Source organism: Lacinutrix himadriensis (assembly GCF_001418105.1).
Classification (GTDB): domain Bacteria; phylum Bacteroidota; class Bacteroidia; order Flavobacteriales; family Flavobacteriaceae; genus Oceanihabitans; species Oceanihabitans himadriense.
In genome coordinates this window covers 403,699-457,511 of record NZ_LIQI01000019.1, presented here as the reverse complement: position 1 = coordinate 457,511, position 53,813 = coordinate 403,699, and the positions used below count along the sequence as shown (strand labels likewise).

Annotated in this window: 48 protein-coding genes and 2 rRNA genes (1 of these 50 running past the window's edge); 26 read left to right on the top strand and 24 right to left on the bottom strand. The window is 33.3% G+C overall.

From position 1 onward, the window contains the following. Nucleotides 1-154: 154 nt before the first annotated feature. From AMD28_RS07715 to AMD28_RS07705, 3 genes are all read left to right on the top strand, one after another. Nucleotides 155-2,976, top strand: a 23S ribosomal RNA gene (locus tag AMD28_RS07715). A 109-nt stretch (nucleotides 2,977-3,085) separates the two neighbouring features. Next, nucleotides 3,086-3,192: ribosomal RNA gene (gene rrf, locus AMD28_RS07710) — 5S ribosomal RNA — on the top strand. Between the two features lie 217 nt (nucleotides 3,193-3,409). Further along, complete coding sequence (locus AMD28_RS07705; protein WP_055443572.1) at nucleotides 3,410-3,910, top strand: DinB family protein; 501 nt, start codon at nucleotides 3,410-3,412, stop codon at nucleotides 3,908-3,910. On the opposite strand, the gene AMD28_RS07700 is transcribed toward AMD28_RS07705, so the two are convergent. The 12 genes from AMD28_RS07700 to AMD28_RS07645 form a co-directional block, all read right to left on the bottom strand. Further along, nucleotides 3,911-4,144 (bottom strand): DUF6095 family protein, encoded by a 234-nt coding sequence (locus tag AMD28_RS07700; protein WP_055443571.1) that lies wholly within the window; start codon nucleotides 4,142-4,144, stop codon nucleotides 3,911-3,913. Then, complete coding sequence (gene murQ / locus AMD28_RS07695; protein ID WP_055443570.1) at nucleotides 4,134-4,952, bottom strand: N-acetylmuramic acid 6-phosphate etherase; 819 nt, start codon at nucleotides 4,950-4,952, stop codon at nucleotides 4,134-4,136. Before murQ ends, AMD28_RS07700 begins: the two co-directional genes overlap by 11 nt. 130 nt (nucleotides 4,953-5,082) lie before the next feature. Further along, nucleotides 5,083-5,898 carry a DUF4249 domain-containing protein gene (locus tag AMD28_RS07690; RefSeq protein ID WP_055443569.1) on the bottom strand — a complete coding sequence of 272 codons (816 nt, stop codon included), beginning with the start codon at nucleotides 5,896-5,898 and terminating at the stop codon, nucleotides 5,083-5,085. A gap of 4 nt (nucleotides 5,899-5,902) precedes the next feature. Further along, nucleotides 5,903-8,278 carry a TonB-dependent receptor gene (locus AMD28_RS07685; protein WP_055443568.1) on the bottom strand — a complete coding sequence of 792 codons (2,376 nt, stop codon included), beginning with the start codon at nucleotides 8,276-8,278 and terminating at the stop codon, nucleotides 5,903-5,905. A gap of 83 nt (nucleotides 8,279-8,361) precedes the next feature. Beyond that, nucleotides 8,362-10,590: an NADP-dependent isocitrate dehydrogenase gene (locus AMD28_RS07680; protein WP_055443567.1), complete on the bottom strand. Its 2,229-nt coding sequence runs from the start codon at nucleotides 10,588-10,590 to the stop codon at nucleotides 8,362-8,364. 149 nt (nucleotides 10,591-10,739) lie between these two features. Continuing rightward, nucleotides 10,740-11,312 (bottom strand): pentapeptide repeat-containing protein, encoded by a 573-nt coding sequence (locus AMD28_RS07675; protein ID WP_055443566.1) that lies wholly within the window; start codon nucleotides 11,310-11,312, stop codon nucleotides 10,740-10,742. An 864-nt stretch (nucleotides 11,313-12,176) separates the two neighbouring features. Beyond that, nucleotides 12,177-12,530 (bottom strand): 50S ribosomal protein L19, encoded by a 354-nt coding sequence (gene rplS, locus AMD28_RS07670; RefSeq protein WP_055443565.1) that lies wholly within the window; start codon nucleotides 12,528-12,530, stop codon nucleotides 12,177-12,179. Nucleotides 12,531-12,779: 249 nt separating this feature from the next. After that, a complete protein-coding gene (locus AMD28_RS07665) occupies nucleotides 12,780-13,259 on the bottom strand; it encodes a GyrI-like domain-containing protein (protein ID WP_055443564.1) in 480 nt (159 codons plus the stop codon). A 23-nt stretch (nucleotides 13,260-13,282) separates the two neighbouring features. Beyond that, nucleotides 13,283-13,960, bottom strand: a complete 678-nt coding sequence (gene trmD / locus AMD28_RS07660) for a tRNA (guanosine(37)-N1)-methyltransferase TrmD (RefSeq protein ID WP_055443563.1) — start codon at nucleotides 13,958-13,960, stop codon at nucleotides 13,283-13,285. Nucleotides 13,961-14,162: 202 nt separating this feature from the next. Then, nucleotides 14,163-14,792 (bottom strand): hypothetical protein, encoded by a 630-nt coding sequence (locus AMD28_RS07655; RefSeq protein WP_055443562.1) that lies wholly within the window; start codon nucleotides 14,790-14,792, stop codon nucleotides 14,163-14,165. A 178-nt stretch (nucleotides 14,793-14,970) separates the two neighbouring features. Beyond that, nucleotides 14,971-16,419, bottom strand: a complete 1,449-nt coding sequence (locus AMD28_RS07650; RefSeq protein WP_055443561.1) for a glyceraldehyde-3-phosphate dehydrogenase — start codon at nucleotides 16,417-16,419, stop codon at nucleotides 14,971-14,973. Nucleotides 16,420-16,557: 138 nt separating this feature from the next. Further along, on the bottom strand, nucleotides 16,558-17,970 hold the full coding sequence (locus AMD28_RS07645) for a trypsin-like peptidase domain-containing protein (RefSeq protein ID WP_055443560.1): 1,413 nt from the start codon (nucleotides 17,968-17,970) through the stop codon (nucleotides 16,558-16,560). Between the two features lie 139 nt (nucleotides 17,971-18,109). Here AMD28_RS07645 and dapF point away from each other — a divergent pair, with 139 nt between their 5' ends. The 5 genes from dapF to AMD28_RS07620 all read left to right on the top strand — a co-directional run bounded on the left by dapF (nucleotide 18,110) and on the right by AMD28_RS07620 (nucleotide 22,179). Next, nucleotides 18,110-18,886, top strand: a complete 777-nt coding sequence (gene dapF / locus AMD28_RS07640; RefSeq protein WP_055443559.1) for a diaminopimelate epimerase — start codon at nucleotides 18,110-18,112, stop codon at nucleotides 18,884-18,886. Continuing rightward, nucleotides 18,883-19,407: a GNAT family N-acetyltransferase gene (locus AMD28_RS07635; protein ID WP_055443558.1), complete on the top strand. Its 525-nt coding sequence runs from the start codon at nucleotides 18,883-18,885 to the stop codon at nucleotides 19,405-19,407. Before dapF ends, AMD28_RS07635 begins: the two co-directional genes overlap by 4 nt. After that, nucleotides 19,408-20,451 carry an endolytic transglycosylase MltG gene (gene mltG / locus AMD28_RS07630; protein WP_055443557.1) on the top strand — a complete coding sequence of 348 codons (1,044 nt, stop codon included), beginning with the start codon at nucleotides 19,408-19,410 and terminating at the stop codon, nucleotides 20,449-20,451. Between the two features lie 2 nt (nucleotides 20,452-20,453). Beyond that, a complete protein-coding gene (locus AMD28_RS07625; RefSeq protein ID WP_055443556.1) occupies nucleotides 20,454-21,362 on the top strand; it encodes a DUF2279 domain-containing protein in 909 nt (302 codons plus the stop codon). 163 nt (nucleotides 21,363-21,525) lie between these two features. Continuing rightward, nucleotides 21,526-22,179: a lysozyme family protein gene (locus AMD28_RS07620; protein ID WP_055443555.1), complete on the top strand. Its 654-nt coding sequence runs from the start codon at nucleotides 21,526-21,528 to the stop codon at nucleotides 22,177-22,179. A gap of 3 nt (nucleotides 22,180-22,182) precedes the next feature. On the opposite strand, the gene AMD28_RS07615 is transcribed toward AMD28_RS07620, so the two are convergent. From AMD28_RS07615 to dnaA, 4 genes are all read right to left on the bottom strand, one after another. Beyond that, the gene (locus AMD28_RS07615; RefSeq protein WP_055443554.1) at nucleotides 22,183-22,899 is read right to left on the bottom strand and encodes an SAM-dependent methyltransferase; all 717 of its coding nucleotides are present in this window, start codon (nucleotides 22,897-22,899) and stop codon (nucleotides 22,183-22,185) included. Then, nucleotides 22,899-24,302 (bottom strand): PQQ-dependent sugar dehydrogenase, encoded by a 1,404-nt coding sequence (locus AMD28_RS07610; RefSeq protein ID WP_055443553.1) that lies wholly within the window; start codon nucleotides 24,300-24,302, stop codon nucleotides 22,899-22,901. The genes AMD28_RS07615 and AMD28_RS07610 overlap by 1 nt, the downstream gene beginning before the upstream one ends. Nucleotides 24,303-24,374: 72 nt before the next feature. Beyond that, the gene (locus AMD28_RS07605) at nucleotides 24,375-24,833 is read right to left on the bottom strand and encodes a low molecular weight protein-tyrosine-phosphatase (RefSeq protein WP_055443552.1); all 459 of its coding nucleotides are present in this window, start codon (nucleotides 24,831-24,833) and stop codon (nucleotides 24,375-24,377) included. Nucleotides 24,834-24,866: 33 nt separating this feature from the next. After that, nucleotides 24,867-26,294: a chromosomal replication initiator protein DnaA gene (gene dnaA, locus AMD28_RS07600; RefSeq protein WP_055443551.1), complete on the bottom strand. Its 1,428-nt coding sequence runs from the start codon at nucleotides 26,292-26,294 to the stop codon at nucleotides 24,867-24,869. 182 nt (nucleotides 26,295-26,476) lie between these two features. Between dnaA and AMD28_RS07595 the strand changes: the two genes are divergently transcribed. Beyond that, nucleotides 26,477-26,869, top strand: coding sequence for an acyl-CoA thioesterase (locus AMD28_RS07595; RefSeq protein ID WP_055443550.1), 393 nt, complete (start codon nucleotides 26,477-26,479; stop codon nucleotides 26,867-26,869). 10 nt (nucleotides 26,870-26,879) lie between these two features. On the opposite strand, the gene AMD28_RS07590 is transcribed toward AMD28_RS07595, so the two are convergent. The 5 genes from AMD28_RS07590 to AMD28_RS07570 are packed head-to-tail and all read right to left on the bottom strand — an operon-like array spanning nucleotide 26,880 to nucleotide 30,443. After that, nucleotides 26,880-27,494, bottom strand: a complete 615-nt coding sequence (locus AMD28_RS07590; RefSeq protein WP_055443549.1) for an IMPACT family protein — start codon at nucleotides 27,492-27,494, stop codon at nucleotides 26,880-26,882. Further along, nucleotides 27,495-28,358: a DMT family transporter gene (locus tag AMD28_RS07585; RefSeq protein ID WP_055443548.1), complete on the bottom strand. Its 864-nt coding sequence runs from the start codon at nucleotides 28,356-28,358 to the stop codon at nucleotides 27,495-27,497. Beyond that, nucleotides 28,355-28,966 carry an HAD family hydrolase gene (locus AMD28_RS07580; protein ID WP_055443547.1) on the bottom strand — a complete coding sequence of 204 codons (612 nt, stop codon included), beginning with the start codon at nucleotides 28,964-28,966 and terminating at the stop codon, nucleotides 28,355-28,357. The genes AMD28_RS07585 and AMD28_RS07580 overlap by 4 nt, the downstream gene beginning before the upstream one ends. 29 nt (nucleotides 28,967-28,995) lie before the next feature. After that, complete coding sequence (gene ribD / locus AMD28_RS07575; RefSeq protein ID WP_055443546.1) at nucleotides 28,996-29,979, bottom strand: bifunctional diaminohydroxyphosphoribosylaminopyrimidine deaminase/5-amino-6-(5-phosphoribosylamino)uracil reductase RibD; 984 nt, start codon at nucleotides 29,977-29,979, stop codon at nucleotides 28,996-28,998. An 8-nt stretch (nucleotides 29,980-29,987) separates the two neighbouring features. Continuing rightward, complete coding sequence (locus tag AMD28_RS07570) at nucleotides 29,988-30,443, bottom strand: LEA type 2 family protein (protein WP_055443545.1); 456 nt, start codon at nucleotides 30,441-30,443, stop codon at nucleotides 29,988-29,990. A 52-nt stretch (nucleotides 30,444-30,495) separates the two neighbouring features. On the opposite strand from AMD28_RS07570, the gene AMD28_RS07565 reads away from it, so the two are divergent. The 6 genes from AMD28_RS07565 to AMD28_RS07540 all read left to right on the top strand — a co-directional run bounded on the left by AMD28_RS07565 (nucleotide 30,496) and on the right by AMD28_RS07540 (nucleotide 37,071). Then, nucleotides 30,496-30,987, top strand: coding sequence for a GNAT family N-acetyltransferase (locus AMD28_RS07565; RefSeq protein WP_055443544.1), 492 nt, complete (start codon nucleotides 30,496-30,498; stop codon nucleotides 30,985-30,987). Further along, nucleotides 30,988-31,875 carry a peptide chain release factor N(5)-glutamine methyltransferase gene (gene prmC / locus AMD28_RS07560; protein ID WP_241492458.1) on the top strand — a complete coding sequence of 296 codons (888 nt, stop codon included), beginning with the start codon at nucleotides 30,988-30,990 and terminating at the stop codon, nucleotides 31,873-31,875. It abuts the gene before it with no gap. Continuing rightward, entirely contained in the window at nucleotides 31,876-33,072 is a 1,197-nt protein-coding gene (locus tag AMD28_RS07555; protein WP_055443543.1) for a hypothetical protein, read from the top strand. A gap of 27 nt (nucleotides 33,073-33,099) precedes the next feature. After that, on the top strand, nucleotides 33,100-35,094 hold the full coding sequence (gene ligA / locus AMD28_RS07550; RefSeq protein ID WP_055443542.1) for an NAD-dependent DNA ligase LigA: 1,995 nt from the start codon (nucleotides 33,100-33,102) through the stop codon (nucleotides 35,092-35,094). 115 nt (nucleotides 35,095-35,209) lie between these two features. After that, nucleotides 35,210-35,899, top strand: coding sequence for a hypothetical protein (locus tag AMD28_RS07545; RefSeq protein WP_055443541.1), 690 nt, complete (start codon nucleotides 35,210-35,212; stop codon nucleotides 35,897-35,899). Nucleotides 35,900-36,342: 443 nt separating this feature from the next. Next, nucleotides 36,343-37,071, top strand: a complete 729-nt coding sequence (locus tag AMD28_RS07540) for a hypothetical protein (protein WP_152975563.1) — start codon at nucleotides 36,343-36,345, stop codon at nucleotides 37,069-37,071. Here AMD28_RS07540 and AMD28_RS07535 read toward each other — a convergent pair. Further along, nucleotides 37,058-37,975, bottom strand: a complete 918-nt coding sequence (locus AMD28_RS07535; protein ID WP_055443539.1) for a bifunctional metallophosphatase/5'-nucleotidase — start codon at nucleotides 37,973-37,975, stop codon at nucleotides 37,058-37,060. The two genes, AMD28_RS07540 and AMD28_RS07535, sit on opposite strands and share 14 nt — an antisense overlap. A 5-nt stretch (nucleotides 37,976-37,980) precedes the next feature. Then, complete coding sequence (locus AMD28_RS07530; protein WP_055443538.1) at nucleotides 37,981-38,742, bottom strand: 5'-nucleotidase C-terminal domain-containing protein; 762 nt, start codon at nucleotides 38,740-38,742, stop codon at nucleotides 37,981-37,983. 71 nt (nucleotides 38,743-38,813) lie between these two features. Here AMD28_RS07530 and AMD28_RS07525 point away from each other — a divergent pair, with 71 nt between their 5' ends. The 11 genes from AMD28_RS07525 to AMD28_RS07475 all read left to right on the top strand — a co-directional run bounded on the left by AMD28_RS07525 (nucleotide 38,814) and on the right by AMD28_RS07475 (nucleotide 53,066). Continuing rightward, nucleotides 38,814-39,341, top strand: coding sequence for a DUF6913 domain-containing protein (locus AMD28_RS07525; protein ID WP_055443537.1), 528 nt, complete (start codon nucleotides 38,814-38,816; stop codon nucleotides 39,339-39,341). After that, nucleotides 39,334-40,215: a 4-hydroxy-tetrahydrodipicolinate synthase gene (gene dapA / locus AMD28_RS07520; RefSeq protein ID WP_055443536.1), complete on the top strand. Its 882-nt coding sequence runs from the start codon at nucleotides 39,334-39,336 to the stop codon at nucleotides 40,213-40,215. Before AMD28_RS07525 ends, dapA begins: the two co-directional genes overlap by 8 nt. Nucleotides 40,216-40,421: 206 nt before the next feature. After that, nucleotides 40,422-41,234 carry an outer membrane protein assembly factor BamD gene (locus AMD28_RS07515; RefSeq protein ID WP_055443535.1) on the top strand — a complete coding sequence of 271 codons (813 nt, stop codon included), beginning with the start codon at nucleotides 40,422-40,424 and terminating at the stop codon, nucleotides 41,232-41,234. Nucleotides 41,235-41,240: 6 nt separating this feature from the next. After that, complete coding sequence (locus tag AMD28_RS07510) at nucleotides 41,241-41,567, top strand: DNA-directed RNA polymerase subunit omega (RefSeq protein ID WP_055443534.1); 327 nt, start codon at nucleotides 41,241-41,243, stop codon at nucleotides 41,565-41,567. A 9-nt stretch (nucleotides 41,568-41,576) separates the two neighbouring features. Next, entirely contained in the window at nucleotides 41,577-42,788 is a 1,212-nt protein-coding gene (gene coaBC / locus AMD28_RS07505) for a bifunctional phosphopantothenoylcysteine decarboxylase/phosphopantothenate--cysteine ligase CoaBC (protein WP_055443533.1), read from the top strand. Further along, on the top strand, nucleotides 42,781-43,668 hold the full coding sequence (porD, locus tag AMD28_RS07500; RefSeq protein WP_055443532.1) for a type IX secretion system protein PorD: 888 nt from the start codon (nucleotides 42,781-42,783) through the stop codon (nucleotides 43,666-43,668). The genes coaBC and porD overlap by 8 nt, the downstream gene beginning before the upstream one ends. A gap of 64 nt (nucleotides 43,669-43,732) precedes the next feature. Next, nucleotides 43,733-45,385, top strand: a complete 1,653-nt coding sequence (recN, locus tag AMD28_RS07495) for a DNA repair protein RecN (RefSeq protein WP_055443531.1) — start codon at nucleotides 43,733-43,735, stop codon at nucleotides 45,383-45,385. A gap of 116 nt (nucleotides 45,386-45,501) precedes the next feature. Beyond that, nucleotides 45,502-46,323 (top strand): enoyl-ACP reductase FabI, encoded by an 822-nt coding sequence (locus AMD28_RS07490; protein ID WP_055443530.1) that lies wholly within the window; start codon nucleotides 45,502-45,504, stop codon nucleotides 46,321-46,323. A 199-nt stretch (nucleotides 46,324-46,522) separates the two neighbouring features. Then, nucleotides 46,523-49,249, top strand: coding sequence for a T9SS-dependent choice-of-anchor J family protein (locus AMD28_RS07485; protein ID WP_055443529.1), 2,727 nt, complete (start codon nucleotides 46,523-46,525; stop codon nucleotides 49,247-49,249). A 172-nt stretch (nucleotides 49,250-49,421) separates the two neighbouring features. Next, nucleotides 49,422-51,566, top strand: coding sequence for a T9SS-dependent choice-of-anchor J family protein (locus AMD28_RS07480; RefSeq protein WP_055443528.1), 2,145 nt, complete (start codon nucleotides 49,422-49,424; stop codon nucleotides 51,564-51,566). 183 nt (nucleotides 51,567-51,749) lie between these two features. Continuing rightward, nucleotides 51,750-53,066, top strand: a complete 1,317-nt coding sequence (locus tag AMD28_RS07475) for a T9SS type A sorting domain-containing protein (RefSeq protein WP_055443527.1) — start codon at nucleotides 51,750-51,752, stop codon at nucleotides 53,064-53,066. 86 nt (nucleotides 53,067-53,152) lie between these two features. Here AMD28_RS07475 and AMD28_RS07470 read toward each other — a convergent pair whose 3' ends face one another. After that, on the bottom strand, nucleotides 53,153-53,813 hold the 3' portion of the coding sequence (locus tag AMD28_RS07470) for a sulfotransferase family 2 domain-containing protein (RefSeq protein WP_055443526.1). The gene runs 446 nt beyond the window's last position; 661 of the gene's 1,107 nt are visible here — the last part of the coding sequence; its start codon lies beyond the right edge, outside the window; the stop codon is at nucleotides 53,153-53,155.

The following is a 53,813-nucleotide window of genomic DNA, read 5'->3' as shown; positions in this document are numbered from 1 at the left end:
GCTAACAGCTAACACATGAAATTAAAATTAGATTTTATCTAATATTAAAAATAATTGTAAGATTAATTAGAATCACCACGAGCGATATCTAATTAATCAAACGTTTAGTTGTCGTAAGACAATTAAATAGTAACTCATTAAAAAGCAAATAGTACAATAAGCTAAATAAGAGCGTATGGGGAATGCCTTGGCTCTCAGAGGCGATGAAGGACGTGATAAGCTGCGAAAAGCTACGGGGATTGGCACATACAAATTGATCCGTAGATATCCGAATGGGGCAACCCACTATATTGAAGATATAGTATCCGAAAGGAAGCAAACCCGGAGAACTGAAACATCTAAGTACCCGGAGGAGAAGAAAACAAAAGTGATTCCGATAGTAGCGGCGAGCGAAATTGGATTAGCCCAAACCAGTAATGTTACGGCATTGCTGGGGTTGTAGGACCACGACATTAGAAGCATGATGAATTAGAATTGTTTGGAAAGACAAGCCAAAGACGGTGATAGCCCGGTATAAGTAAAGAATGTGGATATAGTGGTATCCTGAGTAGTGCGGGACACGAGTAATCCTGTGTGAATCAGTCGGGACCATCCGATAAGGCTAAATACTCCTGAGAGACCGATAGTGAACTAGTACCGTGAGGGAAAGGTGAAAAGAACCCTGAATAAGGGAGTGAAATAGATCCTGAAACCATACGCTTACAAGCGGTCGGAGCCCTTTGGGGTGACGGCGTGCCTTTTGCATAATGAGCCTACGAGTTACCGTTGCTAGCAAGGTTAAGTGATTAAGTCACGGATCCGTAGCGAAAGCGAGTCTGAATAGGGCGCTTTAGTTAGTAGTGGTAGACGCGAAACCGTGTGATCTACCCATGGGCAGGGTGAAGCTGTAGTAACATACAGTGGAGGCCCGAACCGATATACGTTGAAAAGTGTTCGGATGACCTGTGGGTAGGGGTGAAAGGCCAATCAAACTCGGAAATAGCTCGTACTCCCCGAAATGCATTTAGGTGCAGCGTTGATTTATAGTTTTATAGAGGTAGAGCTACTGATTGGATGCGGGGGCTTCACCGCCTACCAATTCCTGACAAACTCCGAATGCTATAAAATGATAATCAGCAGTGAGGGCATGGGTGCTAAGGTCCATGTCCGAGAGGGAAAGAACCCAGACCATCAGCTAAGGTCCCAAAATATATGTTAAGTTGAAAAAACGAGGTTGAACTGCTTTGACAGCTAGGATGTTGGCTTGGAAGCAGCCATTCATTTAAAGAGTGCGTAACAGCTCACTAGTCGAGCGGTTCGGCATGGATAATAATCGGGCATAAACATATTACCGAAGCTATGGACTTATTAATAAGTGGTAGGGGAGCATTGTAGTGGCGTTGAAGGTGTGCTGTGAGGCATGCTGGAGTAGCTACAAAAGAAAATGTAGGCATAAGTAACGATAATGCGGGCGAGAAACCCGCACTCCGAAAGACTAAGGTTTCCTCAGCTATGCTAATCAGCTGAGGGTTAGTCGGGACCTAACGCGAACCCGAAAGGGGTAGTGGATGGACAACAGGTTAATATTCCTGTACCTGCTCATATTAAAAGTGACGGAGGCGTAAATTTGGTGCGAACTGACGGAATAGTTCGTTGAAGAGAGTGGTAACACCTCGATAGTACACTAAGACTACGGTCGCGGTGATAATCCAGAAAAGCGACTTCCAAGAAAAGCGAATGAAGCAGCCCGTACCCTAAACCGACACAGGTAGTTGGGATGAGAATTCTAAGGAGCTCGAGAGATTCATGGCTAAGGAACTAGGCAAAATAGACCTGTAACTTCGGGAGAAAGGTCGCCACCCTTCGGGGTGGCCGCAGTGAAAAGGTCCAGGCGACTGTTTATCAAAAACACAGGGCTATGCTAAATTGAAAGATGACGTATATGGCCTGACACCTGCCCGGTGCTGGAAGGTTAAGTGGAGGGTTTAGCTTCGGCGAAGATCTAAAATGAAGCCCCAGTAAACGGCGGCCGTAACTATAACGGTCCTAAGGTAGCGAAATTCCTTGTCGGGTAAGTTCCGACCTGCACGAATGGTGCAACGATCTGGACACTGTCTCAGCCATGAGCTCGGTGAAATTGTAGTATCGGTGAAGATGCCGATTACCCGCAGTGGGACGAAAAGACCCCGTGCACCTTTACTATAGCTTAGTATTGGTTTTGGATAAGTAATGTGTAGGATAGGTGGGAGACTTTGAAGCGGCGTCGCTAGGCGTTGTGGAGTCATTGTTGAAATACCACCCTTTGCTTATCTAGAGTCTAACCTTCTAACGAAGGGACAGTGCTTGGTGGGTAGTTTGACTGGGGTGGTCGCCTCCAAAAGAGTAACGGAGGCTTCTAAAGGTTCCCTCAGTACGGTTGGTAATCGTGCGTAGAGTGCAATGGCATAAGGGAGCTTGACTGAGAGACCTACAAGTCGATCAGGTACGAAAGTAGAGCATAGTGATCCGGTGGTTCCGCATGGAAGGGCCATCGCTCAAAGGATAAAAGGTACGCCGGGGATAACAGGCTGATCTCCCCCAAGAGCTCATATCGACGGGGGGGTTTGGCACCTCGATGTCGGCTCGTCACATCCTGGGGCTGGAGAAGGTCCCAAGGGTTGGGCTGTTCGCCCATTAAAGTGGCACGCGAGCTGGGTTCAGAACGTCGTGAGACAGTTCGGTCTCTATCTACTGTGGGCGTTAGAAATTTGAGTGGATCTGTTCCTAGTACGAGAGGACCGGAATGGACAAACCTCTGGTGTATCTGTTGTTCCGCCAGGAGCATTGCAGAGTAGCTACGTTTGGAAGGGATAAGCGCTGAAAGCATATAAGCGCGAAACCCACCACAAGATGAGATTTCTTTAAAGGGTCGTAGGAGATGACTACGTTGATAGGTCATAGGTGTAAAGGCAGTAATGTCATAGCCGAGTGATACTAATAACCCATAGGCTTATTGTACGCCTGTTTTTTTAGAGTACATACAATACAATTCATGTAATTTTTTCAATATGTTAAGATATTTGCAGGTGATCTGCAGTTAAGAATCATAGATTCCTAACTTTAAACTTAAGGTGATTATAGCGATGGGGCTCACCTCTTACCATTCCGAACAGAGAAGTTAAGCCCATTTGCGCCGATGGTACTACATTGTGGAAGAGTAGGTCGTCGCCTTTTTTAGAGAATCCTCAGCATTTATTTGTTGAGGATTTTTTTATGCAATAAACTGAAATGAAAATATAGAAGTTATCCCTTAAAGGGAACTGGAAGGGTAGCTGCGAGATATCTATATCTATTAAGGTTTTTTTTATACAATAATGTGTAAGGATTCATTGGTAATAGGACTAATGAAAAATAATTTTTATATTAAATTAATTTAGTTATTTTAGTCTACATGAACATAGTCCTTCAATCTTCTTTATTTACTCTTAATAAATCACGAATTTTACTATCTAACCTTTCTGATGAAAAGTTAAGCGATGTTTCCATACCTCCTTACTTTTCAAGTGTAGGTTCACATATACGTCATATTTTAGATTTTTATGATTGTATCTTCAATGTGGTAGACAATGAAGTAGATTTAACAGCAAGAAAAAGAAACTTGGATGTAGAAAATTGTTGTAATACAGCAATCTGTTACTTAGACACTATAATTAATAAATTAGAAGATTTAAACGACAAAGATGTGAAACAACAGATTGTGGTTATAGATGATTTAGGTTTAGGGAAAACCAAAATAGACTACACATTTGCGGCTTTATTAGCTCAAGCTAATAGCCATACCATTCATCATTATGCAATTATAAGTTATATTTTGGATAGGTTAGGTGTTACTATTGAAGATGCCACATTTGGTTATAACCCTACAACACCAAAACAAGTTATTGTAGAGTAATTATTGTTTTTTAAACATACTATCCATAATCGTATTGATACCTTTAAATCCGAAAAAGATGGCACAAGCGCAACTAGTTATTCCTGCAATAAGCAACGGATAATACAAAGGTTTGTCTTCATTACTAAAAGCAATATATATTAATACTGGACCTAAAAACATTAGTACTATAGTAATTAGCATTGTTTTTAATCCTTTTGCCAATACATCTTTGTTGGTATGATTAGTTTCCATTTTTATAGTTTTGAATTGCTGCTCTTACGCTTTTGTGTTCATTTAATAATTGTTCTGCTACTTTTTGGGTAACCTCTATTTCTTGCATAATCATTCTAATTCCGCGATCTACAAGTTTGTTATTACTTAGTTGCATATCTACCATTTTGTTACCTTTAATATGACCTAGTTGAATCATAGTAGTAGTAGTTAGCATATTTAATACTAATTTTTGAGCGGTTCCTGCTTTCATTCTGGAACTTCCAGTTACAAACTCTGGACCAACAACTACTTCAATAGGGAATTGTGCTGTAAGTGATAGTGGACTATTTTGATTGCAAGTAATACACCCTGTTATTATATTGTTTTTATTGCATGTCTCTAATGCTGCAATAACATAAGGAGTGGTACCCGAAGCAGCAATGCCGACAACAACATCTTTGTTAGTTACATTATATGCTTGTAAATCTTTCCAACCTAGTTCTGTGGAATCTTCGGCAAACTCTACTGCTTTTCTAATGGCAATATCTCCACCAGCAATGATACCAATTACTACATCATGAGATACACCAAAAGTAGGAGGACATTCGCTAGCATCTAAAATACCTAAACGACCACTTGTTCCAGCTCCTAAATAAAATAATCGTCCACCAGATTGTAATTTTGCTACAATTTGTTCTACCAGTTTTTCAATTTGTGGTAATGCTTTGTCTACCGCTTGAGGAACTGTTTTATCTTCGTTATTTATATTTTTAAGTAATTGGGAAATAGTCATCTTTTCTAGATGATTATGGTTGGAGTCTTGCTCTGTTGTTTTAATAAATGTCATTTTGTAAAAATACGGATTTTTTGTTTTGCGTTAGTGATGGAAACAGCATCCTTTTGCCTAAGCAAAAGATATAGTGTACAGCACGACCATACAAAACCCTAAAGGTTTGTATGGTAACGCCCAAATAATATTACTCGACAGTATAATTAAATTCGGATACTTCGGATAATCTAAAATAGCCAAAAGGGAAATTTTCTGGATTGGTTTGATTGATGCAATTACCGCGAACTGTTGCAGGTTGTGTTTCAAAAGGACCACCACCATCTTCACTACTTTGTTGTAAAAGAATAAACATGAATTCATAGAAACGTTTGGAAACACCATAATTTCTGATGATAACACTTTCTCCTTCATCCAAATCTTCTTCTATATAATACCCGAAAATTTCATTACCATTTACAAATTCATCTTTAAAGGTATCTAATGAGGCAGGCATGTTTATGCTAGGAATAAACTCGAAAAAATAATAGTTTTCTTCGTCTACAGGATCTGTGAAATATGCTTTAATTTCTGTTTCTTCTCCTGAGAATCCGCCTTCTAAATCTTGTTCTACGTATTCAATTTGGGCAACAGATTGCAATGTTTCGGTTGCTGTAAAAACTTCTCCGTTATAATTGATGCTTAATGTGTAAACACCATTAATTTCTGGAACAAAGGTGTTATTATGATAGATTCCAGTTTCGTCTTCTTCTAAAAATTCAAAAGTATTATTATTTTCATCTACAATAATCACTTGTGCATTATTTGCTGGAGGTGTTTCGCTATTATAAAATGGAGCAGTTAAACTTAATTTTATAGATTGTTCATTTCCGGCAGTATCTTTAAACCAATTAATGGAAGCATCGATAACTAATCTAGGTTCTGAAGTTGGTAAGTCTATATCTACAACATCTTCACAAGAAAAATTTAAAACGGCTATTACTAGTATGATTAATATTTTCTTCATCTTCTTAAAATTTAAAATTATAGGTTACAGAAGGGACTATGCCAAAAATGGAAAGTCGTACAGCTTCATTTGCTCCTGTATCTTCATTTTCTCTAAAACTGACAGATGCTGCATTGCGTCTATTATACATATTATAAATACCAAAAACCCAATAGCTTTGCCATCCTTTTTGTTTGTCTGGTTTTGGTGTGTAATTTGCTGAAATATCTAAACGATGATAGGATGGTAGCCTAAACTCATTTCGGTTTGCATAGCTTGGTATAGTTACGCCATTGTATTCATATTGCCCATTTGGGTAGGTTACTGGTTGTCCGGACTGTAACAAAAAGTTCGCGTTGAAAGTCCATTTTTTATTTAAATCATAGCTTGCAGTTACGGATACATCGTGGGTTTTATCATATGCTGTGTTGTACCAATTGCCATTATTTATTCCTGTTTCTGCAGGAGTTCTTCCTGGTGTTTGTTGTTCCGATTTGGATAATGTATAGGCGAACCATCCTTTAAAACGTCCTTCATTTTTTCGGAATAAAACTTCTAAACCATAAGCTCTTGCTTTTCCGTTTAGAATAATCTGTTCGATAGCATCATTAGCAATTAAATCTGCTCCATCTATATAATCTATTCTATTTTTTACTTTTTTGTAAAAGGATTCTACTTCTAAAGAAAAGATTCTGCCTTTAAAATTCTTGAAATAACCAACAGCCACTTGATCTAATAGTTGTGGTTTTGCATATTTTCCACTTGGGGTCCAAACATCTAAAGGTGTTGGCGAACTAGTATTAGAAAGTAAATGTAAATACTGACTTAATCTGTTATAACTAGCTTTAATAGAAGCATTATTATTTAGCTGATATGCAAGTGCTAGCCTAGGTTCTAAATTACCAAAAGATTCTAATACGTCACTTCTGCTAGAAGACTCTGTACCAATAGGATCTGCTTTTTCGTAAATTTGAAGGGCTTCATTAAAAAGAATTGGGTTATCGTTTTCATACATATTTAATTCTTTTTGTCCCAAACGTAAAAACGTACTATAACGCAAACCATAAGAAGCGGTAAGTTTATCGGTTAATTTATGTTCGGCATCAATATATATCGCATTTTCAAAAGCATATTTATCGATTAACTTTCTTGGGTTTATTCCAGAGGATGCGCCTGTAGGTTCAATATCGCCAGGATTAAATTTATGATAGATACTATTTAAACCATATTGCAATTTTATTTTATCGTTTACGTAATGTTTTAAATCGTATTTAAAATTGAAATTTCTAATTCCTGAATTCCATTTGAATCCAACGAAGTTTAAATCTAAGCCGTAATAATAATCGGAATAAATTAAAGAGGTATTGGAGAACAATTTATTAGAAAATAAATGATTCCATCTAAAGTTTAAAACCGTATTACCATAGGTGTTTTTGAAACTATCATTCATACTAAATACATCTCTACCAAAATAACCAGATAGATATACACTGTTATTTTTATTGATTTTGTAGCTTATTTTGGTATTTAAATCGTAAAAATATGCTTTGCTATCTACATCAAAGATTGGAAGAAATAAATGTGCATATGAAGATCTTCCACCTAAGAGGAAAGAAGCTTTTTCTTTTTGTATAGGTCCTTCTATTAAAAGCCTACTAGAAACAATACCAATACCACCATTTGCGTGAAACGATTTATTATTTCCTTCTTTTTGATATATATCTAAAACGGAAGAAACGCGTCCGCCATATCGTGCCGGAATTCCACCTTTATATAATTTTAGATCTTTTATAGCATCTGGATTAAAAACGGAAAAGAATCCAAATAGATGGGAAGAGTTATAGATAGTAGCTTCGTCTAATAAAATTAAATTCTGATCTGCCGCACCACCACGAACATTGAAACCGGAAGCACCTTCTCCTGCAGTGGTAACTCCGGGAAGCATGGTTATTGCTTTGATAACATCTGGTTCGCCAAGTATAGCGGGAATTTGTTTTATGGTACTGGAAGAGAGTGCGTTTACACTCATTTGCGGTTTTTTGATATTTAATCTTTCCACATTTTCTTTAATAACCACTTCGTCTAGATTTTGAGTTGCCTCTACTAAACTATAATTTTTAGTTATATTTTGGGAAAGATTAATAGTTTCCACAATTTCAGCAAAACCAATGTAGCTAATAATTACTTTGTAATTTCCTTCAGGTAGCGTGATGGAGTAGAAGCCATATTCATTGGTTGTTGTTCCTGTTTGTAGTTCTGGGACAATAATATTTACACTAATTAGCGTTTCATTACTTGTAGCTTCTTGAATGGTTCCACTTAATGTGAATTTATCTTGAGCAGATAAAAAGGATATAGTAAAGTAACATAAAAAAAATAGGAGAGCGTTTTTCTTAAACATATACTAACAAAATTTATAAATCATTTGAAATAAAGGTATAAAAAAAGCCCCTAGAAAGGAGCTTTTTTCACATTAACTTAATATTATTTAATACTATTTACAATAGCATTAAAGGTCTTACTTGGTTTCATTGCTTTGCTAGTTAGATCTTCATTTGGCTCATAATATCCGCCCATTTTCACAGATTTACCTTGCACTGCATTTAACTCGTTAACAATTACTTTTTCATTATCAATAAAAGACTTCGCAATAGAAGTAAAGGTTTCTTTTAAATCTGCATCTTTTGTTTGGTTCGCTAAGGCTTCTGCCCAATACATTGCTAAATAAAAATGACTTCCTCTATTATCCAATTCGTTTACTTTACGAGAAGGACCTTTTTTATTTTCTAATAATTTTTCAGTAGCTTCATCTAGAGTTTCACTTAAAACTTTAGCTCTTTCATTATTACTTGTTTCGCCTAAATGTTCTAAAGAAACAGCAAGTGCTAAAAATTCACCTAAAGAATCCCAACGTAAATGATTTTCTGCTACAAATTGTTGTACATGTTTTGGAGCAGAACCTCCAGCACCAGTTTCAAATAAACCACCACCACTCATTAAAGGAACAATAGATAACATTTTTGCTGAAGTACCTAATTCTAGAATAGGGAATAAATCGGTTAAATAATCACGTAATACGTTTCCAGAAACAGAAATAGTGTCTTTACCATCCTTAACTCTTTCTAGTGTAAAGTTTGTTGCTTCAAAAGGAGCAAGAATTCTAATATCTAAACCTGTAGTATCGTGATCTAAAAGATATGCATTCACTTTTTTAATTAATTCTGCATCATGCGCTCTTTTTTTATCTAACCAAAAAACAGCAGGAGTTTGAGAAGCTCTAGCTCTAGTAACCGCTAATTTTACCCAGTCTTGAACTGGTGCATCTTTTACTTGGCACATTCTCCAAATATCTCCAGCTTCCACTTTATGTTTTAAAAGAACATTACCTGCAGCATCTATAACTTCTACTTTTCCTTTAGATTGTATTTCGAATGTTTTATCATGAGAACCATATTCTTCAGCTTTTTGAGCCATAAGTCCAACATTAGGAACCGTTCCCATTGTTGTAGGGTCAAAAGCACCATGTTTTTTACAGAACTTTATTGTTGCGTCATAAATTCCGGCATAACTACTATCTGGAATTACCGCTTTGGTATCTTGAAGTTTACCATCTGCATTCCACATTTGTCCAGAAGTACGTATCATTGCTGGCATAGATGCATCAATAATAACATCACTAGGCACATGTAAATTGGTAATACCTCTATCGCTATTTACCATTGCTAAATCTGCACTATGGTCTAAGGCATATCTTATATCTTCTCTTATTTCGTCACGTTTGTTTTCTGGTAATTCACTTAGTTTTTCAAGTAAGTTTCCAAAACCATTATTTACATCCACACCAATTTTTTCGAATGTCTTACCATGTTTTTCATATAAATCATGAAAGAAAACACGTACCGCATGACCAAAAATAATTGGATCACTAACTTTCATCATGGTTGCTTTCATGTGTAATGAAAACAATACGCTTTTATCTAAGGCATCTTCTACTTGTTCTTCTAAAAATTCGATTAATGCTTTTTTACTCATTATTGTAGCATCAATAATTTCTCCTTTAAGTAAATCTAAACTTTCTTTTAAGTTCGTTTGATTTCCTTTAGCGTCTGTATGTACAATTTTGATGGTTGTAGCATCTGCTAGTGTTACCGATTTTTCATTGTGGAAAAAATCACCATGTGTCATGGTAGCTACATGTGTTTTAGAATCTTTGCTCCAAGCTCCCATAGAATGTGGGTTCTTTTTTGCGTAGTTCTTTACAGCCTTTGGTGCACGACGATCCGAGTTTCCTTCACGTAATACTGGGTTTACTGCACTACCTTTTACTTTGTCGTAACGGGATTTAATATTTTTTTCTTCAGCAGTTTCTGGTTCATCCGGATAGTTTGGTAAGCCATATCCTTTTGTTTGTAATTCTTTAATTGCTGCTTTTAATTGTGGTAAGGATGCACTAATATTAGGTAGTTTTATAATATTCGCTTCTGGTTTTTTTACTAATTCGGCTAATTCGGCCAAGGTATCTTTAACACGTTGGTCTTCTGGTAACATATCCGAAAATACAGCAAGTATTCTGGATGCTAAAGAAATGTCTCTTGTCTCTACTTTTACTCCTGCAGAGTTTGTAAAAGCTTGAACTATTGGTAAAAATGAATGCGTAGCTAATGCTGGTGCTTCATCTGTTTTAGTATAAATTATTGTTGAAATTTTTGTCATGTTTAATTTGTTTGCTGAATTAAAGATTGCTTATAAATTAAGCCGTGTAAATATACAAAAAAGCACTAGTTAATGGAAATAAGTACAGTTTTGATACTTCATAATTACGAAGGATGCAATAAAAGAGGTGTATTTTTATCGATTCTGCTTTATTCTACCTTAATTCCATACATACTTAAGAGTCCGAATAGTCCGTTTTTATTAAATTTCGCACCTTTTAGTTTGTTTTTCTCTGGTTGTATGGAGTAGTCTTTCGCAGTTGTAAAATCTGCTTTCTCAAGATTACTGTTCTCAAAAATGGCTTTTGCTAAATTACTATGCGTAAAAGATGCAGCGGTTACATTGGCTTCTGTAAAATCTACCGATTCCAGATTGCAAGAATTAAAGTTGGTATTTTTAATATTTAGCTGATAAAAAGAGGCAAGGCTTAAATTACAATCTTTAAAGTCTAGTTCTAAAAGAAAAGAATTGCATTCGTTAAAAGGAAAGCCAATCATTTTACAATTTATAAAACGTACTTCTTTAAAAGTGACCCCTTTGGCTTTAACATTACTTAAGTTGCAATCTATAAATTCACATTCTAAAAAAGAATTATTTGTTAAGTAGCTATCGGCAAAGACACAATTTGTAAAGGTACAATTATCGTATTCTGCTTTGGGTAATTCTGTTGTAGTGTAGTCTTTATTGTTGTATGCTTTGTCTATTATTAAAGGTAGGTTCATTTAAGGAAGGGTTTCTGTAAATGTATAGAAAGTATGTAAAACACAAAAGCCATATCACATAGAATTTAATCTAGTGGGATATGGCTTTTTTTGAAATAGTTAGGTATGATCTAATTAACGTTGCTGTTAATTTTGGTTCTAAAACTTGCGTTATATAGCCTTTAGATTCAAACGATACTAATTTCAATAAAACATTTTATGTTGTAACTTTCAAAATGTATTGACTTGTTACTAAAATGTTTCGGTTAATTGTTTTTCTTGATGTTTAAATTTCTAGTTTCACTTTCGTGTTACTTTCTTTTTAAACATTGCATCCTTTTTTAGTTTTCACTTTCGTTAGTACTACTTCTAGAAGCTTTCTGTTTTATTCGTTACTATCTACCTAGATATATAGTACTTTATAAAACGTCATGATTTTCAGTATTACATGCATACACATACAACTTTCCAATCTCAAAAAACAATTTGTAACTTAATCTTTATAGCTGTTTCATTTTCTATCCTTTTCTTTTTCTCTGTTACAGCGTTACATTTTTTAAACCATAACTAATGCTATGCTTAAAAAATCTGCCTTGTCTCAAATAGAAATAAATTGGATAGATTTTTAAAATCTCTAAAAACATTAAGTAAATTAAAGAACGTATTTTAATCGAATCTCACTTTTCATTCTCTATGAATAAGAAACTCACAGAAGTGATGTGCAATTCTTTAGCTAATATAAAGCAAGAACTTAAAAATTAAAAATTTTCAACCTATTAGTTATCAACGACTTATCAACTCGGGTTATTAACTTTTGTTGATAACCTTAAAACGTAAAAAAGCCTTGATTTCTCAAGGCTTTTTAAATGTATAAAACGCTTAAAATTATTTACGTCTTTTTTCTGTAATTCTAGCTTTCTTACCAGTAAGACCTCTAAAGTAAAAGATACGAGCTCTACGAACTTTTCCTCTTTTGTTTACTTCTACCTTTTGTAAAGCAGGTAAGTTTACAGGGAAAATACGTTCTACACCAACAGTTCCAGACATTTTTCTAATTGTGAATGTCTCTGAAGATCCAGTTCCTCTGCGTTGTAAAACAACACCTCTAAAGAACTGTGTACGTACTTTTTCTCCTTCTCTAATTTCGTAATACACTGTAATAGTGTCTCCAGCTCCGAACTCTGGAAAGTCTTTTCTTGTTACAAATTCGTCTTGTACAAATTTTATTAAAGATTCCATCTTTATTAATTTTATTAGTTATTTCAAGGCAACATTCGCGATTCTCGCCAGAGGTTAACTCAAAAGTGGTGCAAAGATACTTAAAAAGTTAATAGGTAAAAGCTAAAAGTTTATTTTTTTTGGTGTTACGCTACTTCACTTAAGTTATGTAGCGTCAGGCTATTCGTTGTATCTTTTTATCGTGCCTCAAAAAAGGATGCCACTACTATCCTTAACACAAATCGAGGCCCCTATAAAACTATCCTTTCTTTATTTCAGCTTTATTGGGATATAAACGTCTTCTTCAGAGTCTGGTGAATCTTTAATGTATTTGTCTCCTAATAGATTAAAATGAGGTCTGTTGGCTAAAGCGTATTCCGATTTTGGTAACCAATCCGTAAAAACGTATTGCATTAAAGTTGAAAAGTCTTTTGCTAATCCTTTATAGGTAAAAACAGCATACAATCCGCTTTCTAAAATAAGCGTACTCATGTTTTCTGGAATACCTTCAAAGTTTTCCACCTCTAAAGTAGCCCATTTTTTAAAGGTTTTATTCGGATTAAAGCTTTTAAAATGTTCGTCATCATATTCCATGACTTCATAAATAGCAGTACCTAAACTATTTTTAACTTGCTTTCTATTCGGCATAAAACCAGAGAATAGTTCGAATGTTTTATTGTCTATTAAAGACATGGTAACAGACGTTCCGACTAATTTTTTTTCAGGTACCGATTCTATTCTTGGTTGCATTTGGTGTTTTTAGATGAAAAACTTTAATCTTCTAATAAATCGGGTCTTCTATCTTTAGTACGTTGGTATGCTTGCTCTTCGCGCCATTTTTCAATTTTTGCATGGTTCCCACTAAATAGTAATTCCGGAACTTCCAATCCTTTATACTCTCTAGGTTTTGTATAAATAGGTGGCGCTAATAAATTGTCTTGAAAAGAATCTGTTAATGCCGAAGTTTCGTTTCCAAGCACTCCAGGAATTAATCGTATTAAAGCATCACATAAAACAGCAGCACCAAGTTCACCACCAGATAAAACATAATCTCCAATAGAGATTTCTTTGGTAATAAATAGGTCTCGAACACGTTGGTCTACACCTTTATAATGTCCGCAAAGAATAATAATATTTTCCTTTAAAGAAAGGTGATTCGCCATTCCTTGATTTAAGGTTTCGCCATCTGGAGTCATATAAATCACTTCATCGTAATTACGCTCCGCCTTTAGTTTGGTGATGCATTTATCGATAGGTTCAATCATCATTACCATTCCAGCACCACCACCAAATTGGGTGTCGTCTATAGATTTATAGTTGTCTGTGGTATAATCGCGTAAATTATGAAAGTGAACTTCTACCAAACCAGCTTCAATAGCTCGTTTAAGTATAGAAGCGCTAAACGGACTTTCTAATAATTCTGGTAAAACGGTGATGATGTCAATTCTCATAGTCTTTCTTGTAAGTTGCAAAGATGCAAAGAATATGATAAAAAAGAAAGGTTTTTACGTATCAGGATTTAAAGATCGTTGGGAGGCTAAAAAAGAATAGATAATGCGTTTAAAGAATTGGTTTTTAGGTGAGATGTTTTCAAAAAAAAAGATCTGTAAAAACTATTTACAGATCTTTAATTCGTGTTATTTATAAAAGCAACTAGCTATTATTTTTTTGTTTGTTTAATTCGTCTTGCAGTTGTCTTCTCACTTTTTGCTCACGCTCTAAAGCTATTTTTCTATGCTCTTCAAATTCTTCTTCAATTTCGGCTAAAGATTTATTGGCATCTCTAGTAATGGCGTTACTGTTTTTAAATTTGTAGATAAAAAACAGTAAAAAGGCTAATAAGCCGCCAATAATAGACCACATTAAAATGTTATAACCAGATTTACTCATTAACATGCCGAATAAAGACATGCTGTCTTTTTCTTCGTTGGTTTGGTTTAATGTGCCTTGTGTGTTTGCTAAGCTCGTTTTTAAAGTAGCAATTTCTTTCGATTGGCTAGTTACCACAGCTTGTGTTTCTGCTAATTCTTTATGAATTGTTTTTAATGAATCAATAGTATGTGCTTGTAGCGTAAGGAACATGCTGCGTTTAACCGCCTCATAAGGTTGTCCGTTGGTACCTTTAAAATTACCAGATTTTCTTAAAATGTATTCAAACTGATTATTTATAGTACCAGTATTTAATGAAAGTTTGTCTTCTTCTTCGTTATTTTCCGTTTGTGCACTAACCGTGGTACAGAATAAAGATATAGATAGAATTATAATAAATTTAAAAGAATTCATTTAGTAAATTAGTTTGGTTTATTTTTTACGAAAATAACAAATTATGTTTATTTAGATGCTAAATGAAGTTCAAAATACTTCGGAATAAATACATTTAACATAATTTTTTTGAATTAAAAAGCCTCACAAAAGTGAGGCTCTAATATATACGTTACTAATTAAAATTTAGACGTTATTATTAATAATAAGTATGTCTTCTAACTTTTGCAATATATTTTGCTAATCGAACTACTTGATGGCTATAACCATATTCATTATCATACCATATATATAAGATAGCGTTTTTACCATCTTCTCTAACAATTGTTGCTTTACTATCATAAATAGAAGGAGCAGAGCAACCAACAATATCACTAGATACCAATTCGTCACTTAACTCATATTTTATTTGCTCTACTAAATCCCCTTCCAGCGCATATTTTTTCATGATGGTATTTATGCCTTCTACAGAAGTAGGGTTTTCTAGCTCTAAATTTAAAATAGCTAAAGATCCGTTTGGTACAGGCACTCTAATAGCATTAGACGTTAATTTTCCTTCTAAACTTGGTAAGGCTTTACTAACTGCTTTTCCTGCTCCAGTTTCTGTAATTACCATGTTTAATGCTGCTGCACGTCCACGTCTGTATTTACTATGAAAATTATCTACTAAATTCTGATCATTAGTATAGGCATGAATCGTTTCTAAGTGTCCAGATTTTACACCGAAAGAATCTTCTACCGCTTTTAAAATAGGTGTAATTGCATTGGTAGTACAAGATGCTGCAGAAAAAATGTTTACTTCATCCGGATTATGCTCGGTATGGTTTACACCATGCACAATATTTGGTACTCCTTTTCCAGGAGCAGTAAGTAATACTTTATCGACTCCTTTAGATTTTAAGTGTCTGCTTAAAGCTTCTTCATCTCTAAAAGCTCCAGTGTTATCAATTACTAAAGCGTTATCAATATCGTATTTTGTATAATCGATATCTTCTGGTGCATTTGCCGAAATAATATTTACAGTGGTACCATTAATTATTAAGGCACTATTTTCTACATCGATAGAAACCGTTCCCGAAAAATCGCCATGCACAGAATCGTTACGTAATAAAGACGCTCTTTTTTCTAAAACGGTTGCATCTACAGCTCCACGAGTTACAATGGCTCTCAAACGTAATTGTGTTCCTTTTCCAGCTTTAGTCATTAACTCTCTAGCAACTAAACGTCCAATTCTTCCAAAACCATAAAGAACCACGTCTTTAGGTTGGATAGGTCCATTTTTACTAGCATCTTTAAGTTTGTCTGCAACAAATGCTGTAGCATTATTGTAGTTTCCTTCTTCTACATGATACTCATAGGTTAATTTACCAATGTCTAATTTAGCAGGAGGAAGATCTAGTGTATTAATTGCTTGTGCAATTTCTACAGAGTCAAAAATAGAAATGGGTTTTTGTACAAATTCGCAAGCATATTCGTGCAAGTTTAAAATGTCACTAACATTTTTGTCTATTAATTGATTTCTAAAAATAACCAGTTCGATAGATTTATCGTACCAAAGGTCACTTACTATTTTAATAAATTCTACAGTAGCTCTACGTCTATCTGCTTGAAAAGCTAATTCGCTTTCATAAGTTTCGTTAATAGGCATTGTTAAATATTTTTTGTGTTGTTAAATTTTTTGCAAAAGTAACATATTTCAAACGTTTTCGTAGCTAATTTTTAATAAAATAAAAGCGCTCTAGAAAAGACTAGAGCGCTTGTTGTAAATTTGAATATTTTAAAGAAATTATCTGAAATTATATCTTTCTTTTTCTCCCTTAGAATTTATAAGTTCTATGCGTAATAATTCATTTGCCTGTCTGTTTTTTATAATCGCTTGTACATCTTCAATACTATTTACTTTAGTATCGTTTATGGCAGTAATGATATCTCCAACTTGCACACCGTTATTCATCCAATAGCCTAAATAGTTTTTATTATTAGTTAAACTAGCTATTTTCACCCCATTCTCTGTTTTGTATTTTTTTAAATCCTTTGGTTTCGCATTTTTAATAACACCTATAATAGGAACGGTTAAGGTTTCGTTTTTAAGTAAGGTTACCGGGAATACTCTTTGTGTTCCATTTCTTAAAACGGTAACATCTATAATGTCATTCGGACTTTTAGCATTTAAAAATCCTTTTAAATCGGAAAACTTTCTAATTTCAATATTTTCCAATTTCTGAATAATATCGCCACTTTTTAATCCTGCCATATCTGCACCAGAATCTTCTTCTACTTCTTCAATATAGAAACCTTCGGAAGTGTTTAGTCCGAATTTCTCAGCATATCCAGCACTAATAGGACTTCCTTTAACACCTAAAATGCCGTTTTGTACATTACCAAACTCCATGATATCCTGAACCACTTTCTTCGCAATATTACTCGGTACAGCAAAAGAATAGCCAATATAAGAACCCGTTTGCGATGTGATTGCGGTATTGATTCCAATTAAATCACCATGTGTATTTACTAGTGCGCCACCAGAATTCCCCGGATTTACTGCTGCATCTGTTTGTATAAAAGATTGGTTGCTTAAACCAGATAAATCTCTAGACTTAGCGCTTATAATTCCTGCAGTAACGGTAGAGGTTAAGTTGAAGGGATTACCAACAGCTAAAACCCATTCGCCAATTTTTGCTTCGTCACTATCTCCAAAAGTAGTAAAAGGTAATTCTTCGTCTGGTTCTACTTTAATTAGTGCAATATCTGTTTTTTCATCGGTACCAATAATGGTAGCATCATAGGTCTTGTTATTATTTAAGGTCACCGAAAGTTCTCTAGAACCTGCAATAACATGGTTGTTGGTGATAATATAACCATCCGGAGAAATAATGACTCCAGAACCAGTACCTATTTGTGCACGTTTTGTTTGTCTGCCATAAAATAAATCTTCAAAAGTCATCTGACTAGAATTTACGGTGGTGTTTTTTACGTGTACCACAGTATGTATTGTTTTTTCAGCTGCCGAGACAAAATTCACATCATTTTCTGCAATAAAACCAGCATTGCTTGTATGGTTTACTGGAACAGTAAAAGGTTGTTCTTGGTTTTGTTGTATTGCCACTTGTTGGTCTTTTTCAATAAAAGTTTTATAAGCACCTAGAGTAATTGCTCCTCCTAATGCCGAAACGAATAATAGGGATAAAATCTTTTTCATAATATTATATCTGTTTAGTATAAAAAGGTTAACGATTAAAATTAAAAAAATGTTGTTTAATAAATTCAACTTTAACGCGTATTTAACACCTGAGAATACGGTTAAATATTACTATATTTGTCGTAATAATTTCTATTTAATGACACACACTTTTTATAAATACCAGGGCACAGGAAATGATTTTGTGATGCTGGATAATCGGCTAAAAACTTTCGATAAAAAAGATGCCAAGCAAGTTGCTTTTTTATGCGATAGACGTTTTGGTGTTGGAGCAGACGGATTGATATTACTAGAAAATCATCCAACTGCCGACTTTAAAATGGTGTATTATAATGCCGATGGAAACGAAAGTACCATGTGTGGAAATGGAGGAAGATGTCTTGTCGCTTTTGCTAAATTTTTAAATATTGTAAAAGATCACGCCACTTTTGAAGCTATTGACGGGATGCATGATGCTATTATAGAAGGCGATATTATTAAGCTTCACATGCAGGATGTATCAGAAGTAGAAAAACATACGAATCATATTTTTTTAAATACAGGTTCACCACATCATGTGCAAAAGGAGGCTAATCTTAAAGAATTGGACATAAAAACCGAAGGTGCAAAAATTAGATACGGCAGTCCATATAATGAAGCTGGAACCAATGTAAACTTCGTTTCTAAAATAGATGAAGATACTTTTGCTGTTCGAACCTACGAACGCGGTGTAGAAGATGAAACACTTTCTTGTGGAACAGGAGTTACAGCAGTTGCATTAGCAATGCATTATATTGGAGAAACCGAAAAAAACGTAATTACCTTGCAAGTAGAAGGAGGAACGTTACAAGTTTCTTTTAATAAAAAAGGAAATGCATATCACGACATCTGGCTAATTGGTCCTGCGAAACAAGTTTTTAAAGGCATTCTTTCATGATTACATTAAAAGGCGAACATATTTATTTACGTGCTTTAGAACCCGAAGACTTAGCGTTTATTCATACTATTGAAAACGACGAAAGTATTTGGGAAATTAGCAATACCATAACTCCATATTCTAAGTATTTAATCAAACAGTATTTAGAGCATGCACACAAAGATATTTACGAAGTAAAACAATTGCGACTAGTTATTTGTAGTTATGATGATGTAGCTCTTGGTATGATCGATGTTTTTGATTTCGATTTTAAAAATCGTCGCGCAGGAATAGGAATTCTTGTGAAAGAAGCAGCTAACAGACAAAAAGGTTTTGGTAAGGAAGCCTTAAGTTTGTTAGTGAATTATTGTTTTACGCATTTAGATTTGCATCAGCTGTATTGTAATATTTCAGAAGACAATATTGCAAGTCAGAAGCTTTTCAAAAATCAAGGATTTCAAGAAATCGGATTAAAAAAAGACTGGAATTTAGTCAACAATAAATTTAAAAACGAATATATTTTTCAACTCATTCATAAATAAATGTACTTTAAAAAAATACTTATAGCAGTTTTAGTAATCGGTCTGGTAATAGCTGCGTTTTTTGCAAATTTTGTATATAAAGCGATGTTTAAAGAAAACACTGCTTTTAATAATGAAGAAGCGTATGTGTATGTTTCTAGTCAAGCAAGTTATAAGGATGTAAGAGAACAGCTTGAGCCATTATTGAAAGATATGGATTCTTTTGATGCTCTGGCAGAAAAAAAGAAATACACCACAAACCTTAGAGCAGGAAGATTTGTTGTTAAAAAAGGAATGAATAATAATGAGATTATAAATTCCATCCGAAGTAAAAACATTCCGTTAAAACTAAGTTTTAATAATCAAGAACGATTAGAAGATTTAGCTGGTAGAGTTGCCTTTCAAATTGAAGCAGATAGTCTTTCCCTTTTAAAGGAGATGACCGACGAAACCTTTTTTAAGGAAAATGGTTTTAATAAGGAGTCTGCATTATCTATGTATATTCCTAACAGTTATGAAATATACTGGAATACTTCAGCTGAAGGATTTAGAAATAAAATGCTGAAGGAGTATCAAGCTTTTTGGAATGCGTCTAGAAACGAAAAACGAAAAGCACTTAACCTTTCTATTAACGAAGTAATGTCTATTGCTGCTATAGTACATAAGGAAACGGCAAAGGTGGACGAACGACCTCGTGTTGCTGGTGTGTATTTAAATAGAATTAGAAAAGGGATGCCTTTGCAAGCGGATCCTACAGTGATTTATGCTAAAAAATTAAAAGAAAATGATTTTAACCAAGTCATTAAACGTGTTTTATATAAAGATTTAGAGATCGATTCTAAGTACAATACCTACAAATATCCAGGGGTTCCTCCGGGACCAATCACTATGCCGGACGTGTCTGCAATAGATGCGGTTTTAAATGCTGAAACACATAACTACTACTATTTTGTTGCCAATGTGAAAAATTTTGGATACCATAAGTTTGCTAAAACTTTAAGTCAGCATAACGCAAATAGAAATGAATATGTACGTTGGATTAATAGCCAAGGCATAAATAGGTAATCTTGAAAGCACTTTTATATCTACTATTCGTTTTATGTACCATAACAAGTGTATTCTCACAATCTGGAATTAATAGGTTTCTTACACCAAGCGATACTTTACATACGCCAAGAAGAAATGCTTTAGTAATTACGGAAGCTTCTGTAATAGGATTGTCTTTAGTTGGTTTAAATCAGCTTTGGTATGCCGATTATGAAAAATCAAAACTACATACGCTTAATGATAATGACGAATGGCTTCAAATGGATAAGTTTGGTCATGTATTTTCTTCGTATCAAGTGGGTAGAGCAGGAGCCGAACTTTTACATTGGAGTGGTGTACGCAAAAAAGACCAGTTGCTTTATGGTGCAACTTTAGGTTTCGGATTTCTAACCGTAGTGGAAGTTTTTGATGGCTATTCTAAAGAGTGGGGTTTTTCTTGGGGAGACATGATTAGCAATGCTGGGGGAACCGGATTGTATGTCGGACAAGAATTACTTTGGAAAGAACAGCGTATCACCTTAAAATATTCGTTTCATCAAACAAAATATGCTTCCCAAAGACCAGATAAGTTAGGTGAAGGTTTATTAGAAGAAATTTTAAAAGATTATAACGGACAAACCTATTGGTTAAGTGCTAACGTGCATTCTTTTTTAAAGAATGAAAAGATACCAAAGTGGCTAAATGTTGCTTTTGGTTATGGCGCAGAAGGTATGCTTACCGGAAATAGCGAAACCGAAGATCTTTCCTTTTTAAATCAGAATAGAAAAAGACAATATTATTTAAGTCTAGATGTAGATTTAAGCCGAATAAAAACAAATTCACACTTCTTGAAATCTGTTTTTAGTGTTTTGAATGTAATAAAAGTACCATTTCCTACGTTAGAATTCACCGATAAAAATGGACTTAAGTTCCATACTATCTACTTTTAGGTGTATTTAAACGACTAATTTTTGAATAATTAATATAAACATCTAATTTCGAGTTAGAAACGTATAAGTAGTTGGTTTTCAGGTTAAAAATAAAAGTTGTATATTTGCACGCTGAAAAATTATAAGTGATTATTAATAAATTATTACTGAAAAATTATTCGTTATGATAAAAAATATTGGAAAGTTTACGCTATTACTAACCATATGTACTTTATTAAAACTTGCGTTTTCTTCGGAAACGTTTATTGGTTTAGTAAACTACGAAGAAGTAGAAGAAAATGTTGCTACAATAGAAGTGTCAGATAAAGTATTTGCATTTCGTACGCTAGCACCAAATGAAAAATTCAAACCAACTTTAGGAAAGTCCTTTGTAGGTTTTAAAGAAGCATTAGCTTTTAAAGAATCTGGAGGAGACTATTTTACGGTAAACAAGTTTGGTTATTTAGGAAAATACCAATTTGGAGCTGAGACGCTAAAAATGATTGGAATCTACAATCCGAATCAATTTTTACAAAACCCAGAATTACAGGAAAAAGCATTTGTTGCAAATGCACAACGTAACAAATGGATTTTACGTAGAGATATTAAACGCTTTAATGGTATGACTATTAATGGTGTTTTGGTAACCGAGTCTGGAATTCTTGCTGCAGCGCATTTAGCTGGGCCTGGAAGCGTAAAAAAATACTTAAGAAGTTACGGTGAAACTGGTTTTGAAGATGCCTTTGGTACTTCGATTAAGCATTACATGAAGAAGTTTTCAGGTTATGACACTTCTCTAGTAAAAGCAAATAAAAAAGCAAAAGCTAGTATTATTTAATAACTAGCTTTTATGAATTATAAAAATGGTTGGTCTTTTATGAAGGTCAACCTTTGTTTTTTTCCAGTCGTTTACCGTTTTTGTCTTTATATATTCTGTTGGTAATGTAATATCACAAGCAACACAAACAAGGGTGTTTCCTTCTAAATATTGACACATGCCTTCTAACATCTTATTGTTTCTATACGGCGTTTCAATAAAAATCTGTGATTGGTTTTTTTCAAAAGAAAGACGTTCTAATTGTTTTATTTCTTGTTTTTTTTCATCCTTGTCAATGGGTAAATAACCATTAAAGGTGAAACTTTGTCCGTTCATTCCAGAGCTCATTATTGCTAATAATATAGAAGAAGGTCCAACCAAAGGAACTACTTGTATGTTTTTATCATGTGCAATTTTCACTATATCTGCACCAGGATCTGCAACGCCAGGACAACCAGCATCCGATAGTAATCCAATGTTTTTTCCTTGTAAACATGGTTCTAAATAGCTTGGCAATTCTGTAGGGTCTGTAAACTTATTTAAAGGAAATAAGGTTAATGAAGATTGTTGCTTTCTTGGTTCTATGCTTTTTATAAAGCGTCTGGCGTTTTTTTCGTTTTCAACAATAAAGGTGTCTACTTGTTCTATTACTTTTTTTACTGAAATAGGCAAAACTTCTAAAGGAGCATTATCTCCTAATGTAGTAGGTATAAGGTATAGTTTACCGGTAATATTTTCCATTAATTTTTAATAAATTTACTTGTTTTTTTGCTTCCGTTTTCGGCATTAATTTCAATGAAGTATAATCCGCTTTGCATTTCTTTAGTAGATAATGTGGTAATAGTGTTTTTAGGCATGGAAACGGACTTCACTAATTTTCCATGTAAATTAAATATATGAATTTCTTTAATTACATGTGTTGTGTTTCTAAAATCTAAATGTAAACTATCTATTACAGGATTCGGATACATTTTTATATTAAATATACTTTGATCTTCAATACTTAAATCGGCATCCACTATTTTGTAGATAATTCCGGTTCTAATGCCAGCAATATAAAGTTCTCCGTTAATGTCTTCTCCAAAAGCTGAAAAACCATCATTACCAAATTGATCGATTAATGTTAGATTAAAAGTTGTTCCGTTTTCTTGCACATAACCAATCTCATCACTACAGTAATCGGCAAAAAAGTACAAACCGTTTAGTGTTGGTTGTGCTGTACCTCTATATCTATAACCTCCAGTAATGGAGCATTTAAAAATACCGTCATTACTATGTGAGTATTGTGCAACAGGAAATGTTAATGTGCTAGCAGAAGGGCAATTTGCTGTGTTGTACGTGTCGTTTCCTTCATAACAACGCCAGCCATAATTTAGACCTGAACTTGCGCCAGGAACCATATTGATTTCTTCTATTTGGTTTTGACCAACATCTGCAATCCAAATATCTCCAGTATCTCTATCAAAAGACCATTTCCAAGGGTTACGTAGGCCATAAGCCCATATTTCTTGTTTTATGTTATCTGTATTACCAAAAAAAGGATTGTCTGCAGGAATCGAATAATTAAGTCCGCCAATTACAGGATTGTCAACATCTATACGTAATAGTTTTCCTAAATGGGAAGTTAAATTTTGTGATCTGTTTTCAGGGTCACCACCAGAACCACCATCTCCTGTAGAAATATAAAGGTAGCCATCGGTACCAAAATGCATATCGCCACCATTATGATTGGAATAAGGTTGGCTAATATTCATCAAAACTAACTCTGAATTTGGATCTGCAACAGCTGTACTACTTCTTGTAAATCTGGAAATTACCGTGTCACCATTATTGTCAATATAGTTGACATAAAAATAACCATTGGTGGTATAGTCTGGATGAAAGGCTATTGCAAGTAAACCTTGTTCTCCGCCATTATTAGAAACTAATGCGTTTATGTCTAAAAAGGGAGTGCTCGCTAAAACACCATCAGTATTGATAATTTTAATTATACCAGCTCTTTCTGCAACGAATAACCGATCATCACCTGCATGTTTTATGTTTACCGGATTAGAAAGTCCGTTAGAAAAAAGTTCAATATTTATATTTTGTGAAAAACAGGATAAAGAAAACAGCGCTATAATTAAGGTTATAATAGTTTTCATTAAGAGAAGTTTTAAGATGTTGTTTTTTAAAATTACAAAAAATATTAAGGAATACACTTGAATTATAGTGTTTTAATTTTTTGTAATCTTTTGCTGTATAACATCTGTTGCTTCGTCTAGCATCTTAAAAACATTTTCAAAACCTTGGGCACTATCGTTATAAGGATCCGGAACATCATAGTTCTGGTTTGGGTATACTTCGTTTAAAATAAGTTTGACTTTAGCAATATCATTTTCATTTCTAGCTAATTTTACTACGTTTTTAAAGTTGGAATTATCCATGACGTAAATCAAATCGAAAACATCGAAATCTGCAACAGAGAATTGTCTACCGCGTTGATTGGTGATATCTACTCCGTATTTTTTTGCAACGTTAATAGAGCGTTGGTCTGGTAAATCACCAATATGGTAATCCCCAGTTCCTGCAGAGTCAATAGTGAAATCTTCGGAAGAAAGTTTATCGCGTAAAATACCTTCTGCCAAAGGGGAACGACAAATATTACCAAGGCAAACCATTAGTATTTTAGTCATAATATTTTATTTGAAAAAGGTTGTATTTGTAATTTAAACCGAAAGCTTTTTGGTTAGATCTTCTACGTATTTTCTAAATTGTTTATCTGTAGAAGATAGATTGTTAACCGTTTTACAAGCATGTAATACCGTAGCATGATCACGTTTACCAATTTGAGAACCAATACTTGCTAGTGAAGCTTTAGTCAGTTTTTTGGCAAAGAACATAGCTAATTGTCTCGCTTGTACAATATGACGTTTTCTAGTTTTAGATTGTAGCGTATCTACATCCATTTGAAAATAATCGGAAACTATTTTCTGAATATAATCTATTGAAACCTCACGTTTTGTGTTTTTTACAAACTTCTCAACAACTTGTTTCGCTAAGTCTATAGTAACCTCTTTTTTGTTAAAAGAAGATTGTGCAATTAATGAGATAATTGCGCCTTCCAGTTCTCTAATATTAGATTTAATATGTTTTGCAACATACTCAATAATATCATCTGGCATTTCTACACCATCACGATATAATTTATTTTTTAATATAGATACTCTGGTTTCAAAATCTGGTGTTTGCAATTCTGCCGAAAGGCCCCATTTAAATCTAGATAATAAGCGTTGCTCAATATCTTGCATATCTACAGGAGCTTTGTCACTTGTTAAAATAACTTGCTTTCCGTTTTGGTGTAAATGGTTAAAAATATGAAAGAATACATCTTGTGTTCCAGATTTACCAGATAAAAACTGCACATCATCAATAATTAAGATGTCTATTATTTGATAAAAATGAATAAAATCATTTCTGTTATTCTTCTTAACAGAGTCTATATATTGTTGCGTGAATTTTTCAGCAGAAATATATAAAACTGTTTTTTCAGGATACTTGTCTTTAATATCCACACCAATAGCATGTGCTAAGTGTGTTTTACCAAGACCAACACCTCCAAATATTAATAGTGGATTAAAAGAAGTTCCTCCAGGTTTGCTAGCTACAGCTAATCCTGCACTTCTAGCTAAACGGTTAGAATCTCCTTCTAAAAAGTTTTCGAAGTTATAGTTCGGGTTTAGTTGCGACTCGATTTTTACGTTTCTAATTCCAGGAATAATAAAAGGGTTGCGTAATTCGCGATTTTTATTGTTTAAAGGAATGTCGACATCTTGCGCTTTTACAGAAGACCTATTAGAACTAGGTATTCTTTCTGTAAAAGGTTGTTTGTTACCATACGTGTTTTCCATTTTAATAATGTAAACTAGCTTGGCTGTTTCGCCTAACTCTTTGGTAAGTGCAACTTTTAAAATTTTCACATAGTGCTCTTCTAGCCATTCGTAAAAGAATTTACTAGGTACCTGAATACTCAAAGCATTTTCTGCAAGTTTAACTGCAACAATTGGTTCGAACCAAGTTTTATAAGCTTGCGGCTGAATGTTATCTTTTATAAAATTAAGACAATTATTCCAGACCGATTGCGCAGTAATACTCATTATTTATAGTGAAATTTATTGTTAGTTAAAAAAAGAGGAATTGATTTCCTCTCGTTGATTATAGCTCGGCAAATATGTGAACAAAATTATTAATAAAAAAATATTTTATCGTTGAATATTAGGAATTTTTTTTGCATGTTTAAACCGTTACCGAAACTACAAAAAAATAACGACAAATTAGTATGAAAGAGAATGAAATTTTTATAAGAATTCGATATGGTGAAACCGATCAAATGGGTGTTGTTCATCATGGTAATTACGCATTATACCTAGAAATGGGAAGGACAGAGTGGTTAAGAACGTTTGGTATTTCTTACAGCCAGATGGAAAAAGAAGGTGTGATGCTTCCTGTGATTTCCATGTCTTTAAATTATAAGAAATCAGCACATTACGACGCCATTATTAAAGTGAAAACGCAACTTAAAAAAACACCTGCTGTTAAAATTGAATTTGAATATGAAATTACAAATGAAGCTGGTGAAATTTTAGTGCAAGCGAATACCGTTTTAGCGTTTATTAACATGAAAACAAGAAGACCGATGAAATGTCCAGATTATATTTTAGATAAACTGTAGAAACTTCTCGTTATAAAACTTCGATTTTTATTTCAAATTGATTGTCGAAAGTTTCAAATACAGATTCGGAGTCGTTTTTTCTTACAGAAATAAAAACTTTACAGTCCAATTCTAAAATTTGATTCGTGATATTTAAGTTTTTTTCTTTAATAATACGCATCACTTTATTCATGTTTTTGTATTCAAAAGAGATGCAATATTCGATATTAATTGTTTTTGTAATAATTTTGGAAGCTTCTAAAGCCATTTGTGCTCCAGTTCGGTAGGCGTTTATTAATCCGCCAACGCCAAGTTTTACACCACCAAAATAACGAACTACCACAATAAGGATGTTGGTTACGTCAAAAGATTGTATTTGTCCGTAAATTGGCATTCCTGCACTATTATTAGGTTCGCCATCATCATTTGCGCGATAGGAAAGGTTTTTTTCGTCGGTTCCAAATTGATATGCATAACACCAATGTCTTGCAGCATGGTGTTGTTTTTTTAAATCTTCTATATGTTGTTTTACTTCTTCCTCATTCTGAATTGGGAAGGCATATCCAAAGAATTTCGAGTTTTTATCTTTGAATAAAACTTCTTCCGAAGGCGTAGTAATGGTTCTATAGGTGTCTTTTTCTTCCATTTACGCTAAAGTAACTAATACAATAGAAACTATTGCAAGAGCAATTCCTATCCAATTCTTATTTTGTAGTTTTTCTTTAAAAATTATAAGTCCGATTAAAGTCGACAACATGACTATCGCTACATTGTTTACAGTGAAAATGGTAGAGCTTTCAAAACCTTCAAATTGTAAGGCTTTTAATAACATATAAATGGAGTAGTAGTTGGTAATGCCTAAAAGGACTCCGCCAAAAATACTGCGATAATCAAATTTAAATTTTCCTTGTATGGCTTGTATGCTAAGCAGTGCAATACCTATTAAGCCAGCAATACAAAAAATGGTTGCAGAAAAAATGGGAATGCCGTTTTTAGAAACATAGCTTGTTTCCACATATTTTATAGAGGTATCAATAACTCCAGAACCAAAGAATAATACAATGGGTAGCCATAAATTTTTAATATTAAAGGTTGCGGTTTTGGCCTTTACAGAAGTTAAATAAACAGCGACTAACGCTAGAAGAATACCAAGACCTTTTTGCCAACCTAAACTTTCGTGATAGGCATACAAGCCAAAAATAACAGGGATTACCACGCTCATTTTACTTGCGACAGAGGTTACTGTTAGTCCGTTGCGTTGCGCGGTTAATGCCATGACATTAAAAATAGAAATAAAAAGAAACCCTAAGCCAATAGCACCAGGAAACCAATCTTCATTTAGAATTTTAGTAACATTTACTTTTTCTTCATATAGGATAACGCCAGTTAAACAGGCTGTAAAATAGTTGGCAACAATAGCTTGTAGCGTATTGATTTTATATTTACCAAGCAGTTTAAAAATAATGAATATTAGCGTAGATGCTAGGATGCTAAGTAAAAGGTATATCAAAATAAGTCTTTCTTAATGGTAAATAAATCGATGATATCTTCACTAGTTTCATCGATATTCCAAACATGGATTCCTAGTTTTTTTGCTGCTTCGGTGTTTTCTAAAGTATCATCAATAAAAAGGGATTCTTCTGCTTTTAGGTTGTTTTCGTTTAAAACGAATTCATAAATATTTGCATTTGGTTTGCGTAATTGAATTTCATGCGATAGATAAAACGGATCAAAACAGTTTTTAAAATCTTCGTAAAACGAAACGTTTTCTTTAATCCAATCTATATGAAGTTCATTGGTATTGCTTAATAAAATAAGTTTATACTTTTTATCTGCAGCTAATTGTTGAATGAATTCTAATCGCTTTCGCGGAAAATCCTTCAGAATAAAATTCCATGTATCTATAATTTCATCTGCTGTTAACTTCGGAAAGTTTTCTAAGTAAAATTCTAAGAACTCTTCGGTATCCAATAATCCTTGTTCGTATAAGGTATTGATGGCAATTAGGTCTTCTGGAAGTGCATCTGCTTTAAATACGTCTAAAGCATTTTGCGTGGCTCCTGCTTTATCTAGGTTGATAAATACATCTCCAAAATCGAATATTATGTTTTTAATCATGTTTATTTCCTGCGTAGACAGGAATCTTTTTAATTATTAGTAAATATTTTAAGCGTATCTTCTATTATTGTTTCTGTAGAAATAAGTTTACCAGAGAATTTAGGTGCTTTTACGCCTTCTTTAAATAAAACATTACCTGTAAATACTCGAGCTTCATCCCAAAGATTTTCATCGATAAACATTTGCAAGGTTTTAGAACCACCTTCAATAATTATGGAATTTATGTTCTCCTTATATAATTGATTACAAATATCTTTAGCTGTGTTCTCTTTAAGTGTAATGGTTTTCGCTTCGTTATTAAAAACAGTATATGCTTTAGAAAGCACATTGTTTCTGTCTAATACTACACGAATTGGGTTGTTTCCTGTATAATCTCTAACAGTTAAACTCGGATTGTCAGCAATAACCGTATTTGTCCCAACAAGAATCGCTTGTTCTTCTGCACGCCATTTATGAACTAATTGTCTAGAAATGGTATTCGTTATCCAAACAGGTTTGTTTTCGTTTTTGTGTTTCGGGGCAATAAAACCATCTGTGGTTTCCGCCCATTTTAAAATAATATACGGTCGCTTTTTGTTGTGAAATGTAAAAAATCGTTTGTGGTGTGCTTTGCAGTCTCCCTCTAAAACACCAACAATGACGTTACACCCAGAATCTCTTAGTTTTTTAATGCCTTTTCCTGCAACTTCCGGATTATCATCTACACAACCAATAACTACGTTCGGTATTTTATGTGTAATAATAAGATCGCTACAAGGTGGCGTTTTTCCAAAATGACTACACGGTTCTAGTGTAACATATAAGGTCGCTTCTTGTAAAAGGGATTTGTCAGCACAGGCGTTTATTGCGTTTACTTCGGCATGATTACCACCATAAGCGCTGGTATAGCCTTCACTAATAATACGATTATTATGTACAATTACAGCGCCAACCATTGGATTTGGCCTTGTGGTTCCTAAGCCCAGTTTTGCAATTTGTATGCAGCGTTTTATGTAGTCTTCGTGTATAATAATAGCGTGGTTTAGAACTTGATTTTTACGTTTTCAGTTTGGTCTACATCATAAGTGTGTGAGAAACCAAATACTTTATATTTGATTTGTCCTTTGTATTGTACTTTCATTTTTTGAGAAAGTAAGCTTCCTAATAATCCGCTTAAACTTTTATCGCTAAAAATGCTATCTGTCGGTACATTTGCTTTTAACGGAATAGAAAATTCTTTTCTTGCAGGAACTTTAAAGCTTTCTGCAGTAACCGTTGCCATCTGATTGTTGTTAACAAACACTTTAATCTCGTCGGTTTTTAATTCGCCACTAATATCATTTTTATTCAAAAAATACGCATCCGCAGTAAGTGTAATGAATTTAGAATTAGAATCGTCTACCTTTATATTGTCTACTCTTAAAAATTCTGGTTTCTCTTTTACCGAACAACTTAAAATAGTAAGCGTTGCTGTTAATAAGATTATAAACTTCTTCATTTCAATTTTTTTAGATTTAATGTATCTTCACCAGCAAAAATAATATTTATAAGTGAGGAATAGCAATATCATTATAAGAGAAATTGAACAAAAGGATAATGCGCAAATAGAAGCAGCTATTAGGGGGTGTTTTCATGAATATGAAATCCCTTTGGTTGGTACTGCTTATGAAGATGCCGAAACGCCAAGAATGTTTGAATCTTATCAAAATAAAAACGAGGTTTATTATGTGGTGGAGTTAGACGGAAAGGTTTTTGGAGGTGCAGGAATACAACCTTTAAAAGATTTTGAAACGGAAGTATGCGAGATTCAGAAAATGTATTTTGCTCCAGAAGTAAGAGGAAAAGGAATAGGGAAACCGCTTTTTGAAAAATGCATGGAAGCCGCTAAAACAATGGGATATAAACAATGTTATTTAGAAACTATTCCGAATCTAAAAGCAGCAATTCATATTTACGAAACTTTTGGATTTAAGCATTTGGAAGCTCCTTTAGGAAATACAGGACATAATGCTTGTGGTATTTGGATGCTGAAAAATCTGTAAATGATAATGGAATTAATGAAGTTAAAAGAGATACAACAAACCTTTCATAAAGAACTAGATGTCATTTATGGTATAGACGAAGTAAATAGTTTTTTCTATTTGCTAATCGAAGCGTTCTGTGATTTTTCTAGAATGAAACTAGCTTTAGATCCAGGGAAAACCATTACTAAAGTAGAAGAAGATGCTATTCGTGATGCGTTGCAAAGACTGAAAGAAGAAGAACCGATTCAATATATTTTAGGCGAAACAGAGTTTTACGGATTGCCATTTAGGGTGAATGAAAACACATTAATACCAAGAACAGAAACGGAAGAACTCGTAGATTTCATTAAAAACGATGTCACTTCGAGCGCAGTCGAGAAGTCTATTTCGATTCTTGATATTGGAACAGGATCTGGTTGTATTGCTATTTCGTTAGCCAAAAATGTACCGAATGCCAAAGTTTACGCCTTAGATGTTTCCGCGAAAGCGATAGAAAAAGCAAAAGAAAACGCCGCATTAAATAATGTGGAAGTCGAATTTATAGAAGCAGATATTTTAAATGAAAAGTCTTGGGGTTTGAACTTTTTAAGTTTAAAATTTGACATCATTGTGTCCAATCCGCCATACGTTAGAAACTTAGAAAAACAAGAGATGAAACCTAACGTTTTGCAAAACGAACCACATTTGGCCTTGTTTGTAGAAGATGATAATCCGCTGCAATTTTATGAAGCAATAACAAAATTTGCTTTGGATAACTTGAAACCGAAAGGGGAATTATATTTTGAAATAAACGAGTATCTTGGTAAAGAAATGATCGCGTTATTAGAAGGTAATAATTTTGAAGATATAGAATTAAAGCAGGATATTTTTAGAAAAGATAGAATGTTAAAAGGCGTAAAGTTATAGATGAAAAAATGGTATTACATATTCGTTTTAATCTTGTTTTTTGCTTGTAAGAAGAAAACGAAGAGTGAAGATGTTTTTGTGGTTAAAAAAGATTCTACGACTGTTGTTGTAAAGAAGGATATTCCGCAGCAACAAAAAACAGATGGCGCTATTAGTATACAAGATTCTATTTATAAATGGTTTACGCCTAAAGAAATGGGGGATTTGCAAATACGAACGGTAAGTGCAATCAACGGTGTTAATGTTAGAGATTCTTTAGGGAATAAAACAGGTAAATTAGATTTTGGTGAAAGTGTTTATATCCTTGACTACAACAAGGATTCTATCACTATAAAAGATAATAATCAAATGGTTACCGGTAGAAAAGCGAAGGTGGTTACTACATGGAGCAATGTGAAAACTAAAGTTAACGAGAATCAATATGCTTACAAATGGTTTGTGAAAAAGGAAGATATAGGATTTGTTTTTGAAGGCTTCTTATATGAAAATAACCAAAATGTCGACGAGAATTCATTGTACAGCTATAATTATTTGTCTACAGGAGCGAAAGGAAATGAATCAAAAATTGACTTGAGGGAATTATTAGATATTAGAAAAGTAAATAGTACTGATTTTAATATATTAGAAAAAGAAGCTAATTATTTAAGTGCTCCAAAGAAGATAGATGGACGTATTGCATTGCACTTTGAAAATGCTAAAAAACTAGTATTGAAAGATACCACGTATTTAAATTCGGAATACACACCAACACGAACCTATGACGTTTTTATACATGAAGATTTTCCTACTAGTTATATGGTTTCAGAAAGCATGTTTTTTATGCCAGATATTCATACAGAATTAAGTATGAAAACAGGAGATACTTTAAATGTATTTCAGGGTTATCCGTATATATCACCAAATAAAAATTATGCTGTTTTAATAACATACGATCAAACAGAATGTTATCATGACACTTATTTTCAGATTTGTAAAAAAGATAAGCAGAATAAGTATATATCAATGTTTGGTTATACACCACAATCTTGGTCTTATCCTTTTATAAAGAATAATGCAGGAAGTATGGATGCTGTTTTTTCTATGAGTTGGTTAAATAATAATACGTTTATAATAAAAGCTGTGGATTATGTGGGAGATTGTTATGAACCGGATCAACTTTCTAAGCCATATTATCTTAAATTTGAAATCAAGTTATAATTTTCAAGAATTATTTGCAATTAAAAAATGAATACAAAAGAATACATACAAAACTTACGTAACGAGCTTCGTGAGCACAACTATAATTATTACGTTTTAGATGATGCGACTATTAGTGATTACGATTTTGATATAAAATTAAAAGAACTTCAGGCGTTAGAAGAAAAGCATCCAGAATTTTACGATGCAAACTCACCAAGCCTACGTGTAGGCGGAACAGTTACTAAAAATTTTAATACCGTTGTGCATGCGCATCGAATGTATTCTTTAGACAATTCGTATTCCTTAGAAGATTTACAAGACTGGGAAACTAGAATTAAAAAAATGGTGGATGGCGAAATTCAATACACCTGCGAGTTAAAATATGATGGTGCATCTATTAGTTTGACCTATGAAAACGGAAGTTTACTTCGCGCAGTAACTCGTGGTGATGGTATGCAAGGAGATGAAGTAACGGCAAATATTAAAACAATAAAATCGGTACCATTACAACTAAAAGGAGATTACCCACCAATATTTGATATACGCGGTGAAATTGTTTTGCCTTTTGAAGGGTTTAATAAAATGAACGAAGAGCGTATTGATATTGGGGAAGAACCTTATAGAAATCCGAGAAACACAGCGTCTGGAAGTTTAAAACTTCAGGATAGTGCAGAGGTTGCAAAAAGACCATTAGAATGTTTGCTGTATAATATTACAGGAGAAAATTTAGGGATTGCTACACAAATGGAAAGTCTAGAAAAAGCGAGACAGATGGGATTTAAAGTTCCGGAAGCAGCCAAGCTAGTAAACTCTATTGAAGAGGTGTTAGAATTTGTAAATTATTGGGATAAAGAAAGGCATCATTTGCCATACGAAACAGATGGCGTAGTCGTTAAGGTGAATGATTTACAGCAACAAGAAGAATTGGGTTATACTGCCAAAGCACCACGTTGGGCGATGGCTTATAAGTTTAAGGCAGAGCAAGTTTCTACGCGATTAAATAGTATTTCGTATCAGGTTGGTAGAACGGGAGCAATAACACCAGTTGCCAATTTAGAGCCTGTGGAATTAGCAGGAACCACTGTGAAAAGGGCTTCTTTACATAATAGCGATCAAATTGAAAAGCTAGATATTAGAGTGGGTGATGAAGTATTTGTGGAAAAAGGAGGAGAGATTATTCCAAAAATAATTGCTGTCGATTTTACAAAACGTCCCGAAAACTCGCAACCAACTATATATATAACGCATTGTCCGGAATGTAATACGCTTTTAGAAAGAGATGAAGGCGAAGCAAAACATTTTTGTCCGAATTATAATGGCTGTACTCCACAAATTGTTGGAAGAATTCAGCATTATATTTCTAGAAAAGCAATGGATATTGAAGGTTTAGGAGGAGAAACCGTTGCGCTTTTAGTACAAGCAGGATTGATAACAAATTATTCTGATTTATATACGCTAACTAAAGAGCAGTTGATGCCTTTAGAAAGAATGGCGGAAAAAAGTGCGGAGAATTTAATAAATGGGGTGGAAGCTTCTAAGCAAATTGCTTTTGAAAGAGTGTTATTTGCTTTAGGAATTCGATATGTAGGGGAGACGGTTGCTAAAAAACTAGCTAAACATTATAAAAGTATAGATGCAATCGCTAATGCAACGCAAGAGGAATTAGTAAATGTAGATGAGATAGGAATTAAAATAGCAGAAAGTGTTGTCTTGTTTTTTGCTTCGGAAGAAAACAGGAATACCATTGAAAAATTAAGAAGTTTTGGTGTGCAGTTAGAAGTTTCTGCTGAAAAATTAGCAAATCAAACCAACAAACTAGAAAACAAAATATTTGTGGTTTCTGGAGTTTTTGAAGTGGTTTCAAGAACCGAGCTTAAAAAGCTAATAGAAGATAATGGCGGAAAAGTCTCATCGTCCATATCTGCTAAAACGAGTTATATTGTAGCTGGTGATAAAATGGGACCAAGTAAAAAGGAAAAAGCAGAGAAGTTAGGAGTTCCTTTAATCTCTGAACAGGACTTCTTAAAAATGGTTGATTAATTTTGTTGGTTTCTGAGTATTAATCGATAGGCTATTATTTATTACCTGTTTATTGCATTTTTTATTTATATTTGAAGGTTGATAACTTCACTTTTCAGGGTGCTTAAATTAATTTATGTTAGCTGATTTTCTTGGTCTTACAGTATCTGGTGTGCTAGATAGTTCTATCTTTTCTATTTTAGAATTACTAGTAGTTCCTGCGCTTACTGTATTTTATTTTGTGTCCAGAAAAGAAAGGTCTTTGTTCTTTTTGTTATTTCTAGTTAGTTATTCTAGCGCAGATATATTACATATTATAGATGGAGATAATTTATCGGAAACATTATATTTTGTTTGTAATACCCTTTATATTTTTGCTTTCCTATTTTTGTTATTTGAAGTTTTTAAAACATTAAACTTAAAAATTCTTTTAAAGAAATTCTTAATGCAGACCATAATATTACTAGTTCTTGTGATTTATCTGTTTACTGTTTTATGTGGTATAATAGATCCAATTTTGTTCGAAACGGATGTTTTGGTTATGGTGAGGTTGTTGGAGCATAGCTATAATTTAGTTTTACTTGTTCTCTTAGCTGTTTCCTTTTTGAACTTTTTGGAAAATGATACAAAAAAATCTTTATTCCTATTTATAGGTTGTCTGTCAATAAGTTTTTCCGATTTTTTATTAATAGGCTATTACTACCTTTCCGACTTTGAAATGCTAAATTTTATCGCCATAGTATTGAATATCTTTGCTTTTGTAATGTTTTATCTTCAAAGTGATATTGCAATTGATTCAAAAAAAAAAGCTAGTATTTACGCTTAATTAGGTTTCAGACTTACTTCATACTTACAGTAAACTTCCTTGATTTATGAAATTGACAACTACAGTTGTGAATAATTATGTATTGTTCTGATTTGTGTTGCTAATAAATTAACTATAAGATGCTAACCTTTTTTTTATAGATACACAATCGGATTGTGCCGTAGATTTAAAGCATAAAGTTGCTTTGAAAATAACGGCAACAATGATTCTTAATATAAGTACATCTTCTTTTTAAGTTTAAATAGTTTGCAACTAAGCGCTTAGGTGAACGTATTACTGTTTTTTTTTAGAAGAAAGAATTTTACTACAAAGTTTGCTAAAACCATGTATTTCATCGATTAACTGCAATGTTTTATCGTTGTGTGTAATATTTTTTTTATGTTTGCACTAACCTACTTATGATTATGATTATTGAAAATTGGATAAAAAAATATCCAAACAAGATGTTTTTGTGCATTTTGTTTGTGTTAATGTTAATTAATGTAATAGCTACAATTAGTGCAAACGATTTGTTTCAGCAATTAACAAAGCCTCTTTTTGTTCCTGTATTTTTAATTTATTTTTTATTAAGAAATAAACAAATCAAAATAAGTATTCTGGCTTTTCTATTATTCTCCTTTATTGGAGATTTTGCTTCTGTTTTTACTTACAGCTTAATGCTTGTGAATATTTCTAGTTTAGCATACTGCCTAAGCTATTCTTTTTTGATTATTGCGGTGGCTTCAAGGATTGAAAAACTAAAATTAGATAAAGTGATTAGCTCGTATTTAGTTTTAGTATTTTTAATTAATGCATACCTATTATATATACTTTTTGATGTTATAAAGTATTATATTCCAGATAGTATAGAGGTGACTTTATTTGGAATTAAGAGTACGGCTTTAATAGCTCTTGCTTTTGTTTCTTTTGTGGATTACTTAAATTCACAAAGTAAAGTGTCCATCCTGTTTTTAATTATGGTGTTATGTTTTGTGTTTTCAGATGTATTACATTACATAAGCACCTATTATTTGTATAATTTGAGCTTTGTAATGCTGGATAGAGTGTTACATTTAATAGGTTTATTCTTTCTGTTTAGTTATATCTTAGAAAGGAATAAAGCAAAAAGCAGCTTAAAAGTAAAAGCTGCTATTTTTTCTTCCAAAAAAGTTAATAAGTTTAGACTAAAATAGAAGTTCCTTTTGCTGCTTTGTTTTTATCTGCATCAAAATAGAAGTCTATTTTTCCTAAGTTAATTCCGTAACAACCAACTTGATTTACCAATACATTTTCACCAATACTATTTTTAGCTATAGTTGGTTTTGGTAAAAAAGTATGTGTATGTCCGCCAATAATTAAATCGATATCTTTTGTAGCCTTTGCAAGGTTTAAGTCGCTAACTTTCTCTGTGAAATTTTTGTAGTGATATCCTAAATGAGATAAGCAAATAACTAAATCACATTTTTCTTTTTCTTTTAAAATACGACTCATGTCTTGAGCGATTTCAATAGGATCTAGATATTTGGTTTCTTTATAAAGATTCTTGTCTACTAGTCCGTTTAATTCAACACCCAATCCAAAAACGCCAATTTTAATTCCATCTTTTTTAAAGACTTTATATGGTTTTACATAAGCGTCAAGGACGGTATTTGAAAAGTCGTAATTAGCCGACAGAAAATCGAATTTAGCATGCGGCAATTGTGCTAATAAACCATTTACGCCATTATCAAAATCGTGGTTACCAATGGTTGCTGCATCGTATTTAAGCATGCTCATTAGTTTAAACTCTAACTCGCCACCATAATAATTAAAATATGGTGTTCCTTGAAAAATATCTCCAGCGTCTAATAATAGCGTATTTGGATTTTCGTTTCTAAGGTTTTGTATTAAACTAGCTCTTCTTGCAACACCTCCTTGGTTTGGATTTCTGCCATCTTCTGGACCAAAAGCATCAATATGACTATGTACATCATTGGTGTGAAGTATCGTGATCTTTGTTGTTTTGCTTCCAGAGGTAAACGATTGTAAACCTAAACCTCCTAATGTAATTAATGCAGCTGTAGCAGATGTTTGTTGTATAAATTCTCTTCTTTTCATCTGGTTTATTTTAATTGAATAAATCTGTCATCAATAACAGGGTTAATGGTATCTGTTTTAAGAAAATAATCTAATAGCGCATTTCTTACTTTATAATTTAAAACATGCAAACTATCATTTGTTTGAAAAAAGGTCATTCTATCTCCTCCATGGTATAAATAATCATTCGTTGCAACATAATAGGTTTTATCTGCTTCAATTGGCTGGTTATTGATGCTAGCCTTAATAGCATTAAAATCTTTATCAAGCGTCAATTTTAACCCCGCAATAGGATGTGCGCGTTTTGCTTTGCTTAAATATTTTATTAAACTGTCTTGTATTGTTTTTCCTTTCATTTCTGCAACGACTAAGCTGTTCTCAAAAGGCATAATCTCATAAGCTGTTCTGGTGGTGATGTCTCCTTTAGATATAATAGCGCGAATACCTCCATGATTTAGTAAAACCATATCTACATCATGTCCAGTTCGTTTTTGTAAAACCTTGCTAGAGGCTTCAATAACTGCATCTGCGAATAAATTACCAATAGCGGTATTGTAGTCTCCATCACTTTTAGAGTACGTGTCAACAGCATAAGAAATAACACTATCTAAATTCTTGTTAACATGATCTCTATATGGTTTTACAAAGTCCTCAATCTCTTGGTTGATTTCTAGGCTGTCATTAATATTTATTTGTTTTCCTTCTATTTTAGTAAGGGATAGATTTTCTTGTTTGCAACTATAAATACAGAGCGCAAAAACAATTAAAAAAAGATGTTTAAATTTCATGTGTAAAGGAATAGGATTTAATAAACAAAACTAACTACTTTTGTTACCTTTGTAAGAAAGTATAAATATAAATGATTTTAAAGGGTTTTAAACAAAATTCTACTAAAAAACATCTTAGTAAATTATTAAATTCTAGACAGTTTTTTTTAAATGAAGATAAAATAGCCAGTCTAGGTGTAATAATAAATATAGATGAAACGGATGATTTTGAGTCTTTTAGGAAGCTTGCAGAAGTAATGCATGTCAAACAAAATAAGCTTAAAATTATAGCGTTTACTTCTAATAAAAAAGAAGACATAAGCGCTTGGGATGTTTGTTATAATCCAAAAGATTTTAGTTGGAACGGAAAAATAAAAAACAAAGAACTCCAAGAGTTTTTAGATACACCATTTGATGCTTTAATTAGCTATTATGAACAAGATGTGTTAGCGCTTAAAGTTTTAACAGCAGCATCTAAATCTAAATTCAAAATTGGAGTGCTACAGTCGGATAACAGATTGAATGATTTTATTATTAAAACCAATTTAAAACAGTTTGATTTATTTAAAAACGAGTTAATAAAATACCTTAATACATTTAATAAAATAAGTAATGAATAATAAATTTGTAGGTACAGGAGTTGCTTTAATTACCCCTTTTAATGAAGATTTAAGTGTGGATCACAAATCTTTGGAAGATATTGTAGCGTATAATATAGAAAACGGAACAGATTATCTTGTCATAAGTGGTACAACAGGAGAAAGTGTAACTATTACAGCAGCAGAAAAAGCAGCAATTACTAAAACGATAATAAAAGCTAATAAGCAAAGATTACCATTGGTTTTAGGAATTGGAGGAAATAACACTGCGCAAGTTGTGGAAGAAATTAAAAATACAGACTTCTCTAATATCGATGCTATTTTATCGGTATCTCCATATTATAGTAAGCCAACACAAGAAGGATTATATCAACATTTTAAAGCAGTAGCTGAAGCATCTCCGGTTCCCGTAATCTTATATAATGTTCCAGGTAGAACGGCTAAAGATATGACGCCAGAAACTACTTTGCGTTTGGCAAATGACTTTGAAAATATTATAGCTGTTAAGGAGGCCGGAAATAATGTGCACCAATATTTGCAGTTGCTTAAAAATAAACCGGAAGATTTTTTAGTGATTTCTGGCGATGATGATTTAGCATTGGGAATAGTGTTAGCAGGTGGAGCAGGAGTAATCTCTGTACTTGGGCAAGCGCTACCTAAAGACTTTACAACCATGATTAATTTAGGTTTAGAAGGTAAAGCTAAAGAAGCTTATGCGCTACATTTTAAGCTAATGGAAATGACGGGGCTTATTTTTGCTGAAAATAATCCAGCAGGAATTAAAGCTGTTTTTCAAGCATTGAATATGTGTAATGCTAATGTGAGATTACCACTGGTAGAAGCTACAAATTCATTAAAAGAAAAAATAGTAGAAGCGCTGAAAGTGTTTGCATAAAAGTTAAATATTACTTAAACCTTTAAATTACTTGATTTCATCAATTATTTTAGCAGAATAAAATATTTTTAAAATCCATATTAAAAGACTAATTTTGCATTCTGTTTTAAATTTAAGAAATAAGTATAACTAATACAGGAAACATTAGTACACTTGATTCTATAATAGAATTGCATTAGATAGTTAAAAAACAGTAAAATTAACAAATGAATAGATTAATTTACATAGTATTAGTAGGCTTGGTATTAAGTTCTTGTAGTCCATATCAAAAAGCTATAAATAGCGAAGATATTGCTGTGAAATTTAAAGTAGGTGAAGACATGTATAATAAAGAAAAATACATGAAAGCTAGTAGGTTGTTTGAGCAGATTATGCCACAATACAGAGGGAAGCCTCAAGCCGAAAAGTTATCCTTTTTACATGCCGATTCTTACTTCAAATCAAAAGAATATTATTTAGCAGGTTATCAATTTGATCGTTTTGCTGCAGCATATCCTAAAAGTGAAAAAGCGGAAGAAGCAGAATTTCTTTCTGCTAAAAGTAGTTATATGTTGTCCCCGCTTTATACCAAAGAGCAACACGCAACTAAAGACGCAATTGAAAAGTTTCAGTTATTTATAAATGCTTATCCAGAATCTCCATTTCTTGAAGAAGCAAATAAACTAGTACATGAGTTAGATGGTAAACTAGAACAAAAATCTTTCGATATAGCTTATCAATATTATAAAACGGTAGAATACACTAGAGATTATAATGCAGCAATAAAAGCTTTCGATAATTTTATATTTGAATTTCCAGGATCTAAACTTCGTGAAACAGCATTGTTTTACAGATTGGATTCAGCTTATAATCTAGCGATTAATAGTGTGGAAAGAAAGAAAGAAGATAGACTAGTAAAAGCAAAAACATATTACCTTTCTTTTGTTAATAAATATACAAATTCAGAGTATATTGATGACACAAAGAATATGTTAGAAAATTTAGAAGAAGAATTAAAAAAATACAGTACTAAAAGTTAATATACTATGGATTTAAAGAAGATTGATGCACCTACAAGTACAACAACGTACAATAGAAATGAAGTTGATGCTGCTACAGGAAACATCTATGAGTCTATTTCAATAATCTCAAAAAGAGCAGAGCAAATAAATTCTGAAATTAAGAAAGAGCTAATTGAAAAATTAGAAGAATTTGCAACTTACAACGATAGTTTAGAAGAAATCTTTGAAAACAAAGAACAAATTGAAGTGTCTAAATTCTATGAAAGATTACCTAAGCCACACGCTTTAGCAGTTAAAGAATGGTTAGATAATAAAATTTACCATAGAAATACAGAAGAAGACAACCAGTAAAAAAAGAAGATGTCTATACTAAGCGGCAAAAACATACTATTAGGAATAACTGCTGGTATTGCTGCTTACAAAACAGCATCACTAGTAAGGTTATTTATTAAAGCTGGAGCAGACGTAAAAGTTGTTATGACTCCAGCTAGTAAAGACTTTATTACGCCTTTAACCTTAGCTACACTTTCTAAAAACCCAGTACATTTTTCTTTTACAAATGAAGAAGAAGATAATGGGGTTTGGAATAATCACGTAGAACTTGGGCTTTGGGCAGATTACTTTATTGTAGCCCCAGCTACAGCAAATACCATGTCTAAAATGGCAAATGGTGTTTGTGATAATTTACTTTTAGCGACATATCTTTCGGCAAAATGTCCAGTTTATTTTGCTCCTGCAATGGATTTAGATATGTATAAGCATGCCTCTACATTAGCATCCTTTAAAAAACTAGAATCTTTTCATAACATAATTATTCCTGCTGCAAGTGGAGAACTCGCTAGTGGTTTAGTTGGTGAAGGCAGAATGGCAGAACCAGAAGATATTGTTTCCTTTTTAGAAAAGGATATTTTAAATAAACTGCCACTTCGTAATAAAAAAGTACTGCTTACTGCAGGACCAACTTACGAAGCTATAGATCCTGTTCGATTTATAGGGAATCATTCCTCTGGTAAAATGGGATTTGAGTTAGCAAAAGCAGCAGCGAATTTAGGTGCTGAGGTTATCTTAATTACTGGACCAACGCATCAAAAAGTAACGCATAGTTCCATACAAGTAGTTCCTGTAATTAGTGCTCAAGAAATGTATGACGCTGCACATCAATATTTTAAAACGGTGGATATTGCCATACTTTCTGCAGCAGTTGCAGATTATAAACCGAAAAATGTAGCTACGCAGAAAATAAAAAAGAAAGATACTACGTTAACCTTAGAGCTAGAAAAGACAAAAGACATTTTAGCATCTTTAGGAGAAATAAAAGAAAAACAATTTCTTGTAGGCTTTGCTTTAGAGACTAATAATGAAATTGAAAATGCAAAAGGAAAACTAAAAAAGAAGAATTTAAACTTAATTGTGTTAAATTCGTTAAACGATAAAGGTGCTGGTTTTAAAAAAGAAACCAATAAAGTAACGCTTATAGATGTAAATGAGAATATTACAGAATATGCTCTAAAATCTAAAGCAGAAGTAGCTATTGATATTTTTAACCAAATTATAAAACAAATACATGCGTAACATACTATTAGGTCTTATAATGTGTATTAGTTTTGCAGGGTTTTCGCAAGAACTAAACTGTAATGTAGTAGTAAATGCACAACTTACAGGTAATGAAAACTTGCAAATATTTAAAACACTAGAAAAGCAACTTAACGAATTTGTAAATAAAACCGAGTGGACTAAGAAAAAATTTGGACCACAAGAACTTATAGAATGTAGCATGGTTATTAATGTTACAGGACAAAGTAACGATTTATTTAGCGCATCCATACAAGTACAATCTGCAAGACCCGTTTATGGATCTACGTATACAACTCCTGTTTATAATATTAACGATAAAGATTTCTCTTTTAGATATTTAGAATTTCAAAACCTTATTTATAACCCGAATCAATTCGAATCTAATTTAGTTTCTGTAATTGCATTTCACGTCCAAATGATATTAGGTTTAGATGCAGATACTTTTAAATTAAGAGGCGGAGAAGAGTATTTTAAACAAGCGCAAAATATTGTGAGTTTCTCACAACAAGAAAGCTTTAAAGGATGGAAATTAGAAGATGGTCTACAGAGTAGATTTATTTTAATTGATAATATTTTGTCACCAACCTACAAAGATTTTAGAGAGGTTTTATACAAATACCATAGAGACGGATTAGACCTTATGAGCGAAAACGATAAGGAAGCTAAATCTCAAATTGCAAATGCAATTACTCAAATGGATGGCGTACATAGACAAAGACCAAACTCTTACTTATCCCGTACATTCTTTGATGCTAAAGCAGATGAAATAGAACAAATTTTTTCTGGCGGACCAAATGTAGATATAAGTAAGTTAATAGGAATATTAAATAAAGTTGCGCCAATGCATTCTAGTAAATGGCGAAACATTAAGTTCTAAATAGATATTTATTTATTTAAAACTGACACTGTATACTGATCACTGTTTACTGATACTATAAAAAATGCTAAGCTCACTATCCATAAAAAACTATGCTTTAATAGATGAACTTTTGGTTAATTTTAATCAAGGGTTTACTATAATTACTGGTGAAACAGGAGCAGGAAAATCTATTCTATTAGGAGGTTTGTCTTTAATCTTAGGAAAACGAGCAGATTTAAGTAGCCTAAAAAATAAAGATCAAAAATGTGTTATAGAAGCCGTTTTTAATATTGAAAACTACCAACTAGAAAGTCTCTTTAAAACCGAAGATTTAGATTTTGAGTCGCAAACCATCATTAGAAGAGAAATTCTTCCTTCAGGGAAATCTAGAGCTTTTGTAAACGACACTCCTGTTAATTTAAGCGCATTACAATTGCTAGGGAAACATCTAATTGATGTACACTCGCAAAACCAAACCATGCAGTTGGTAGATGATGATTTTCAATTTCAAATAATTGATGCTTTAGCAAACAATAAAGCCAGTTTAGAAAAATATCAAAGCCAATTAGATGGTTTTAAGCAACTTCAAAAAGAACTAAAAGTCCTTTTTAATCTGCAAGCAGAAGCATTAAAAGAACAAGATTATAATACCTTTTTATTAAAAGAATTAACCGAAGCTAATTTAGTAGATGGCGAATTTGAAACTTTAGAAGAAGAGTATGAAACCTTGAATAATATTGAAGAAATTCAAGAAAAACTCACACATTCCCATCAATTATTACAAGAGGAGGAGTTAGGTATTCTTAGTATGCTAACCCAACTAAAAAATACATTACATAAACTCGTTAATTATTCCAATAGTTACGAAGGTTTATATACAAGAGTTAATAGTAGTCTCATAGACTTAGACGATACCTTTGCCGAAATAGAATCGCTTCAAGAAAACCTGGATGCAGATCCTAAAAGGTTGGACGTGGTTAATGCAAAGTTACAAACGCTTCATAATTTGATGCAAAAGCATGTAGCGGAAAATGTTTCGGAGCTAATTGAAATTAAAAATGGTTTAGTTGAAAAGGTTTCGGCATCCCAGAATTTAGAGGAAAGCATTCTTCTGAAGCAAAAAGAAATTCAGGAAAAATCGATTAAATTAGATGCTGTTGCTGAAAAGATACATCAAAACAGAAAAAAAACAATTCCGAAGCTTACCAAAGAACTAGAACGTATTTTAAACGATTTAGGAATGCCAAATGCACAATTCAAAATAGAAGTAGCATTGGTAAAAGAATATATGTATAACGGAAAAGATCAATTATCCTTTTTGTTTTCAGCAAATAAAGGAGGACAATTCAACGAACTTAAAAAAGCAGCATCAGGAGGAGAGTTAGCGAGAATTATGCTAGCTATTAAATCTATATTATCTAATTATATTCAGCTGCCAACTATTATGTTCGATGAGATTGATACCGGAGTATCTGGTGAAATCGCAAATAAAATGGCAGACATTATGCAAGACATGAGTAAAACCATGCAAGTATTTGCTATTACGCATTTACCACAAATTGCAGCAAAAGGACACACGCATTTTAAAGTATATAAAGAAGATGTAGATGAAGTAACTACTACTAATTTAGTGAAACTAAATCATGACGATCGTATTGTAGAAATAGCACAAATGCTAGGAGGAATAGAAGTTTCTAGCTCTGCAATGGCACATGCAAAGCAGTTACTAAATTAAAGAACATACTATGTATGCATAACTAATACCAAATGAATAAGTAGCCCATAAATATTAATTTAGCTACCTTTGAATAACAATTTATAAAACTAATAATACCAAATAACATATTACATATGTACAATTTATTAAAAGGAAAAAAAGGAATCATATTTGGCGCACTAGACGAAAACTCAATCGCTTGGAAAACAGCAGAACGCGTTCATGAAGAAGGAGGAACCTTTGTATTAACTAATGCTCCTGTTGCTTTAAGAATGGGAACTATTAATGCTTTAGCAGAAAAAACAGGATCTCAAGTAATTCCTGCTGATGCTACTTCTATTGAAGACTTAGAAAATCTTGTAGAAAAATCTATGGAAATCCTTGGCGGAAAAATAGACTTCGTTTTACATTCTATTGGTATGTCTATAAACGTTAGAAAAGGAAATGCATACACGAATCAAAATTACGATTGGACTCAAAAAGGAACCGATATTTCTGCAATGTCTTTTCATAAAGTAATGCAAACCTTGTATAAGAAAGATGCAATGAACCCTTGGGGAAGTATTGTAGCACTTACGTATATGGCTGCACAACGTGTTTTTCCAGATTATAATGATATGGCAGATAATAAAGCATATCTAGAAAGTGTTGCTCGTAGTTTTGGATATTTCATGGGGAAAGATAAAACGGTTAGAGTAAATACAATATCACAATCACCAACACCAACTACTGCAGGTTCTGGAGTAAAAGGATTTGATGGTTTTATTGCGTATGCAGATAAAATGGCTCCTTTAGGTAATGCTACCGCTTTAGATTGTGCAAACTATACTGTTGCTATGTTTAGTGATTTAACTAAAATGGTTACGTTACAAAACTTATTTCATGATGGAGGATTCAATAATGTAGGTGTTAGTAATGAAGTTATGGAAGCTTTTGTAGAAGCTCAGGAGAAATAGATGGATTTCTAGTATTAAAATAATTAAAAAAAAGGCTTTGTGAAAACAAAGCCTTTTTTTATGTTTTAACATCTGGGAGTGTATTTCACCGTGAAAATTGGAGTATTATCGATTAGTTAAAGTTTTGGTAAAAGATTTCAATTATTATCAATAGTTTTAGTGCTTATGCTAATAATTAATCAACAAAAACCAATTTAATATGAAAAAAATTACCTTATTACTTTTTGCGATGTTTGCCTTTGCTTGGCAAGCTAATGCGCAATTCACAGAGAGTTTTGATACTGGAATGCCAGGAACTTGGACAGTAACGGATGTAGACGGTGGAGATACTTGGGTGCATAGTACCACTGACAATTACTTAGGTGCTGGTCATGCTCGTATTACTTATGATTCTAATGCTCATGACGATTATTTAATTACACCGCAATTCACAGTTACTGCTGGTGCTTCGGATAGAGTGTCTTTTTGGGCCGCAATCTCAATTAGTTATACAGAAACATTTGAAGTTAGATTATCCACTACAGGTTTTGCTCCAGCTGATTTTACTACCGTTTTGGGTAGTGAAACGGCAACTAGTAACGTGCCAAATTATGTACAATATACATATGATTTATCATCCTATGATGGTATGGCTGTTTATGTCGCAATTAGAGCTACAGATACTAATCAGTTCTATTTGCATATTGATGAGTTTGTTAATGATGCAGCTCCAACGTGTACTACAGCAGTAGTAAATAGTGCTACGGTGATGCCAGATTGTTCTAATGCACAATTTAGTGTAGATGTAGACGTGGCAACAGTAGGAGATGGTGCTAATGTTACAGATGGTTTAGGTGGAACTTTTCCTGTTGTTTCAGGAATTGTTACTGCAGGACCTTACGCAACTGGAGTTACAGTAACTTTAACGCTGGAGCATACAGATGCTGCTTGTGATTTCTCTCTTGGCGATTTTAGTTATGATGATTGTCCAACACAAGTGCTTTGTGGAACACCTACAAATGCTACTGGTTGTTATGACAACAATAGTAATTTAGACTGGTTGTTTGCAAGTTCAGATGGTACTAGTGGATTAAAAATTACAGTTAATTCTGGAACAGTTGAAAGTTCGTATGATGAATTTATTGTATATGACGGAGTAGATGCTACGGCACCAGAATTATATAACGGTTATGGTACTGCTGGAGATTTAACAGGATTAACATTTAATTCTACAGGTACTTCACTATTTGTAAGAATAGCAGGAGATTCATCAAACTCTTGTGGTAGTGCACAGCAAACTTCAATAGATTTTAATGTAGAGTGTCTATCTTGTGCTCCTGCAACAGTAACAGCAACAGTTGTTGATGATTGTGCAGTTTCTGGAGGATTTAAGATTGAAGTAGATGTTACAGATTTAGGTTCAGCGACGTCAATGACAGTTTCAGATGACCAAGCAAGTGCTCCGCAAACTTTAAACGCGGCAGGAATGTTAACTTTTGGGCCTTATACAAACGGAACAGTTGTAGTTATAACGGTTGCTAATGATCAAGACGCAGTTTGTTCTTCATCATTTAATGGTTTAGTTCAAGATACTTGTCCTCCAGGTAATGATGAATGTGGTGCTGCAACAGCTTTAACTGTTAATGCAGATTACGCATGTGGTGTTGTAACCTCAGGAACAGTTGCAGGAGCTACAAACTCTGGTGTTGATGTTTGTAATGGAACGGAAGATGATGATGTATGGTACAGTTTTGTAGCAACATCTACAGTGCATAGAGTATCTTTAATAAACGTTGCGGGTAGTAATACCGATATGTATCATGTTATTTATGATGCTACTCCAGGTTGTGGGGCTTTAAGTACGTCTTTAATTTGTAATGATGGAAACACAAGTACTTTAACTGGTTTAACTATAGGAAATACATATTTAGTGCAGGTGTATACTTGGACAGCTACAGCTGGTCAAACGACTACTTTCGATATTTGTGTTGGTAGCCCTCCAACATGTCCTGTACCGACTGGTGGTTCTGCAACTGCAATTACAGAAACTTCTGCTGACTTAAGTTGGACGGAAGCAGGAACTGCAACAATGTGGAATATAGAATTAGTTGATGTTGCTGGAGGAGGAACTGTTACAGGAAATGCAACAGCTTCAGGGGTTACAAATCCGTATACTGCTACTGGTTTAGTAGGAGATAATTCTTATGCGTTTTATGTGCAAGCAGATTGCGGTGGTGGAGACACTAGTGCATGGTCAGGACCATATACATTTGCAACACCTTACGTTGCTGTAATACCAAGTTGTACTAGTGGTGTTTTCTTAGATTCAGGAGGAGCCGGTAGTGATTATTCAAGTAATGAAGATGTTACATATGTAATTGCGCCAGACGTTACAGGTGATGCTGTTACGGTTACTTTTACTGCTTTTAGCTCAGAAAATAATGGAGCAACAGGTTGTTGGGACGGCTTAACAGTTTATAATGGACCAGATGCAACAGCTGCTACTATTGATCCTCCAGGAGGTGGAACAATTTGGTGTTGGGATAGAGATGATACTACAAACCAAGGAACAGGAGATTTACAAGGTATGTCTATAACATCCACACATGCATCAGGAACTTTAACCTTTGTGTTTACTTCAGATTCTAGTGCAACAAGAGAAGGATGGGAAGCTACAGTGACTTGTTCTACATTATCTACGCAAAGCTTTGATAACGATTTAGCATTCACTTACTATCCAAACCCAGTAAATGAAAACTTAGTTTTAAAAGCTCAAAAAGATATAAATAACATAGCTGTATACAACATGTTAGGTCAAGAAGTACTTCGTACTGCTCCTAATGCTATGAATACAGAAGTTAATATGTCTAATCTTCAAACTGGAGCTTACTTTGTTAAAGTAACAATAGGTAATGCTACAGAAACAGTAAGAGTGATCAAGAACTAATTTTTAGATCTTTATATAGTAATAAAAAGCCACCTTTTAGGTGGCTTTTTTCATGCAATTAATCGTTATTATATTACTTTTATCGATTAGTCAACTTTTAGAGGTAACCATTCAATTATTATCAATAATTTTAGTGTTTACGCTAATAATTAATTAACAAAAACAATTTAATATGAAAAAAATTACTTTTTTATTATTTGCAATGCTTGCCTTTACTTGGCATGCTAATGCGCAATTTTCAGAGAGTTTCGATACTGAAATTCCTGCAACTTGGACAGTAACAGATGTAGACGGAGGAGATGGTTGGATACATAATACAGCTGATAATTATGCAGGAGCTGGACATGCTAGAATTTCTTGGGATTCTAATGCGCATGATGATTATTTAATTACTCCACAATTTACTGTAACGGCTGGTACTTCAGATAGAGTATCTTTTTGGGCTGCAATCTCAAATAATTGGACAGAAACATTTGAAGTTAGATTATCAACAACTGGATTAGCTCCAGCTGATTTTACTGTCGTTTTAGGAAGTGAAACAGCTGTTACTAACGTGCCTAACTACCTGCAGTATTCTTATGATTTATCATCCTATGATGGTACGTCTGTTTACGTTGCAATTAGAGCTACAGATACAGATAGATTCTATTTACATATTGATGAGTTTGTTAATGATGCTGCTCCATCGTGCCCACAACCAACTGCATTAACAGCTATTCCAACTTCTGCTACAGATGCAGATATTTCTTGGACTGCAGGGAACAGTGAAGGATCTTGGAATTATGAATATGGACCTACTGGGTTTGCTATTGGTACAGGTACTCCTGGTACTGTAACTGCTGAAACGTTAAGTCTTTCTGGTATAGTAGTTGGTGATTATGATATTTATGTACAAGCAGATTGTGGCAGTGGAGATTTAAGTGCTTGGACAGGACCTGCAACTTGGACTGGTGATACTTGTTCTCTTCCAATTACTGCTACTCTAGAAGCAAATTGTGCTACAGCAACACCTAATACAATTGATTATGCAGTTGCTAATGGAGATTTAAGTGCAATTAGTTGTGCTGCTGCAGGAAGTAATGGTGCATGGTTTGAAATTACTACATCCGATTCTGGTGCTGTTAGAATTTATTCAACAGGAGATGTTACTGGAATGGTTGTCTTTACAGATTGTGGAACGGAATTGTATTGTAATGCTACATTAGTGCCAGATTTTAGTTTAACTGGATTTGCTCCAAATACATCTTATTTAATTGCACTTTGGAAAGATGCAGCTACTACAGGAACTTCAACGGTTTGTTTTGAAGATATTGCATGTAATTTTGTAACAGATTTTACAATTGATAACCTTACAGAAACTACAGTAGATATAGGGTGGACAGAAAATGGTTCTGCTACAGCTTGGGATGTTGAATATGGAGTAACAGGATTTACACCAACAGGAACACCAACACTTAATGATGTATCGAATCCTTACTCGGTAACAAATTTAATGGCTTCTACCACTTATGATTTTTACGTTCGTGCAGATTGTGGTATGGATGATACAGATGTTAGTATCTATAATGGACCTTTTACATTTACAACATCAGGACCACCTCCAGCTAACGATGATTGTAGTGGAGCAGAAAACATTATACCTTCTACTACAGGAGCAGAAGTTTGGAGTACAGGAACAACAATAGACAATACTGCTTCTGGTGAATTAGCAGATACAGATATATCTTGTACTGTTGAATTTGCATTTGGTAGTGGTAGAGATACTTGGTACACTGTTGAGGTACCTGCTGCTGGAGATATTACGATAACACTTCAAGCTTCTCCAGGTTCTGCTTTAACAGATACATTAATGTCTGTTTGGTCTGGTACTTGTGGAGCTATGGCTGGAACAGAATTAGGTTGTGATGATGATGGAAATGGTCTTTTTTCTCAGGTAGAATTAACAGGTCAAACACCTGGAGATATACTTTATGTTAGAGTTCAAGCGTATGCAGCAGCAGCTTCTACTAGCGCTGATGATGGTGCTTTTGAAATTGCTGCGCATGCTGCAGACCCAACATTATTATCTATTGAAGATTACAATAACGGTTTAACATTTGCATACTATCCAAACCCGGTGAATAATACCTTAGCTTTAAAAGCACAAAAAGATATTGAAAACGTATCTGTTTATAATATGTTAGGTCAAGAAGTACTTCGTACTGCTCCTAATGTGGTTAATACAGAAGTTAATATGTCTGCTTTACAAGCTGGAGCTTACTTTGTTAAAGTAACAATAGGTAATGCTACAGAAACAGTAAGGATTATTAAGAATTAATTTAAACCTTATTTTTATATTAAAAAGCCACCTTTTAGGTGGCTTTTGTTTTGTTTGTTAATTTGTAGTTAATCATATTTTTTTAATTTTTATCGATTAATTAGTGTTTTTCTTAAAACGTTCAATTATTATCAGTAGTTTTACGTAAATAACTAATGATTCACTAACAAAAACCAATTTAATATGAAAAAAATTACTTTATTATGTATTGCATTTATCGCATTTGCATTTTCTTTTCAAGCTAATGCACAATGTGATTACACTTTAGAAATGAACGATTCCTGGGGAGACGGCTGGACTGGTGGAACTGTAGACGTTCTAGTAAATGGAGTTGTAGTTTTAGATGAAGCTACATTGAATTCTGGATCTCAAGGGACATTAACTTTTGCTGTAAATGATGGAGACGACGTAACAGTTATGCATTCTATGGACGGTACTTATTCTAGTGATATGTCTTATCGGATTTTAAATCCTCTAGGAATAGAAGTTGGAACAGGTGATCCATCAAATGATATTCTTACAGGAACAATTACGGCAGCATGTCCTACATGTACGCTTGCTTCAACAGATGGAGGAATGGTTGTTAAAGATTGTGCTAATAATCAATTCTCTATTGATGTAGATGTTACTCTTATTGGTGATGCTACTAGTATTACAGATGGTACAACACCTCAAACCATAACAACTACAGGGATTTATACTTTTGGGCCATATTTATCAGGAGATTCGGTTACAATATCTCTTGTTCATTCGGATGCTGCATGTAATTTTGATTTAGAAGCTATGAGTGGAATTTGTGGTCCTTCTGAAACTTCTTGCGGTGCTTATTCTAGTACGCCAGGAAGTTTTATTACAACAGGTTCTCCAGTTAATGATATCATTACTGTCACTGGAACATCTACTCAAGAAATTTTAGATTTAAACGTTATTATTGCTATTGATCATACTTATTTAGGTGATTTAGATATTAGCTTAACAAGTCCAACAGGTACTGTTGTAGATCTTATGTTTGATCAATGTACTTCTAATGAAAATATGGATATTGAGTTTGATGACGAAGGTGTGGCTATTGATTGTGGTTCTGAACCAACAATTGGTGTTTTCACCGTTACAAATGCATCCGGGACATTATTATCTGATTTTATTACGGAAACTTTTGACGGCGATTGGACATTAACCGTTGTGGATGATGCTGGTGGAGATGATGGTACTTTATTACAATGGTGTTTAGTACCTACATTACAAACTTTAGGTATTGAAGAAGTAACACGTAATAGTTTTTCTTACTACCCAAACCCAGTGAATAATACCTTAGCTTTAAAAGCGCAAAAAGATATTGAAAACGTATCTGTTTATAATATGTTAGGTCAAGAAGTACTACGTACTGCTCCTAATGCGGTTAATACAGAAGTTAATATGTCTGCTTTACAATCTGGAGCTTACTTTGTTAAAGTAACCATAGAAAGTGCTACAGAAACGGTAAGAATTATGAAGAATTAATAACCAGTAGTAAATTATTAAATATTAAAAATCCCGTTGCTATGCAACGGGATTTTTTTATTTAAGTGACATCATTAATTCTTTTTTTAACTAAATAACTTCGATTTTAATTTAGAAATAAAACCGTTGTTTGCGGGTGTTTTTATTATAACACTATCTTTTTTAAAGACGAGCTGTTGTTTATATAAATTAGAAGAGTTTCCTTTAAAAACATGATTCAATGCATTGCAAATTTGTTCCGTCTTTTTTAAGGGTTCCGCTTTTTTATCTAATGTATTTAATTTTTTTGCTAATGGAGTATTACTATAAGATGTATTTATGGAAGCAATAAAATAGTCGTTCCATAGGTTTACATAGGTTTTACCATCTTTTATTTTAAGATGTTTATGTAAATAAAGATTTAAATCGTTAAAAAACTGTTGATGGGTATGTATAAAATTTTTATCCTTTAGTCCAATTTCTAATAAATTAAATCGTTCCGTATATTTTAAAATATAGTTGTATTTATCTCCTTTAAATTGAATTGCTTTTGCGTTAAAATCTTTTGTGTTCTCTTCAAATCTCTTTAAACAATATGCATAGAGTTTAAAATCTAAGGCATTATTTTTTTTGATTAATTCTTTGGTTTCTTCCGAAATGTTTTCCAGTTTTGGCCTATTAAGTGTAATACGTTTTACATCTATATGCTTAGGTAATTTAATCCCGGTAATGGAGCTAAAATAAGATAAGGATTTTGCGTACGCTTCA

Excerpts from the sequence above, each read along its gene's own strand:
- AMD28_RS07705 (WP_055443572.1), top strand. The coding sequence starts at position 3,410 with ATGAACATAGTCCTTCAATCTTCTTTATTTACTCTTAATAAATCACGA.
- AMD28_RS07700 (WP_055443571.1), bottom strand. The coding sequence starts at position 4,144 with ATGGAAACTAATCATACCAACAAAGATGTATTGGCAAAAGGATTAAAA.
- murQ (WP_055443570.1), bottom strand. The coding sequence starts at position 4,952 with ATGACATTTATTAAAACAACAGAGCAAGACTCCAACCATAATCATCTA.
- AMD28_RS07690 (WP_055443569.1), bottom strand. The coding sequence starts at position 5,898 with ATGAAGAAAATATTAATCATACTAGTAATAGCCGTTTTAAATTTTTCT.
- AMD28_RS07685 (WP_055443568.1), bottom strand. The coding sequence starts at position 8,278 with ATGTTTAAGAAAAACGCTCTCCTATTTTTTTTATGTTACTTTACTATA.
- AMD28_RS07680 (WP_055443567.1), bottom strand. The coding sequence starts at position 10,590 with ATGACAAAAATTTCAACAATAATTTATACTAAAACAGATGAAGCACCA.
- AMD28_RS07675 (WP_055443566.1), bottom strand. The coding sequence starts at position 11,312 with ATGAACCTACCTTTAATAATAGACAAAGCATACAACAATAAAGACTAC.
- rplS (WP_055443565.1), bottom strand. The coding sequence starts at position 12,530 with ATGGAATCTTTAATAAAATTTGTACAAGACGAATTTGTAACAAGAAAA.
- AMD28_RS07665 (WP_055443564.1), bottom strand. The coding sequence starts at position 13,259 with ATGCAACCAAGAATAGAATCGGTACCTGAAAAAAAATTAGTCGGAACG.
- trmD (WP_055443563.1), bottom strand. The coding sequence starts at position 13,960 with ATGAGAATTGACATCATCACCGTTTTACCAGAATTATTAGAAAGTCCG.
- AMD28_RS07655 (WP_055443562.1), bottom strand. The coding sequence starts at position 14,792 with ATGAATTCTTTTAAATTTATTATAATTCTATCTATATCTTTATTCTGT.
- AMD28_RS07650 (WP_055443561.1), bottom strand. The coding sequence starts at position 16,419 with ATGCCTATTAACGAAACTTATGAAAGCGAATTAGCTTTTCAAGCAGAT.
- AMD28_RS07645 (WP_055443560.1), bottom strand. The coding sequence starts at position 17,970 with ATGAAAAAGATTTTATCCCTATTATTCGTTTCGGCATTAGGAGGAGCA.
- dapF (WP_055443559.1), top strand. The coding sequence starts at position 18,110 with ATGACACACACTTTTTATAAATACCAGGGCACAGGAAATGATTTTGTG.
- AMD28_RS07635 (WP_055443558.1), top strand. The coding sequence starts at position 18,883 with ATGATTACATTAAAAGGCGAACATATTTATTTACGTGCTTTAGAACCC.
- mltG (WP_055443557.1), top strand. The coding sequence starts at position 19,408 with ATGTACTTTAAAAAAATACTTATAGCAGTTTTAGTAATCGGTCTGGTA.
- AMD28_RS07620 (WP_055443555.1), top strand. The coding sequence starts at position 21,526 with ATGATAAAAAATATTGGAAAGTTTACGCTATTACTAACCATATGTACT.
- AMD28_RS07615 (WP_055443554.1), bottom strand. The coding sequence starts at position 22,899 with ATGGAAAATATTACCGGTAAACTATACCTTATACCTACTACATTAGGA.
- AMD28_RS07610 (WP_055443553.1), bottom strand. The coding sequence starts at position 24,302 with ATGAAAACTATTATAACCTTAATTATAGCGCTGTTTTCTTTATCCTGT.
- AMD28_RS07605 (WP_055443552.1), bottom strand. The coding sequence starts at position 24,833 with ATGACTAAAATACTAATGGTTTGCCTTGGTAATATTTGTCGTTCCCCT.
- dnaA (WP_055443551.1), bottom strand. The coding sequence starts at position 26,294 with ATGAGTATTACTGCGCAATCGGTCTGGAATAATTGTCTTAATTTTATA.
- AMD28_RS07595 (WP_055443550.1), top strand. The coding sequence starts at position 26,477 with ATGAAAGAGAATGAAATTTTTATAAGAATTCGATATGGTGAAACCGAT.
- AMD28_RS07590 (WP_055443549.1), bottom strand. The coding sequence starts at position 27,494 with ATGGAAGAAAAAGACACCTATAGAACCATTACTACGCCTTCGGAAGAA.
- AMD28_RS07580 (WP_055443547.1), bottom strand. The coding sequence starts at position 28,966 with ATGATTAAAAACATAATATTCGATTTTGGAGATGTATTTATCAACCTA.
- AMD28_RS07570 (WP_055443545.1), bottom strand. The coding sequence starts at position 30,443 with ATGAAGAAGTTTATAATCTTATTAACAGCAACGCTTACTATTTTAAGT.
- prmC (WP_241492458.1), top strand. The coding sequence starts at position 30,988 with ATGATAATGGAATTAATGAAGTTAAAAGAGATACAACAAACCTTTCAT.
- AMD28_RS07555 (WP_055443543.1), top strand. The coding sequence starts at position 31,876 with ATGAAAAAATGGTATTACATATTCGTTTTAATCTTGTTTTTTGCTTGT.
- ligA (WP_055443542.1), top strand. The coding sequence starts at position 33,100 with ATGAATACAAAAGAATACATACAAAACTTACGTAACGAGCTTCGTGAG.
- AMD28_RS07545 (WP_055443541.1), top strand. The coding sequence starts at position 35,210 with ATGTTAGCTGATTTTCTTGGTCTTACAGTATCTGGTGTGCTAGATAGT.
- AMD28_RS07540 (WP_152975563.1), top strand. The coding sequence starts at position 36,343 with ATGTTTTTGTGCATTTTGTTTGTGTTAATGTTAATTAATGTAATAGCT.
- AMD28_RS07535 (WP_055443539.1), bottom strand. The coding sequence starts at position 37,975 with ATGAAAAGAAGAGAATTTATACAACAAACATCTGCTACAGCTGCATTA.
- AMD28_RS07530 (WP_055443538.1), bottom strand. The coding sequence starts at position 38,742 with ATGAAATTTAAACATCTTTTTTTAATTGTTTTTGCGCTCTGTATTTAT.
- AMD28_RS07525 (WP_055443537.1), top strand. The coding sequence starts at position 38,814 with ATGATTTTAAAGGGTTTTAAACAAAATTCTACTAAAAAACATCTTAGT.
- dapA (WP_055443536.1), top strand. The coding sequence starts at position 39,334 with ATGAATAATAAATTTGTAGGTACAGGAGTTGCTTTAATTACCCCTTTT.
- AMD28_RS07515 (WP_055443535.1), top strand. The coding sequence starts at position 40,422 with ATGAATAGATTAATTTACATAGTATTAGTAGGCTTGGTATTAAGTTCT.
- AMD28_RS07510 (WP_055443534.1), top strand. The coding sequence starts at position 41,241 with ATGGATTTAAAGAAGATTGATGCACCTACAAGTACAACAACGTACAAT.
- coaBC (WP_055443533.1), top strand. The coding sequence starts at position 41,577 with ATGTCTATACTAAGCGGCAAAAACATACTATTAGGAATAACTGCTGGT.
- porD (WP_055443532.1), top strand. The coding sequence starts at position 42,781 with ATGCGTAACATACTATTAGGTCTTATAATGTGTATTAGTTTTGCAGGG.
- recN (WP_055443531.1), top strand. The coding sequence starts at position 43,733 with ATGCTAAGCTCACTATCCATAAAAAACTATGCTTTAATAGATGAACTT.
- AMD28_RS07490 (WP_055443530.1), top strand. The coding sequence starts at position 45,502 with ATGTACAATTTATTAAAAGGAAAAAAAGGAATCATATTTGGCGCACTA.
- AMD28_RS07485 (WP_055443529.1), top strand. The coding sequence starts at position 46,523 with ATGAAAAAAATTACCTTATTACTTTTTGCGATGTTTGCCTTTGCTTGG.
- AMD28_RS07480 (WP_055443528.1), top strand. The coding sequence starts at position 49,422 with ATGAAAAAAATTACTTTTTTATTATTTGCAATGCTTGCCTTTACTTGG.
- AMD28_RS07475 (WP_055443527.1), top strand. The coding sequence starts at position 51,750 with ATGAAAAAAATTACTTTATTATGTATTGCATTTATCGCATTTGCATTT.